We start from the raw sequence: 56986 nt of genomic DNA, 5'->3' as shown, positions 1-56986 counted from the left end.
CGTGGAGAACGGCTGGGCGCGGCCCCTGGTGGCGGGGAGGGAGCAGGTGCGGCGGTCCGCACCGCTGGTGCGGACGGTCGGGGACGGGGACCTCGCGCGGGACGAGGCCGCGCGGGCCGCGCGGTTGCCGACGCTCGCCTGGCAGGCGGTACGGGACGGTCTGCGGCACGGGCCGGTGCTGGTGCAGGTGCCCCGGCGGGGGTATGTGCCGCGGATGGCCTGCGACCGGTGCCGGGCGCCGGCGCGCTGCAGGCACTGCGCCGGCCCGTTGGAGGCGCGGGACGCCGGGGCGTTGGGGTGCGGGTGGTGCGGGCGTGAGCAGAGGGACTGGCACTGCCCCGAGTGCGGCGGCTTCCGGCTGCGCGCCCAGGTGGTCGGGGCCCGGCGGACCGCCGAGGAGCTGGGGCGGGCGTTTCCCGCCGTGCCCGTACGGACCTCGGGACGCGAGCAGGTGCTGGACACCGTCCCGGGGGCGCCCGCGCTGGTCGTGAGCACGCCCGGCGCCGAGCCGGTCGCCGAGGGCGGCTATGCGGCGGCGCTGCTGCTGGACGGCTGGGCGATGCTCGGGCGGCCCGACCTGCGCGCGGGTGAGGATGCGCTGCGCCGGTGGATCGCGGCCGGGGCGCTGGTGCGGCCGCAGGAGGAGGGCGGCACCGTGGTCGTCGTCGCGGAGCCTACGCTGCGGCCCGTGCAGGCGCTGGTGCGCTGGGACCCCGTCGGGCACGCGGTGCGGGAACTCGCCGAGCGGGCCGAGCTGGGGTTTCCGCCGGTGTCGCGGATGGCGGCGGTGTCGGGGCCGGCGGAGGCGCTCGCGGAGTTCCTCGCCACGGTCGAACTTCCGCCGGATGCGGAGGTGTTGGGGCCGGTTCCGGTGCCCGTGGTGCGCGCCGGGGCGCCTCGGCGGACGGGGGCGCCGCCGCCCGGGGAACACTGGGAGCGGGCGCTGGTACGGGTGCCGCCGGGGAGCGGTGCCGCGCTGGCGGCCGCGTTGAAGACGGCTCAGGCCGCGCGGATGGCACGGGGGAGTGGGGAGGCCGTACGGGTGCGGATCGATCCGCCGGACATCGGCTAGCGGGGGATGCGACGGATGCGGGGGAGACGGACGGGGGAGACGGGGGATGCCGCGGAGGGGGAAGAGAGGGAGAGGTGGCTGGGTAGACGGCTGCCCTCCCGGGTGTTTGCCGGGAGGGCAGAGGGCGGGCGGGTCAGCCCCTTGAAGTCAGCCGTTGCGCGGGCCGGGGAAGGCCGTGGGCCTCGCCTCGTCGCGGAGGGTGGGGCTGCCCGCGGTCGGCTGGGTCGGCATGGAGCGGGCGGCCGGGACCGTGGGCACCGTGGGCAGGCCGACGCCCATGTTGAGCGTGCGGGTGCCGGCCGACTCGGTCGGCCGTTCGGTCTCGGCGGCCGGTGCCGGCTGGGCCGTGGCGCGGCGGGCGCCGTAACGGCGGTGCACCGCCTGCTTGGTGACCCCGAGGGCCGAGCCCACCGCGTCCCACGAGAAGCCGAGTGAGCGGTCGAAGTCCACGGCGGCCGTGACCAGGGTTTCGACACTGTCCCGGAGTTCCTGGGCGAGGCGGACCGTCGGGGCGGGGGCGCGTCCGTAGACGACGAAGCCCGTGGACGGGCCGGAGCGGCGCGGGCGGTAGACGTTGCCCAACTGGGCGGTGAGGGTGCGCAGTGCGTCCACCTGGCGGCGGACCCGCTCGATGTCCCGCACCAACAAGTGCAGGCTGGCCCGGGCCTGGGCGTCGTGGGTGGCGTGGTCGGCCATGAACAAGCCTCTCGAACCGGCGTTGAAAGGAATGGGCCGCGTATGCGGCCCGTTGTGGTCAACTCTCTCTTGACCAACGCGTGGGCGCGCTGCTGGTCACGGTGTGGGGGCGTGTGGGCATATGCGTACGCCGGGTTTTCCCACCCGCGCACCGCCCGTTCGGTTGGCAGAGAGGCTGAGCGACCAGTGGGGGGCGTTCGCCGTCGGCGGATTGCGGATTGCGGTTCGTGGATCGCGGGTCGGGGGGCCGGGTTCGTGGATTCGGGGTCGGGGGTCGTGAACTGCGGGTCGGGGGCCGGGGGTCGGGGATCGCGGTCGGGGTCGCGGTTCGAGGACTGGGGGCCGGGAGTCGGGCGGCGCGGTTCGTGGACTGCGGGTCGGGGGAGGGGGACGAAGGTCGCGGTTCGGGGCTCGGGGTTCGGGGATGGCGGTCCGCAGTCCGTAGTCCGTAGTCCGTAGTCCGCAGTCAGTGCTCAGCAGTCAGCAGTCAGCAGTCAGCAGTCCGCGTTTCGCGCTTGGTGGTTCGTGGTCCGGGGTGTGCGGGGTTGTGGGCTGTGGATTGTGGGTGGTGGATTTGGGTTGCGGCATAGACTTGTGCGTTGCCCGTGTTCGTCGTGTCCGAGAGGCCCTCAGTCGCCCATGAAGCTTGTCTTCGCCGGTACCCCCGAAGTCGCCGTTCCCGCTCTGGACGCTCTCATCGCCTCCGGGCGGCATGAGGTGGCCGCCGTGGTCACGCGGCCCGACGCGCCGGCCGGGCGGGGCCGCAGGCTGATCGCTTCGCCTGTGGCCGAGCGGGCGATGGCGGCCGGGATCGAGGTGCTGAGGCCGCAGAAGCCGCGCGATCCGGAGTTTCTGGAGCGGCTGAAGGCCATCGCGCCGGACTGCTGCCCGGTGGTCGCCTACGGTGCGCTGCTGCCGCGGGTCGCCCTCGACGTGCCGGCCCACGGGTGGGTCAATCTGCACTTCTCGCTGCTCCCCGCGTGGCGTGGCGCGGCGCCCGTCCAGCACTCCATCATGGCGGGCGACGAGATCACGGGCGCGTCCACCTTCCTGATCGAGGAGGGCCTCGACTCCGGGCCCGTCTACGGGACCGTCACCGAGGAGATCCGGCCCACCGACACCAGCGGTGATCTGCTGACACGGCTCGCGTTCGCCGGGTCGGGGCTGCTCGCCGCGACCATGGACGGCATCGAGGACGGCACGCTCAAGGCCGTGCCGCAGCCGGCCGAGGGCATCACCCTCGCTCCGAAGATCACCGTCGAGGACGCCAAGGTCGACTGGTCGGCGCCCGCGCTGCGGGTCGACCGGGTGGTGCGCGGCTGCACTCCGGCCCCCGGTGCCTGGACCACCTTCCGCGGTGAGCGGCTCAAGCTGATCCACGTCGCCCCGGTGCCCGAGCGGACCGATCTCGCCCCGGCCCAGATCGCCGTCGGGAAGAACAGCGCGCACGTGGGGACGGGGTCGTACGCCGTGGAGCTGCTCTGGGTGCAGGCCCAGGGCAAGAAGCCGATGCGGGCGGCCGACTGGGCGCGTGGCGTGCGCATCGGCGCCGGGGAGACCCTCGGCGACTGAGCCCGCCCTTCTCAACAGCGGCTTTCCGGTGCGCGCGGCGTACGCTGGGAGTCGCATCATTCCCATAACCGGAGCACCTTTTTCGTGAGCCAGCAGTCCAGGGGGCCGCGTCGGCCCGCCAAGCCCTACCGCCGTCCCCAGAAGGACCCGGTCCGTCTCCTCGCCTTCGAGGCGCTGCGCGCCGTGGACGAGCGGGACGCGTACGCCAACCTCGTGCTGCCGCCGTTGCTGCGCAAGGCGCGGGAGAAAGGCGACTTCGACGGGAGGGACGCGGCCCTGGCTACCGAGCTGGTGTACGGGACACTGCGCCGGCAGGGGACGTACGACGCGATCATCGCCCAGTGCGTGGACCGGCCGCTGCGCGAGGTCGACCCGCCGGTGCTGGACGTGCTGAGCCTGGGCGCGCACCAGCTGCTCGGCACGCGGATCCCGTCGCACGCCGCCGTGTCCGCCTCCGTCGAGCTGGCCCGGGTGGTGCTGGGCGACGGGCGGGCCAAGTTCGTCAACGCCGTCCTGCGCAAGGTCGCGCAGAACGACCTGGACGGCTGGCTCGCAAAGGTCGCGCCGCCCTACGACCAGGACCCCGAGGACCATCTCGCCGTCGTGCACTCGCACCCGCGGTGGGTCGTCTCCGCGCTCTGGGACTCGCTGGGCGGAGGCCGCGCGGGGATCGAGGAGCTGCTGGCCGCCGACAACGAACGGCCCGAGGTGACACTGGTCGCCCGGCCGGGGCGGGCCACCGCCGAGGAACTGCTCGACGAGGACGCGGCCGTGCCGGGACGCTGGTCGCCGTATGCGGTGCGGCTCAGCGAGGGCGGGGAGCCCGGCGCCATCGAGGCCGTGCGGGAGGGCCGGGCCGGGGTGCAGGACGAGGGCAGCCAGCTGGTGGCCCTCGCACTCGCCAACGTGCCGCTCGACGGCCCGGACCGGACCTGGCTGGACGGCTGCGCCGGGCCCGGCGGCAAGGCCGCGCTGCTCGCCGCGCTCGCCGCGGAGCGCGGTGCCGTACTGCTCGCCTCGGAGAAGCAGCCGCACCGGGCCGGCCTGGTGGAGAAGGCACTGCACGGCAATCCGGGGCCGTACCAGGTCATCACCGCCGACGGCACGCGGCCGCCGTGGCGTCCCGGCACCTTCGACCGGGTGCTGATGGACGTGCCGTGCACCGGACTCGGCGCCCTTCGCCGGCGTCCGGAGGCGCGCTGGCGCCGGCGGCCCGAGGATCTCGACAACTTCGCCCCGCTGCAGCGTGCGCTGCTGCGGACGGCGATCGACTCGGTGCGGGTGGGCGGGGTCGTCGGGTACGCCACGTGCTCGCCGCATCTCGCGGAGACGCGGGCGGTGGTCCAGGACGTGCTGAAGCAGCGGCCGGAGACGGAGCTGCTGGATGCGCGTCCGCTGCTGCCGGGTGTGCCGGCTCTGGGCGAAGGCCCGGACGTACAGCTGTGGCCCCATCTGCACGGCACGGACGCGATGTATCTGGCGCTGATCAGAAGAACCGGCTGACGTGGGCAGGGGCGGGGACACCCACCGGCGCTCGCGGGGCGCCGCCCGCGCCCACCCGTGCCGGCTGGGGAGCGCCCCTTCAGGGGCGCGGGGGACTGCGCGCTCGGCCACGAATTGCCTGCACTGTCCAAACAACCGTCCCCACCCCGAACCCCACGCGGTCCTCCCCGCCAGGGCATGGCACGCTTGACGCATGGCCGCGCAGATCAACCCCAGCATCCTCTCCGCCGACTTCGCCCGCCTCGCGGACGAGGCCAAGGCGGTCGAAGGCGCCGACTGGCTCCACGTCGACGTCATGGACAACCACTTCGTCCCGAACCTCACGCTCGGCGTGCCGGTCGTAGAGTCCCTGGCCCGGGCCACGGACACCCCGCTGGACTGCCATCTGATGATCGAGGCCCCCGACCGCTGGGCACCCCAGTACGTCGAAGCGGGTGCCTCCTCCGTCACCTTCCACGTGGAGGCGGCGGCCGCCCCGGTGCGGCTCGCGCGCGAGATCCGCGCGAAGGGCGCCCGCGCCTCCATGGCGCTCAAGCCCGCGACGCCCATCGAGCCGTACGAGGACCTGCTCCCCGAGCTGGACATGCTGCTCATCATGACGGTGGAGCCGGGCTTCGGAGGCCAGGCGTTCCTCGACATCATGCTGCCGAAGATCCGCCGCACCCGGGAGTTGATCAGCAAGCACGGACTGGAGCTGTGGCTCCAGGTGGACGGCGGAGTTTCGGCGTCGACGATCGAGCGGTGCGCGGACGCCGGAGCCGACGTTTTTGTGGCAGGTTCGGCGGTGTACGGGGCAAACGACCCGGCAGCGGCGGTACGTGCACTACGCACCCAGGCCGAGGCGGCCACGGCCGCCGCGTCCTGGGCGTGCGACCACTGAGGTACGGGAACGTGAACGGCTCCGATCAGGGCTGATCGACTGCGCCGGATCTGCAAGGATGAACGGCGTATCCAGAGTGTGAACAGCAGTGAGGAGATGACCGTGTCGGGTATGTCGGCGGGCCGGTCAGCCATGCGGATGGGACCCGCTGAGCTGGTGCAGGCGGCGGCCATGGCCCGCCGCTTCTACCTTGAGGGCAAGTCCAAGATCCAGATCGCTGAGGAGTTCGGCGTCAGCCGCTTCAAAGTGGCCCGGGTACTGGAGACTGCCCTCGAAAGGGATCTCGTACGCATCGAGATCCGTGTGCCGGCCGAACTGGACGCCGAGCGCTCCGACGCGCTCCGCGCCCGCTACGGCCTGCGGCACGCCGTCGTGGTCGAGTCCCCGGCCGAGGCGGAGGAGACCCCCGACCCCGAGAACCTCGGTGAGGTGGCCGCCGACCTGCTCGGCGAGCTGGTCAACGAGGGCGACGTGCTCGGTCTCGCGTGGGGCCGGTCCACCATCCACATGGCGGCGGCGCTCGACCGGCTGCCCCCGTGCACGGTGGTCCAGCTGACGGGCGTGTACGACGCCGGAACCTCCGAGCGCGGTTCGGTCGAGGCCGTCCGGCGTGCCGCCCAGGTGTCGGGCGGCGACGCGCACCCCATCTACGCGCCGATGCTGCTGCCGGACGCGGCGACGGCGGCCGCGCTGCGCAACCAGACCGGTATCGCCCGGGCCTTCGAGTACTTCGACAAGGTCACGGTCGCCTGTGTCTCCATCGGCTCCTGGGAGCGCGGCATCTCGACGGTGCACGACATGCTCAGCGACGAGGAGCGCGCGCACTACGCCACGCTCGGCGTCGCCGCCGAGATGGCCGCGCACCTCTTCGACGCCGAGGGCCGCCGGGTCGGACGCGACCTGGGGGAACGATGCATCACGGTCAAGGCCGACCAGCTGCGCCGTATCCCCGAGGTCGTCGCGATCGCGGGCGGGCAGCGCAAGGCGGCCGCCATCGACGCGGTGCTGAGGTCGGGGCTGGTCACCAGCCTCGTCACCGACACCTCGGCCGCCGACTACCTGATGACGGCGGGGCCGACGCCCAAGTCGACGCTGAACCGTTCCGACCCCGACGGTTCCTGACGGGGATCACGGCGACGCCGCGGCGGCGTAGATGACAACGCTGCCGCGGCGATCCTGCCCGTCCGTGTCAGGCGTCGGTCGTGAGCACCATCCGGGAGTGGGCCTCGTTGCGCATCACGCGGTCGTACGCGACGGCGCCCTCCTCCAGCGGGGCCTCCTCGGCCCAGGCGCGGATCCCGTGCAGCGCGGCGCAGGCGAGGGTGTCCTCGACGTCCCATGGCATCGCCGCTCGGATGGCCGTGCACGGTAGGGGAGTTGGTGATGAGCTGGAGCTGGGACAGTTGCCTTCAGCCCGTCGACCGCGACGGCCATGGCGTCGGCGTTGGCCGCGGTCGGCAGGAGCGTCAGGAAACGGGTTCTGAGGAACGGGTGGCCAGCGCCGCGTCGATCAGGACCGCGGCCGCCTGCCGGGCGACCGCACCCGCCGACGGGTCGCGGTCCATCCGCGCGGACACGCCGCCCCCGTCGTACAGCAGGTGGAGCTGGCGGGCGAGGCCCGCGGGATCCGGGGCGCCGGCCTCCCCGGCGAGGTCGGTGAACAGGGCCCGGAGCCAGGCCCGGTAGGTGTCGGAGACCTCTTCGATGGCGCTGCCCTGCTTGGCCTCCGCGCTGGCCGCCAGGAAGGCGCACCCGTGGTAGCCCTGTTCGGCGAAGAGCGTGGCCAGCGCGTCGAAGACGGCCAGCAGACGCTCCCGCGGATCGTCGGTGCCCTCGACGGCGCGCAGCAGCCGGGCGGACATCCTGGCGTGCCGGGAGCCGAGATAGGCGCGGATGAGCTGTTCCTTGCCGCCGAAGGTGTTGTACAGCGAGGCCTTGGCGACCCCGGCGCGCTCGATGATCCGGTCGATCCCGACCGTCTGCACGCCCTCCGCGTAGAACAACTCGTTCGCGGCCGACAGCAGCCGCTCCCGGGCCGTGGGAGCCTTGGCACTCAACGTCTTCGTCATGCCACCCACCACTCACCTTCTCGACTCTTCCAGTCTACGGCTGATCAGACCGGTCTATTCAGTCACCGGGACGCCACGTCGGCGCGCTCGGCTTCCCGGGCCTCGACGGCGGGCGAGCCTCCCGAGGCCACCAGCACCCCGGGTGCGGTCTGCGGGCCGCCGCGCAGCAGCAGGGCGGCGAGGGCCAGCAGCGCCAGGGCGATGACCACCGCGCCGTACTCCTCGGAGGTCGGGACCAGTCCGCCGCCGTGCACCACCAGCGTTCCGGCGATGACGGAGGGGACGCCCATACCGAGGTAGGCGACGACGAACAGCAGGGACAGCACGCCCGAGCTCTCGTGCGGCTTGGTCAGCGGCAGCACGGTGCGGATGCCGCCCTGGAAGCCGCTGCCGAAGCCGAAGCCGGCGACGGCCGTACCGACGAAGAACAGCACCGGTGCGCTCCGGTCGACGGCCAGCAGCGTGACGGCGACGCCGGCGACCAGCGCGCCGATGCCGGCGTACATCACGGTCGTCGCCCGGGCGTTGCGCAGCACGAGGACTGAGGCGGCCGCGACGAACGCGAGGACGAAGAGGCCGAGGCCGCCGTAGACGGCGGAGTCGGAGCCGACCAGGGTGCGGACCAGGGCCGGGCCGAGGGAACCGTAGAACCCGGCGAGCGCCCACACGGCGAAGATGACCGGGGCCGCGGCGAGGGCGGCGCCGCGGACCGTGCGCGGGAGCCTGATCTCGGGCACCAGGGTGGCCAGGGCGCCGGGCTCACGGGTGACGGTCTCGTCGATCAGGGCGATGGCGACGGCCTGCGCCAGGAACACACCGAGCAGGCCGAGATAGATCGTGTGGGTCGGGGCGGGCAGGTACTGCACGACGAAACCGCTGACCAGGGCGCCTGTCGCGGTGCCCAGGCCGGGGGCGAAGGCGTTCGCCACGGTGCCCCGGGAGCGGTTGATGTCCATCATGGCGGCGCCGACCGCGCCGAGCGCGGCGCCGGTGGACAGGCCCTGCACGACCCGGGCGACGAGCAGTTCGCCGACGCCTCCGGCGGTGGAGAACAGCACCATCGCGACGGCCTGGGCGGCGATCGCGGCGATCAGGACGGGGCGGCGGCCGACATGGTCGGACAGCTTGCCGAGGACCAGCAGGCCGGAGAGCACGGCGATCGCGTAGATGCCGAAGACCACGGTGGTGGTGATCGGGCTGAAGCCCCATTCGGCCTGGTAGGACGCGTAGAGCGGAGTGGGCGCGCTGGAGGCGGCGAGGAAGGAGACGACGATGGAGGCGAGCACGTAGAACGCCGCGCGCGGCGGTATGGGCCTGCTCGACGGCTTGGTTCGCTCGTGCGGTGCGAGGTGGTTCATCGGGAGATCCTTCGGGGGGACGGGGCCGGAGGTCGTCGTTTCACAGAGGCTTGAGTGGGTAGACCGGTCTGTCTACATGACCTGGCCAACCCCCTAGGCAGGTCCGTCTATTCCGGTGAAGCGGAAAAATCTTCGGCGGAGTCGGTCAGCTGTCGGTGAGCGCGCTCTGTGAGCCGATCTCGACGCTGTCGCTTGGAGCGTCTGCGCCCGCAGAGCGCCGCCGACCCCGATCATGTGTACGGCGTATGTGTACGACAGGCCGAGCACCGATCGCATCGGGAGGACGCGGTGAGCACTGAACCCCAGCCCACAGGGGAAGCCGAACCACAGCCCGTGCTGGGCTCGTTGACCACCGCGGCGATCTTCCTGGTGGTCACCGTCCGCCCGGGGCACGAGGAGCGGGTACGGGAGGTGCTGGGCGATCTGAGCTCGCTGCGGCGCAGTTTCGGGTTCGGCGCCCCGGAGGCCGCCCTGAGCTGTGTCGCGGGGATCGGCTCCGACGCCTGGGACCGGCTGTTCGACCACCCGCGTCCGGCCGGACTGCACCCCTTCCGGCCGCTGGAGGGCCCCCGGCACACCGCCGTCGCCACCCCTGGCGACCTCCTCTTCCACATCCGGGCCACCCGCTTCGACCTCTGTTTCGGGCTCGCCGCCGAGATCATGCACCGGCTGCGGGACGCGGTCACCGTCGAGGACGAGGTGCAGGGCTTCAAGTACCTCGACGCCCGCGACCTGCTGGGCTTCGTCGACGGCACCGAGAACCCGGTCGGCGCCGCCGCCCGCAGGGCCGTCCTGATCGGCGCCGAGGACCCCGCGCACGCCGGCGGCAGTTATGTGGTCGTGCAGAAGTACCTGCACGACCTGGACGCCTGGAACGCGCTTCCGGCCGAGACGCAGGAGCGGATCATCGGCCGTACGAAGGCCACCAACATCGAGCTGGAGGAGCCGGGCTCGCACGTCGACCTGAACACCGTCACCGGACCGGACGGCGAGGAGCAGGACATCCTGCGCGACAACATGCCCTTCGGCAGCCCCGGCCGGGGTGAGTTCGGCACCTACTTCATCGGGTACGCCCGTACTCCGGACGTCATCGAGCACATGCTGCGCAACATGTTCCTCGGCACGCAGGACGCCGCCCACGACCGGATCCTCGACTTCTCCACGGCGGTCACCGGCACGCTCTTCCATGTGCCGTCCGGGGACTTCCTCGATGACCTGCCCGCGGCTCCCGAGAAGGCATGACCCCGGTGCGCATTGTCACGCGGCGCACCGGTGGGATCTACTACACCGTGATCCCTACAACTCCTCCCGGGCGGTGCTGAGATGACGACGAGTCCCCATCTGGTGGTGCTCGACCTCGCCGGGGTCGAGGACAAGGGCGGTCTCATGGACCGCGCCGTCGCCGCCCTGGGCCTGCCCGACTGGTTCGGCCGCAACTGGGACGCCCTCGCCGACAGCCTCCGCGATCCCTCGGTCTGGCCGCCGGAGGCGGTCGACCGCGGACTCCTCGTCGTGGTCACCGGCTGGCAGGGCTACGCGGGGACCCGGCCGGACGAGTGGAAGACGGCGCAGGACGTGTTCGCCCAGGCCTCGGACGGCGAACCGGGACTGACGGTGGCGCTCGCCCTCGGCTGAGGCCAGAAGCTCTGCGCACCGCCCTTGGAGGTTTCTCCCAACCGCCCCTGACCTGCCTGGATGTTCGTCCCGGGCACCGCATACCGGTCGCCATGGGACAATGAAGTACGTGCTCTTCCCCTTGGCCGGCCGGTCCGGGGGTCACCTCTGATCGACCGGGATGTGCGGCACGTGCGTTTCCTCAATGACATCCAGCCCGCGTACGACCTGACGTACGACGACGTCTTCATGGTGCCGAGCCGCTCCGCGGTCGGCTCGCGTCAGGGCGTGGACCTCGACTCGCCGGACGGCACGGGCACCACCATCCCGCTGGTCGTCGCGAACATGACCGCGATCGCGGGCCGGCGGATGGCCGAGACGGTGGCCCGGCGCGGCGGACTCGTCGTGATCCCGCAGGACATCCCGATCGACGTGGTCACCGACGTCATCACCTGGGTGAAGAGCCGCCACCTGGTGCTGGACACCCCGATCGTGCTCGCCCCGCACCAGACCGTCGCCGACGCGCTGGCCCTGCTGCCCAAGCGCGCGCACAACGCGGGGGTCGTCGTCGACGAGGACGGCCGCCCCGTCGGTGTCGTCACCGACCGGGACCTCAACGGCGTCGACCGCTTCACCCAGCTGGCCGAGGTCATGTCCCGCGACCTGCTGCTGCTCGACGCGGACATCGACCCGCGCGAGGCGTTCAACAAGCTGGACGCGGCCAACCGCCGCTACGCCCCGGCCGTCGACCGTGACGGCAAGCTCGCCGGCATCCTCACCCGCAAGGGCGCCCTGCGGGCCACCCTGTACACCCCGGCCACCGACGCGCGGGGCAGGCTGCGGATCGCCGCCGCCGTCGGGATCAACGGGGACTTCGCCGACAAGGCCAAGCAGCTGCTCGACGCGGGCGTCGACACGCTCGTCATCGACACCGCGCACGGCCACCAGGAGTCGATGATCAGCGCGATCAAGCTGGTCCGCGGCCTGGATCCGCAGGTCCCGATCGCGGCCGGCAACATCGTCTCGGCCGAGGGCGTCAAGGACCTCGTCGACGCGGGCGCGGACATCATCAAGGTCGGTGTGGGCCCCGGCGCCATGTGCACCACCCGCATGATGACCGGCGTCGGCCGGCCGCAGTTCTCGGCTGTCCTGGAGTGCGCCGCGGAAGCGAAGAAGTACGGCAAGCACGTCTGGGCCGACGGGGGTGTCCGGCACCCGCGGGACGTCGCCATGGCACTGGCCGCAGGCGCGTCCAACGTGATGGTCGGCTCCTGGTTCGCCGGCACCTACGAGTCGCCGGGCGACCTCCAGCAGGCCGCCGACGGCCGGCTGTACAAGGAGTCCTTCGGTATGGCCTCGGCACGTGCGGTGCGCAACCGCACGTCCGACGAGTCGGCCTACGACCGGGCCCGCAAGGCGCTCTTCGAGGAGGGCATCTCCACGTCCCGGATGTTCCTCGACCCGGCCCGGCCGGGCGTGGAGGACCTGATCGACTCGATCATCGCGGGCGTGCGGTCGTCGTGCACCTATGCCGGTGCGGGGTCCCTGGAGGAGTTCGCCGAGAAGGCGATCGTGGGGATCCAGAGCGCGGCGGGCTACGCGGAGGGCAAGCCGCTGCACGCCAGCTGGAGCTAGGCGCCTCGCCGGCGGCGGCGTTTTCGGGTGCGGGTGCGTGGGGGCGATCGTGCCCGCGCGGCGGAGCCGCATGTCGATACAGCCCGCGCCCCTGAGGGGCGCTCCACCACCGACGCAATGAATGTGCACCCTCCTTCCACACACGCAACGATCTTGCGGGCATGAGCAAGGTTGCTGCATTACGTCCGTGAAGGACTGGCTCATAGGGTCATGCGCTGTACGTGGCGTGGTCGGGACCCCGCTCGGTGGGGCCCTGCGGGATGGGCGCCGCCGGTTCCGGCCGCCCTCAACCCCAGCGACGAAGGAGCCGCGCGTGCTCGACCAAGGCGCACCCCCACGAACCGACGCCTCCCCCTCCGTCGGTGCCCGGCTGATGCGGCGCAAGCCCGTCGAGCGGCTGGTCGCCGAGGGCGGGCAGGGTGAGGGAGGCACGCTCCGGCGTTCCCTCGGGCTCTGGCAGCTGACGATGATCAGCATCGGCGCCACCCTCGGCACCGGCATCTTCGTGGTCCTCGGCGAGGCCGTCCCCAAGGCCGGCCCGGCCGTCACCCTCTCCTTCGTGATCGCCGGGCTGACCGCGCTTTTCTCAGCGCTCTCCTACGCCGAGCTGGCGGGCACCATCCCGGTCGCCGGCTCCTCGTACTCCTACGCCTACGCGACGATGGGCGAGCTGATCGCCTGGGTCTGCGGCTGGTGCCTGCTCCTGGAGTACGGCGTCTCGGTCGCCGCGGTCGCGGTCGGCTGGGGCGAGTACCTCAACGAACTGCTCGCCGGGACCGTCGGCGTCACCCTCCCGAAGGCCCTGTCCGCGCCGCCCGGCGTCGACGGCGGTGTCTTCAACCTGCCCGCCCTGATCGTCGTGCTCCTCGCGATGGTGTTCCTGCTCGGCGGCGCCAAGGAGTCGGCACGCGCCAACACGATCATGGTGTGTGTGAAGATCGCCGCGCTGGTGCTGTTCTGCGCCATCGGCTTCATGGGCTTCAGGTCCGGAAACTACGCGCACTTCATGCCGCTGGGCATGGCCGGTGTCAGCGCGGCCGGCGCGACGCTGTTCTTCTCGTACATCGGCTTCGACGCCGCCTCCACCGCCGGCGAGGAGGCGAAGAACGCGCAGCGCGACCTGCCCCGGGCCATCATGCTGTCGCTGGTCATCGTGACGGCGCTGTACGTCCTCGTCGCGGCCGTCGCCGTCGGTGCGAAGCCCTGGCGGCAGTTCGACGACTCCGAGGCCGCCCTCGCCCAGATCATGCGGGACGTGACCGGCCAGAGCTTCTGGGGCACCCTGCTGGCCGCCTGCGCGGTCGTCGCCATCGCCAGCGTCGTCCTGACCGTGCTCTACGGCCAGACCCGCATCCTCTTCGCGATGTCCCGGGACGGCCTGGTGCCCAAGGTGTTCGCCAAGGTCCACCCGAAGACCGGCGCGCCCCGGGCCAACACCGTGATCGTCTCCGTCTTCTGCGGGGTCCTCGCCGCCGCGATCCCGCTGGGGCAGCTGGCCGACGCCACCAGCATCGGCACGCTGTTCGCCTTCGGTCTGGTGAACATCGCGGTCGTGGTGCTGCGCCGGACGCGTCCCGCGATGCCACGCACCTTCCGTGTGCCGCTGTCCCCGTTGCTGCCCGCGCTGGGCTTCGGATTCTGCGTCTGGATGATGGGCAGCCTCTCGGCCGTCACCTGGGTGGTCTTCGGTGCCTGGCTGGCGGTCGGGCTCGTGTTCTACTTCCTGTACGGCTATCGCCGGTCCCGTCTTGCAACACCTGAAAGCTGAACGACCCCTTGCTGAACGATCTCGACGAACGCATCGTGCACGCCCTCGCCGAGGACGCCCGCCGCTCCTACGCGGACATCGGGCAGCTGGTCGGCCTGTCCGCGCCCGCCGTCAAACGGCGGGTGGACCGACTGCGCGCCACCGGAGCGATCACGGGTTTCACCGTGCGGGTCGATCCGGCGGCCCTCGGCTGGGAGACGGAGGGGTTCGTCGAGATCTACTGCCGGCGCAACACCTCCCCGGAGACGATCCAGCGGGGGCTGGAGCGGTACCAGGAGGTGGTGGCCGCGTCCACGGTCACCGGTGAGGCCGACGCGGTCGTGCAGGTCTTCGCGTCGGACATGCGGCACTTCGAGAGGGTGCTGGAGCGGATCGCGGGGGAGCCGTTCGTGGAGCGCACGAAGTCGGTGCTGGTGCTGTCGCCGTTGCTGAGGAGGTTCTCCTCAGGGGCGCCGGGGTGAGTGCGGGACTGAGCTCGGGGGGTGCGGTGGTGTCGCCGGGTGCGGGTGGGCCGTGGCTGATCGCGCAGTTCCCCGCGCTCCTTCGAGGTGGGACCAGCTGAGCTGCTTTCAGGGGCGCGGGGAACTGCGCGAGCAACCCCCACGCACCCGCACCCGGCAACACCACCGCACCCCCCGCCCCCTATTCCGCGGTCATCCGCGCCAGCGCGTTGCTGTCGATGGAGTTGTGCACGCTGAAGCTCACCGCGTCCGACCGGTACCGGTCGTCCGACCACTCCACCGGGCGTCCTTCCCGTGTCGTCGTCACGCGCCGCACCCGCAGCAGCGGGCTCGACCGGCGCACCCCCAGCAGTTCGGCGTCCCGCGCCCCGCAGGCGACCGCGTCGATGACGTGCTCGCCGTACGCGAAGACCAACCCCGTGTCCTCGTACAGGCGTTGAGTCACCGACGGGCACTCCGGCTCTATCGCGGCCACCGCCGGGGAGATCCAGTCCGCGTACACCGTGCGCTCCAGCAACACCGGTTCGCCGTCCAGGCCGCGTACCCGGAGTACGTGCAACACCGGTGTCCCCACGGAGAGTTGGAGGCGGACGGCGTCCTCCTGGGTGGCGGGGCGGTGCTCCTGGGACACCACGTGTCCGGTCGCCTCGCGGCCCATCGACCTCGCCCACTGGGCGAAACTGCGCAGCTCCGCGAAGCTCTGGCTGCGCCGGCTGGCCAGCACCACCCGGCGGGCGCCCTGGCGGGAGCCGATCAGCCCCTCGGAGGTGAGCGCGGCGACGGCCTGGCGGACGGTGCCGCGGGACACGCCGTACTGCGCCGCCAGCTCCGTCTCCGCGGGCAGCCGGCTGCCGACGGTGTACTCCTCACGGTCGATGGCGCGCCGCAACTCGTCGGCGATCTCCTCGTGTCGCGCCGTCATGCTTCCCCTCTGAGTAGACCGCTGTGCACAGCGTGACCAGCCTAATCGACGTTCTTGGGTGATTCGTACCGGCCGTTAATGTGCAGGGAAACGGGGGCCGGTGTTTCTGCGCTGTTCATGAACCGGTCACTCGCGCCGGGCGTACTGGGGTCAACTTGTTCAGACAAGTTCGTTCGGCGCCAGCCACAGCGCCACCCACCCTCGTGCGTACTCCCTGGAGAGACCGTGACCGTGTCCCTGCCGAGAACCGCCGTCCTTGGCGGCTCCCTCGCCGTCGTCGCCGCGCTCGCCCTGAGCGCCTGCGGCGCCGCCCCCGACAACGCGTCGTCCACCACCTCCGACGGCAAGAACGCCGCCACCGCCACCTCCGCCGCCGACCTCGGCGGCATGGACAAGCTGGTCGCCGCGGCGAAGAAGGAGGGCACGCTGCACATCATCGCCGTGCCCCGCGACTGGGCCAACTACGGTGCCATCATCGACGGCTTCCAGAAGAAGTACGGCATCAAGATCGAGGACGAGAGCCCCGACGGCTCCAGCCAGGACGAGATCACCGCCGTGACCTCGCGCAAGGGCCAGGACCGGGCCCCGGACGTCCTCGACCTCGGCTCCTCCTTCGCGCTCAGCGCGGCCCAGCAGGGACTGCTCGCGCCGTACAAGGTGACCTCGTACACCGACATCCCCACCGGCCAGAAGGACCCGCAGGCCCGCTGGTACAACGACTACGGCGGCTACATCTCCATCGGCTGCGACGCCAAGCGCGTCAAGACCTGCCCGACCACCTTCGCCGACCTGCTCAAGCCGCAGTACAAGGGCCAGGTCGCCCTCAACGGCAACCCGACCAAGTCCGGCTCCGCCTTCGGTGGCGTGTACGCGGCCGCGCTCGCCAACAAGGGCTCCTTCGACGACATCCAGCCCGGCCTCGACTTCTTCGCCAAGCTGAAGAAGAACGGCAACTACACGCCCGTCGAGTCCACCCCGGCCACCGTCGAGAAGGGCGAGACGCCCATCTCGATCGACTGGGACTACCTGAACGCCGGGTACGCCGACGAGTTCAAGTCCAAGGGTGTGGACTGGAAGGTCACCATCCCGACCGACGGCCAGTACGCCCAGTACTACTCGCAGGCCATCAACAAGGACGCCCCGCACCCGGCGGCCGCCCGCCTGTGGCAGGAGTACCTGTACAGCACCGAGGGCCAGAACCTGTGGCTCAAGGGCTACGCCCGCCCGGTCCTGATGAGCTCCCTGGACAAGGCCGGCACGCTGGACAAGACCGCCGCCGCCAAGCTGCCCGCGGTCACCGGCACGCCGTCCTTCCCGACCGAGGCCCAGCAGGACAAGGCCAAGACGGTCCTCGCGACGGGCTGGTCGAAGGCCGTCTCCGGATGACGGCCACGCTCACGCGGGCCGACGTGGCGTCCGCCGCTTCCCAGAAGCGGCGGCGCCGCGCCCCCGGCTGGCTGGCCGTCGTCCCGCTGCTCGTCTTCACGGCCGTCGCCTTCGGGCTGCCGGCCGTGGCCATGCTGAACGGTGCCTTCACGGTCAAGGACCCGGCCAGCGGGGTGTCCTCGTACACCGGGAAGAACCTCACGGACTCCCTCCAGGGGCCGTACCTCACCGCTCTCGTCGGCAGCGTCAAGCTGTCCGCGCTCTCCGCCCTCATCGCCGCCGCCCTCGGACTGCCGCTCGCGCAGGCCGTGGTCAGCTCGCGTTCCCGGGCGCTGCGCGAGGCCGTGCTCACCGCCTCCGGTGTGCTCGCCAACTTCGGTGGTGTGCCGCTGGCCTTCGCGTTCGTGGCGACCCTGGGCAACGCCGGTGTGCTGACCGTGCACCTCGGGCTCGCGGACCACGGCTGGAACCTGTACAGCTTCTGGGGACTGGTCCTCGTCTACCTCTACTTCCTGATCCCGCTGATGGTCCTCACCATCACCCCGGCCCTGGACGGACTGCGGGCGCAGTGGCGGGAGGCCGCGCTCAACAACGGCGCGACCGGCGTGCAGTACTGGCGGTTCGTGGCCCTGCCGGTGCTCGCGCCCTCGCTGCTCGGCGGACTCGTGCTGCTCTTCGGCAGCGCCTTCGCCGCCTACGCCACCGCCGCCGCGATGGTCGGCAGCGCGGTCCCGCTGGTCACCCTGCAGATCGCCGACGCCATCTCCGGCAACGTCCTGGTCGGCCAGGAGAACGTGGCCCTCGCCCTGAGCCTGGACATGGTGCTGGTGGCGGGCGTGGTGATGGCCGTGTACCTGCCCCTGCAACGACGGAGTGCCCGATGGCTCGACGCCTGACCCCCTGGCGCTGGGCCGTCCTCGGTCTGGCCGCGCTGTACTTCCTGGTCCCGCTGGGCGCCTCCGTCGTCTTCACGGTCGACGTGCCCGGCCAGGGCGTCACCTTCGACGCCTACTCCCAGATCCTGTCCGCCGACGGCTTCGCCTCCAGCCTGATGCTCTCGCTGGAGCTGGCGGTCGCCACCATCGTCGTCGTGCTGCTGCTGATGGTGCCCGCCGTGGTCGCCCTGCGGCTGAGCGCGCCGAAGCTGCGGCCCGTGGTCGAGATCGTCTGCTCGCTGCCGCTGGTGGTGCCGCCGATCGCCTTCGTCGCCGGCATCGCGAGCGTGCTCAAGTGGGGGCCGGACCACCTCTCCCGGACCCCGCTGTTCCAGACGTTCGTGGCCATCCAGAACCCGGACTTCCCGGTCGTCCTGGTCCTCGCGTACGTCGTGATGGCGCTGCCCTTCGTGTACCGCGCGCTGGACGCCGGACTGCGCGCGATCGACGTGCGCACCCTCGTCGAGGCCGCCCGCAGTTGTGGGGCTTCGTGGCCGCAGGCCCTTGTCCGGGCCGTGCTGCCCAATCTGCGCGGGGCGCTGCTGAACGCGGCCTTCCTCACCCTGGCGCTGGTGCTCGGTGAGTTCACCGTCGCCCGGCTGCTCGGCTTCCAGCCCTTCGCCGTGTGGATCTACAACGTCGGCGGCTCGCAGGCCCAGATGTCCGTTGCCGTGTCCGTGCTCAGTCTCCTGGTGACCTGGGCCCTGCTCCTCGCGCTCGCCGGTGCCGGCGGCCGTGACCGTACCGCTTCCTCCCGGGGATGAACCATGAGTGTCAGCACGCCTGAGAAGGCCACCACCGCCGCCACCGTCGAATTCCGGTCGCTGCGACGGGAGTTCGGCGCCACCGTCGCCCTCGACGGACTCGACCTGACCGTCCGCCCCGGCGAGTTCCTCGCCCTGCTCGGCCCGTCCGGCTGCGGCAAGACCACCGCGCTGCGCATGCTCGCCGGGTTCGAACACCCCGACTCCGGTGCGGTGCTGGTGGACGGCGAGGACGTCACCTCGGTCCCGGCACACCGCCGGGACGCCGGGATGGTCTTCCAGTCGTACAGCCTTTTCCCGCATCTGAACGCCGTCGACAACGTGGCGTTCGGACTGCGCATGCGCAAGGTGCGCACGAGTGAACGGCGTTCGCGGGCCGCCGAGTTGCTGGACCTGGTCGGGCTCGGTGACAAGGGGGAACGATTCCCGCACCAGCTCTCCGGCGGCCAGCAGCAGCGCATCGCGCTCGCCCGTGCCCTCGCCCTGCGGCCCCGGGTGCTCCTCCTCGACGAGCCGCTGTCGGCCCTCGACGCCAAGGTCCGGCTGACGCTCCGTGAGGAGATCCGCCGGCTCCAGCAGGAACTCGGCATCACCACGCTGTTCGTGACGCACGATCAGGAGGAGGCGCTGTCCGTCGCCGACCGGGTCGCCGTGATGCGCGCCGGGCGGCTCGAACAGTGCGCCGAGCCCGCCGAGCTGTACGGCCGTCCGGCCACCGCCTTCGTCGCCGAGTTCGTCGGCACGATGAGCCGGATCCCGGGCACGGTCAAGGACGGCCGGGTCGAGGTGCTCGGCCAGCGGCTGCCGGTCGACGGACAGGCGCCGGACGCGAGCGAGGTCGACGTGCTCGTACGGCCCGAGGCGGTCCAGGTGCGCGCGGACGGCACCGGTACGGCCACCGTCGTCGCCACCGCCTTCCTGGGCGCGGTCGTCCGGGTCAGCGTACGGCTCGCCGACGGCACCGAGGCCAAGGCCGATCTGCCCGCCCACGAGGCGGCCGGTCTGGGCGCGGGAGCCGCGGTGAGCGTGTCGCTGCCCGAGCGGCCGGTGCTCGTGGCGGACCGTACCCAGAAGTAACGCTTCCAGAAGCCCGGAAGTATCCAGAAGCCCAGAAGCCCATACGTAAGGAATGACAACAACGTGACCCCCCACCCCCGACTCCCTCTCCAGGCCGTCCTGTTCGACATGGACGGAACGCTCGTCGACACCGAGCGACTGTGGTGGGAGGCGGTGGAACGCGTTGCCGGGCGGACGCTCGGCGAGGCCGACGAGCCCGATGTGCTGGGCCGGCCGGTCGAGTACACCGCCGAGTGGCTGGCCGGCAGCACCGGCAGGTCCGGCGCCGATCTCGCGGCCGAGCTGCACCGGGAGTTCGCGGACCGCGTCCGCACCGGCATCGTGCCCCGCCCCGGCGCCCTCGACCTGCTGGACGCGCTGGCCGCGGCCGGCGTTCCCACCGCCCTGGTCACCGCGTCCCCACGCGCGGTCGCCGACCTCGTGCTCGACGCGCTCGGCGCCGGCCGGTTCGCCGCCTCCGTCACCGCCGACGACACCGGCCGCACCAAGCCCGCCCCCGACCCGTACCTCGCCGCCTGCCGCGCCCTCGGCGTCGACCCGGCGGCCTGTGTCGCCGTCGAGGACACCGAGACCGGGGTCGCCTCCGCCGAGGCCGCGGGCTGTGCGGTCCTCGCGGTGCCCTCGCTCGCACCGATCGGGGGTGCCCCGGGCCGGACCGTCCGGGACACCCTCGTCGGGGTCACCCCGAAAGAGCTGAGCGACATGGCCGTACCCGAACTCCGGGTCATGTCCTGGAACCTGTGGCTCGGCGGCAGCCTGATCGACGACCACCGGGCCAAGCAGGTCAAGGCCGTCCTGGACGTCGGCGCGGACGTCGTCGGACTCCAGGAGACCGCCGGCACCTCGGCCCGGGAACTCGCCGAGGCCCTCGGCTGGCACCACCACACGGCCGGCGAGAACCTCGGGATCATCAGCCGGTACCCCATCACCGCCCGCTTCGGCGACCCGGAGGTCGGTTTCTACGGAGCCGCCGGGGTGCGGATCGCCGTACGCCCCGGACGCGAGGTCGACATCTGGACCGCGCATCTGCACTACACGCCGTACGGGCCCTACGAGTTCCACTTCGACGGGCTCGGGGCGGCCGAGCTGATCGCCCACGAGGAGGTGCGGCTCGGGCAGTTCCGGGAGGCGCTGCGGCGGATCGGGGACGGTCCGGTGCCGGTGGTGCTCGTGGGGGACTTCAACTGCCCGTCCCACCTGGACTGGACGGACGTCGAGTGGCCGGTGACCAAGGCCGCCGAGGAGGCCGGGTTCCGCGACTCCTACCGGGAGGCCCATCCGGATCCGGTGGCCGCGCCGGGGCACACCTGGTCGCCCATCCACCCCGTGCGGGACGACGGCAGCGGGCGGCCAGAGCCGCAGGACCGGATCGACTACGTGCTGCACAGGGGACTGCGCGTGGTCGACTCCCGGACCTGTGTCACCGGCACCCCGGCGCCCTGGCCCGAGGTGGCGGGCAACGACTGGCCCTCCGACCACGCGGCCGTCGTCAGCACCTTCGCCGTGGAGTCCTGACTCGGGGTTACCGGGGGCAACCATTGCGGTCATCGGGGGCATCCCGTAGGTTGTGCCGGGCTCCTTACTCGCTGGTAACACCGGTAGGCAATCCATGCGCTGGCCCTCCCCCTCCCGGCCGGGGGGACCCCCGTCTCGCTTCGCTCGCCGACCCACCACTGTCCGCGCGCGGATCGTGGCGCTCGCTCTCGCCCCGGCCGTCGCACTGACGGCTCTGTGGAGCTTCGCCATGGTCTCCGTCACCGCCGAACTACGCGCGCTGATCCGGCTCCAAGGGGTGTACGACGACTTCGGCACCCCCGTCGACACCGCTGTCGGGCAGATCCAGATCGAACGGCGGCTGTCGGCGGCCTACCTCGGCGCCCGGCTCGACACGGCGAACGCCGCCGGCCTGCTCGCCCAGCAGCGGCGCACCGACCGGGCGGTGTCCGCCATGCGGGACGCGCTCCGGGGCGGTGACCGGGGCCGCCTCAGCGACCGGCAGCGCCAGGCCCTCGACGCGATGGTGACCGCCACCGGCAGGCTGGAGGGCCTGCGCGAGCGGGTGCTGTCCCGGAAGATCTCCTGGGACAGCGCCGTCAGCGACTACAGCACCCTCGTGGAGCCCGGTTTCGACGTCGAGTCCACCCTCACCGCCCTGCAGGCCGGACAGCTGGCCCGGGAGTCGCAGGTGGTGATCGAGCTGGTGCGGGTGCGGGAGTTCGTCTCGCGCGAGGACGCGCTGGTCGCGGGGGCACGGGCCGCCGGGCGGCTCACCGACGGGCAGTACGACAGCCTCACCGCGACCATCGAGGACCGGCGCGTCTTCGAGCGGACCTACGTCCCGGACCTGCCGTCCGACTCGCGGGCGCTGTTCGAGCGGTTCCAGCGCGGTGAACCGCACCGCGCGCTGGTGCGCGGCGAGGACGCGCTGCTGCGGGCCGGCGCGGACCGGGCCGGTGCGGCCGTCGGTGCGGACACCTGGCGGTCGACCACCGACCGGGCCGTCAAGCAGTACATGCTGCTGTGCACCGAGTCCGCCGAGAACTCCGCCGCGCGCGGCCGGGCCTTCGCCTACCGGGAGCTGACCAAGGCGGCCGTCGTCGGTGCGGCCGGGCTGGCGGCGGTGGGGCTCTCGCTGTGGTTCGCGGTGCGCGGGGCGCGCCGTATCTCCCGCCGTCTGGAGACCCTGCGGGACGCGGCCGACCTGCTCACCGCACACCAGCTTCCCGCCCTGATGGACCGGTTGAGCGCCGGTGAGGACGTGGACGCGGTCACCGAGGCACCCCCACTGGCCGCCCGGGAGGCCGGGGACGACGAGATCGGGGACGTCGGCCGGTCGTTCAACAGGGCGCGGCTGGCCGCCGTCGAGGCGGCGGTGAAACAGGCCACGCTGCGCCGGGGCCTGTTCGCGGTCCTCCTCAACATCGCGCGCCGCAACCAGGCCCTGGTCCACCGGCAGCTGAAACTCGTCGACACGCTGGAGCGGCGCACCGACGACCCGGCAGTCCTGGGCGAGCTGTTCCGCATCGACCATCTGACCACCCGGATGCGCCGGCACGCGGAGAGCCTGATCATCCTCTCCGGCGCGACCCCCGGGCGGCGGTGGCGGCGGCCCGTGCCGGTCGCCGACGTGGTGTCCTCGGCGGTCGGCGAGATCGAGGACTACACCCGGGTGGTGGTGCCGCCGATGCCCGAGGTCGGGGTCGCCGCGGACGCCGTCGCCGACGTCGTGCACCTGGTCGCCGAGCTGCTGGAGAACGCCACGGTGTTCTCGCCGCCGCACACCCAGGTCACCCTGCGCACCGGCCGGGTCGGCCGGGGCTTCACCCTGGAGATGGACGACCGGGGCCTCGGCCTGGACGCCGAGCAGCTCGCCGAGGCGCACCGCACCCTCACCGACCCCGAGGCCTTCGACCCGACCCGCCACGACCGCCTCGGCCTCTACGTCGTGGGCCGCCTGGCCGCCCGGCACGGCATCGAGGTGACCCTGCGGGACTCGCCGTACGGGGGCACGACCGCGGTGGTGCTGCTGCCGACGGCGGTGCTCGCGGAGGTACCGGGGGAGCGACGAGCGCCGAACACGCCGACCGAGGGACACCGACCGGACACAGCGGCCGGCGCACTACCGGCGCGCGGTACTGCCACGGCCCTCGCGGAGAACCCGCGACCGGATGGGTCGGGTGCGTCGGCGGGGGCGGATGGTTGGCCGGATGGGGCGGGCGTGGTGGCGGAGACGGATGTCTGGCGCGGTGGGTCGGGTGCGTCGGCGGGGGCGGACGTCGGGCCGGGCGGGACGGATGTGGTGGCGGCGGCCGATGTCTCGCTGAGCAGGCCGGACAGGGTGGCGGACGCTCGGCCGAGTGGGCCGGACGTCGTGGCGGAAGCCGACGTCCGTTCGGGCGGCACGGCGGAGGCCGGTTCCGGCGTGCCCCGCGCGCCCGTCGTCCCCGCGCTGCCCACCCGCAGGCGCCAGGCCTCCCTCGCCCCCGAACTGCGCGCCGCGCCGGCGCCGAGCGAAGCACGTGATCTGGACGCCGAGGAGATGAGGGCGGTCTTCGGAGCGCTCCAGCGGGGTCTGGACCGGGGGCGCAAGGGACTGCCCCTCGACACGGACGAGCCGACCCCTACCGAGGAAAGGACGCCCTCCGCCGATGACCAGTGACAACCGCCCCGCCCCGGACCCCGGTCCCGGCCCCCTCGCCGGTTCCGTCCCGGACCCCGGTCCCGGCCCCACCGTCGAACCCGGCGCCACCGGCGGTTCCGGTTCCGGCCGTGCTTCTTCCGGCCCGGTGCCCGACGCCCGGCCCGGCAGTGACCTCGGCTGGCTTCTCGACGACCTGGTCGCCCGGACCGACCACGTCCGCCAGGCTGTGCTGCTCACCGCGGACGGGCTTCCGCTCAGCCACTCCGAGGGCATGCGGCGGCGGGACATCGAGCATCTCGCGGCCGTCTGCTCCGGCTTCCACAGCCTGGCCCGCTCGGCCGGAGACCGGTTCGGCGCCGGAGAGGTGCGGCAGACCATGGTGATGCTCGACGACGCCTACCTCTTCGTGACCCCGGCCGGACACGGCAGCCGGCTCGCCGTCCTCAGCGACGTCCGCACCGACGTCGGCCAGCTGGCCCACGAGATGGCGCTGCTCGTCCGCCGCCTCGGCCGCCACCTGGACGCGGCCGCCCGCTCGACCCCCTGACCCTGCCGTGAGCGACGAGCACTGGTACGAGGACGAGACCGGCTCGCTGGTCCGCCCCTACACCGTGACCCGGGGTCGTACCGAGCCGTCCGGACGGCACACCGTCGACCTCATGTCCCAGGTCACGGCGGTGGACGCGGACCCGGCCGAGCCGGATCTCGACCATGCCCGCGCCACCCTGCTCGCCCTGGTGCGGCGCGGCGCCCGCCCGGTCGTCGAGCTCGCCGCCGACGCCGACCTGCCGCTCACCGTCGTACGCGTCCTGCTCGGTGACCTCGCCGAGGCCGGCCTGGTCCGCATCGACCGGCCGCGCGGCGTGGAACCGGCCGGCCCGGGCGCCGACCCCGCGCTGCTGAAGGAGATCGTCGAGCGGCTGAGGGAGCTGTAGGGAGGTCTCCGGCGCAACGAATCGCCGCCGGACACCTGTATCACGCAACGAACCGTTCGGCCACGCGCAACGGCTCCTCCTTGTCCGGCCCGGCCCGCCGACTTACCGTCTAAAGGGCCCCAGACCCCCGGCCCCAGACCCCTTCCGTACCCGGTGAGGACCCGTATGCGCACCGCCCTGCTCCAGAGCTCCGGCCGCCCCGGCTCGACCATCGAGAACCTCAAGGTGCTCGACGAGGCCGCCGGCCGGGCCGCCGCCGCGGGCGCCGCGCTGCTCGTCGCACCGGAGATGTTCCTGACCGGTTACGCGATCGGCGACGACATCGCCCGCCTCGCCGAGCCCGCCGACGGCGACTGCGCGGACGCGATCGCAGAGCTGGCCCACCGGCACGGCCTGGCGATCACCTACGGCTACCCGGAACGCGCCGGTGACGCCGTCCACAACTCCGCCCAGCTGATCTCCGCCGACGGCACCCGGCTCGCGAACTACCGCAAGTCCCACCTCTTCGGCGGCTTCGAGCGGGACCACTTCACCCCGGGCGACCAGCCGGTCGTCCAGGCGGAGCTGAACGGTCTCACCGTCGGGATCATGATCTGCTACGACGTGGAGTTCCCGGAGCTCGTCCGCGCCCACGCCCTGGCCGGCACCGACCTGCTGCTCGTCCCGACGGCGAACATGCACCCGTTCGAGCTCGTCGCCGAGTCCCTCGTCCCGGTGCGGGCCTGGGAGAACCAGATGTACGTGGCGTACGCCAACCGCATCGGCCAGGAAGGCGAGTTCGAGTTCTTCGGGCTGTCCGCGCTGGCCGGACCCGACGGGGTCGCCCGCGCCCGGGCCGGCCGTGGTGAGGAACTCGTCCTCGCCGACGTCGACCCCGCCCTCCTCGCCGCCTCCCGCGAGGCGAACCCGTATCTGAAGGACCGCCGCCCCGGCCTCTACGGGTCCCTGGTCTGACCTCCCCCCCCGCCCCTCTTCTCGCACCTTTTCGCATGTCGCAAGGAGTCCGTACCCCATGACGTCCACCGTGCCCAACGCCGTCGAGCACGCAGACGAGCAGCAGCCGCCGATCACCATGTTCGGGCCGGACTTCCCGTACGCGTACGACGACTTCCTCGCTCACCCGGCGGGCCTCGGCCAGATACCGGCGACCGAGCACGGCACCGAGATCGCCGTCATCGGCGGCGGCCTGTCCGGCATCGTGGCCGCCTACGAGCTGATGAAGATGGGCCTGAAGCCGGTCGTGTACGAGGCCGACCGGATCGGCGGCCGGCTGCGGACCGTCGGCTTCGAGGGCTGCGACCCCTCGTTGAGCGCCGAGATGGGCGCGATGCGCTTCCCGCCCTCCTCCACCGCCCTCCAGCACTACATCGACCTGGTGGAACTGGAGACCCGGCCCTTCCCCAACCCCCTCGCGGAGGCGACCCCTTCGACCGTCGTCGACCTCAAGGGCGAGTCGCACTACGCCGAGACGGCCGCCGACCTGCCGCAGGTCTACCGTGACGTCGCCGACGCCTGGAACAAGTGCCTCGAAGACGGCGCCGACTTCTCCGACATGAACCGTGCCCTGCGCGAGCGGGACGTGCCGCGCATCCGCGAGATCTGGTCCCGGCTCGTCGAGAAGCTCGACAACCAGACCTTCTACGGCTTCCTCTGCGACTCCGAGGCCTTCAAGTCCTTCCGGCACCGCGAGATCTTCGGCCAGGTCGGCTTCGGCACGGGCGGCTGGGACACGGACTTCCCGAACTCGATCCTGGAGATCCTGCGCGTCGTCTACACCGAGGCCGACGACCACCACCGCGGCATCGTCGGCGGCAGCCAGCAACTCCCGCTGCGGCTCTGGGAGCGCGAGCCGGAGAAGATCGTGCACTGGGCGTACGGGACGTCGCTCGCGAAGCTGCACGAGAACGGCGAGCCCCGGCCGGCCGTGACCCGGCTGCACCGCACCACCGGCAACCGGATCACGGTGACGGACGCGAACGGCGACATCCGCACCTACCAGGCGGCGATCTTCACCGCCCAGTCCTGGATGCTGCTGTCGAAGATCGCCTGCGACGACTCGCTCTTCCCGATCGACCACTGGACCGCCATCGAGCGCACCCACTACATGGAGTCCTCGAAGCTGTTCGTCCCGGTGGACCGGCCTTTCTGGCTGGACAAGGCCGTCGACGACAGGGGAAACCCGACCGGCCGGGACGTCATGTCGATGACGCTCACCGACCGGATGACGCGCGGCACCTACCTCCTGGACGACGGCCCGGACAAGCCCGCCGTCATCTGCCTCTCCTACACCTGGTGCGACGACAGCCTGAAGTGGCTGCCGCTCTCCGCGAACGAGCGGATGGAGGTGATGCTGAAGTCGCTCGGCGAGATCTACCCGAAGGTCGACATCAGGAAGCACATCATCGGCAACCCGGTGACCGTCTCCTGGGAGAACGAGCCGTACTTCATGGGCGCGTTCAAGGCCAACCTGCCCGGCCACTACCGCTACCAGCGGCGCCTGTTCACGCACTTCGTGCAGGACCGGCTGCCCGCGGACAAGCGGGGCATCTTCCTCGCCGGCGACGACATCTCCTGGACGGCGGGCTGGGCCGAGGGCGCCGTCCAGACCGCGCTGAACGCGGTCTGGGGCGTCATGCACCACTTCGGAGGCGAGACCGACCCGGCCAACCCGGGCCCCGGTGACGTCTACGACGAGATCGCGCCGGTCGAACTCCCCGAGGACTAGACCCCGGCGGCCCGGGCCTTCTCGTACACCTCCGCGGCGACTTCCTTGAGCTCCTGGGCGTCCCGCGGAGTGGTCTGGAGGTCGACCAGTATCTCCTCCAGGCCGACCGCCGCGTGCGCCACCAGGTCCTCGACGATCTGGTCGGTGCTGCCCTGGAAGGGCTGGCGGTCGGGGCCGGCATAGGGCTTGGCCGTGTACACGGCGTTGACCCGCACGACCGTCTGGATCGGTTCCGTGCGGCCGCGTTCGGCCGCCAGGTCCTGCAACTCCCGCCACTGGGCGGCCAGCTGCTCGGCGCCCATGCCCACCGGCAGCCAGCCGTCGGCGTGGTCGACCAGCCGCCGCCGGGCCTTCTTGTTGCCCGCGGCCAGCAGGATCGGGATCGGCCGGGCTGGTTTGGGACCGACCACGGCGGAGGCGATCTTCGTCAGTCGGCCGTCGTACTTCACCGGGTCCGGGCCCCACACCGCCCGGCACACCTCGATCAGTTCGTCGAGTACCTTGCCGCGCTCCTCGAACGGCCGGATCCCGGCGGCCGCGTACTCGTCGAGCGACCAGCCGGTGCCCAGGCCGGCGATCACCCGGCCGCCGCTCGCCGCGTCCAGCGAGGCCAGCGACTTGGCCAGTTGGAAGGGGACGTGCAGCGGCGCCACCAGCACACTGCTGCCCAGCCGCGCCCGCTCGGTGGCCGCGGCGGCGAGCGCGAGCGTGACCAGGGGCTCGGCCACGTCCCGGTACACGTCCGGCCAGGGGAGGCCCTCGACGCCGTAAAGGCCCTGGGTGGCGGGCTCCGGGAAGAGAGCCCGCTCGAAGACCCACAGGCTGTCGTAGCCGATCTCCTCGGCAGTGCGGGCCACGTCGGCGACGTCCGTGCCGAGGGAATACTGCCGCATCTGGGGGAGGCCGAGGCCTAGCCGCGTCGTCATTCCGGTGCTCCTTCGCGATCGGGTGGGTGCCGTCAACGTAAGGCGATCACAAAGGGGTTGCGAAGCGGCTCGCGTGTCGATCGGATCAGGCCACGTCAGCCGCGCAGCGGGGTGAGCAGCATCCGGCCCGCCAGCCCCACGGCCGCGTCCAGCCGTTCGGTGAACTCCTCGGCCAGGTCCCCGAACCGGCGCAGCGCCCACAGCGCCCGCGCCGCCGACCAGGTCGCGTCCCGGGCCCGCTCCAGGCTCCAGGAACCGAGCAGATGGGTCAGCGGATCGGCGATCTGGAGCAGGTCGGGACCCGGCATCAGATCCTCGCGGATGCGCTCCTCCAACGAGACGAGGAGTTCGCCCACGCGGTCGAACTCGTCCTCCAGGTCGACCGGTTCGCAGCCGAGCGTACGACAGCTGTCCACCACGGCCAGCGCCAGATCGTGCCCGATGTGCGCGTTGATGCCCGCCAACGCGAACTGCAGCGGTCGTACACCGGGATGGCGGCGGAACTGGAACAGCGGCCGCCAGCAGGCCGGCGGACGGCGGTCGCCGGCGGCCGCGTCCACGGCGGCCAGGTACCGCTCCGCGAACCGCACATCCAGCGTCGCGGCGGCTCCGGGGTCCCCGAACCGGCCCGCGTCCAGCCGCCGTTCGACCTCCTCCGTGACGGAGAGGTAGACACGGTTGAAGACCGCGATCCCGTCCCGCTCGGGCAGGGCCGCGTCCAGCGCGCGCATCCGGGAGACGACGGTGTCGACCGGAGCGGTGAGGTGTTCCGAGTGCGCCATGGGGGAAGGGTCCCAGCCCTGGGCTGGCGGGCGTGCCGACGGGCCCGGCGCATCCCCGGAACGGGGGAAGGACCCGTGGCACGGGAGGGGGAGCACAGCGTGCCTGGCTCACATGCCCGGCGGAGCGGCGAGGGCAGGCGGGCGGTCATGCTCGCGGTCGCCTCGGTCGTGGCCGCCGTGGGCACCGCGACCGGGATGCTCACGGCGCTCGGCGAGGAGGGCGGCGGGGGAGCGGACCAGGCCCGGCCGGCGGTGGTGCGCACGACCGCGGTGCGCACGTCCGGGGCGACGGCGGCGCGTACGACGGCTTCGGCGCCGCGGGAGACGACACCGTCCCGTACGCCGTCCGGCTCCGCGGCACCCGCTCCGGAGCCCGCACCGACTCCCCGGCGAACCACGCCGAGCCCGGCCGCTCCCACGGTCCAGAAGCAGCAGGCGCCCCGCCTCTACCGCCACCCCGACTCCCAGGTCAACGACTGGGTCCGCGCCCACCCGGACGATCCGCGCGCCGCCGTCATCGCCAACCGCATCGCCGACCGGCCGGCCGCCGTGTGGTTCGCCGACTTCGCCCCGGCGACCATCACCTCCCGCGTCCGCTCCGTCACCTCGGCGGCCGCTGCGCAGGGCCGGGTCCCGGTGCTGGTGCCGTACGCGATCCCGGACCGGGACTGCGGCGGGGCCTCGCAGGGCGGCGCGCCGGATCTGCGCGCCTACGACGCCTGGATCGACGCTTTCGCGCGGGGGCTGGGCTCCGGCGAGGTGATCGTGATCCTGGAGCCGGACTCCGTCGCCCAGTCCGGGTGCCTCTCCGCCGGCCGCCGTGCCGCCCGGTTCGCCTCGCTGGCCCGCGCCGGCCGGGTGCTGAAGGCGGCCGGCCCGAGGACCCGGGTCTACTACGACGCCGGGCACTCCGGCTGGAACCCGGCCGCCCGGCAGGCGGCCCTGCTCGGGCAGGCCGGAGCCAGGTCGGGCGACGGCATCTTCAGCAACGTCTCCAACTTCCGTACCACCGCCGACGAGATCGCCTACGACCGTCAGGTCCTCGACGCCCTCGGCGGTCCGGCCTCGCTCGGCGCGGTGATCGACACCAGCCGCAACGGCAACGGCCCCCCGGCGAACGGTGCCTGGTGCGACCCGGCGGGGCGGCGGATCGGTCAGGAGCCCACGCTCCGCACCGGTCAGTCGCGGATCGACGCCTATCTGTGGATCAAACTGCCGGGGGAGTCCGACGGCTGCAAGGGCGCCGCCGGGACCTTCACACCGTCGTACGCCTACGACTTGGCGTCGTCGTAGGAGCTGGTGCCTTCGTCGAGCAGCGGTTCCCGCCCCTTGAGGTGGGCGGGGGCGAGGGCGCGCAGGACGTGGTAGCCGACGATGACGACCAGCGTGCCGAGGGCGATACCGCTGAGGGAGAAGGTGTCGCTGAACTTCATGCTGACGTTGCCGACGCCGATGATAATGCCCGCGGCGGCCGGGACCAGGTTCAGCGGGTTGCGCAGATCGACCTTGGCGTGCAGCCAGATCTGGGCGCCGAGCAGGCCGATCATGCCGTACAGGATGACGGTGATGCCGCCGAGCACCCCGCCCGGGACCGCGGCCACCACCGCGCCGAACTTGGGGCAGACGCCGAAGAGCAGCGCGAAGCCGGCGGCGGCCCAGTAGGCGGCGGTGGAGTAGACCCGGGTCGCGGCCATCACGCCGATGTTCTCGGAGTAGGTGGTGTTGGGCGGGCCGCCCACGGCGGTGGAGAGCATGGAGGCGACCCCGTCGGCCGAGATCGCCGTGCCGAGCCGGTCGTCGAGGGAGTCGCCGGTCATCTCGCCGACCGCCTTGACGTGTCCGGCGTTCTCCGCGACCAGGGCGATCACGACCGGGAGGGCGACCAGGATCGCCGACCACTGGAAGGACGGTCCGTGGAAGGACGGCAGCCCGATCCAGTCCGCCCTGCCGACGCCGGAGAGGTCGAGGCGCCAGTGGTCGGTGACCTTGCCGCCCGGGCCCGTGGAGTGGATCCTGCCGAAGATCCGGTCGAGGGCCCAGGACAGGACGTACCCGAAGACCAGGCCCAGGAAGATCGCGACACGTGACCAGAAACCACGCAGACAGACGACGGCCAGACCGGTGAAGGACATCACCAGCAGCGCGGTCCACTGGTCCTGCGGCCAGTAGGTGGAGGCGGTCACCGGGGCCAGGTTGAAGCCGATCAGCATCACGACCGCGCCGGTGACGATCGGCGGCATCGCGGCGTGGATGATCCGGGCGCCGAAGCGCTGGACGGCCAGGCCGACCAGGAAGAGCACGGCGCCGACCACGAAGACCGCGCCGGTCACGGTGGCGCTGGTGCCGCCCTGGGCGCGGATGACGGCCGCGACCCCCACGAAGGACAGGGAACAGCCCAGGTAGCTGGGGATCCGGCCACGGGTCGCGAGCAGGAAGATCACGGTCGCGACGCCGGACATCATGATCGCGAGGTTGGGGTCCAGACCCATCAGTACCGGGGCGACGAAGGACGCACCGAACATCGCGACCACGTGCTGGGCGCCGAGCCCGATCGTGCGGGGCCAGGAGAGCCGTTCGTCGGGGCGTACCACCGCTCCGGGCGCGGGCGTGCGCCCGTCGCCGTGCAGTTTCCAGCGCACGCCGAGATCCATGGTGGGGGTTCGCTTTCTTCGAAGTGCTGTGAAGACGGCTTCGTACGTGAAGACGGTCCGAACCATTGTCATGGCTACCTGGCGGTCCTACGCTCGCACGGTCCCACTCGTGAACCATGTTCATGTATATGACCAACGGCTGCTTCCTGTCTGATCGGAGTGCTCGATGAGTGGAAGATCCCGCACGGCCGTCGTCCTGACGGCACTGGCGGCCCTCGGGGCCGTCCTCGTCCCCTCCGCCCATGCGACCGCGAGGGCCCCGAAGGCGCCCGACACCGCCGTGCTCGACGGCGCTCGCCTCCAGCGGACCAAGGCTGATCTCGACCACGGCGACCCTCGACTCCGACGCGCTGTCAAGGACTTGACGACCCGCGCCGACGCCTGGCTGGGCCAGGGTCCCTGGACGGTCGTCGACAAACCGAAGCCCGCGCCCGGCGGAGACGTCCACGACTACCTGAGCCAGGCCCCCTACTGGTGGCCCACCACCACACCCACCGCCGACAACCCCTGGGGCTGCCCCTACGTCCAGCGCGACGGCCAGCGCAATCCCGAGGTCGACACCGGCACCGACCGCCAGGACGTCGAGAAGGTCTTCGACTCGACCTACGACCTCTCCCTGGCCTGGTACTACACGGGCAAGCGGCAGTACGCGGAGAAGGCCGGACAGGTCCTGCGCACCTGGTTCCTCGACCCGGCGACCCGGATGAACCCGAACCTCGACCACGCCCAGTTCATCCCGTGCAAGTACGACGGCCGGGCCATCGGCATCATCGACTTCTCCCAGTCGTACACGAGCGTGGTCGACGCCCTCGCGATCCTCGCCACCGGCGCACCCGGCTGGAGCGCCGACGACCGTGCCGGGATGCGCGGTTGGAACACGGACTTCCGTGACTGGCTGAAGAACAGCGCCTTCGGCAAGGAGGAGGGCGCCGCCGCCAACAACCACGGCACCTTCTACGACATGCAGCTCGCCGCCCTCGCCTACGCGACCGGCGACAAGGCGCTGGCGAAGAAGACCGTGCTGGACGCGCGGGCCAGGCGGATCGACCCGCAGATCGCGGCCGACGGAAGCCAGCCGCAGGAGCTGGCGCGGACCAGGAGCTGGCACTACTCGACCTTCGACCTGGTCGCCTACACCCGGCTCGCGGCCATCGGCCGGCATGTCGGGGTGAACCTCTGGTCCTACCGGGGGCCGGACGGGCAGAGCCTGTTCAAGGCCGTGGACTATCTGCTGCCCGCCGCGACCGGGGCCACCGCCTGGCCCTATCCGGAACTCGAGTTCCACCGCTACGCCGCGTCCGACGTCGTCCACGCGGCGGCCGACGCCGGCGACAAGACGGCCCAGCGGGCGGTACCACAGCTGGAGGCCCCGCCCGGCGGCGACCTCTGGGCGCTGCGGCCGGCCGCCGAGCAGCTGGACTCGATCGCGGGCTGAGGCCGCCGACGGGGCTCCTGAGCGCTCGCTTAGACTGGCGTCAGCTGAAGGTCAGCGCAATGTCAGCAACGCCCAGGAGCCCCACCCGTGACCGCCGAAGCCCCGACCGCCCCCGCCCTGTCCTACGGCCGGCTGATCCCCGTCACCGTCCACTTCGACGACCTCGACGCGCTCGGGCTGCTCCACAACGCCCGCTACCCGGTGATGGTCGAGCGGGCCTGGGCCGAGCTCTGGCAGGGGCACGGCTTCGCCTTCGAGGGCGACTGGGCCGCGGCCGAGGACGCCTGCAACGCGGTCAAGGAACTACGGATCAGCTACGAGGCACCGGTCACCCGGCCGGGCACCTACGCCGTCCACCTCTGGCTGGAACGGCTCGGCAACACCGGCCTGACCTACGGCTTCCGGTTCTGCTCCGCGGACGGCGCGACCACCTACGCGCACGGCACCCGGGTCCTGGTCCGGCTGGACGCGGCCACCCTGCGCCCCGCCCCCTGGAGCGAGCGCTTCAGGGCCGCGGGCCGGGAGCTGCTGCGGCCGGCGGACTGACCTCCGCCCGCACCGCGCGCTCCCCGGGCCGCAGCACACCCGCGAACGCCACCAGGCCGCAGGTGAGCGCCGTGACCACACCGAACGACACCACCAGGCTGGTCGCCTGCGCCACCCCGCCGATCAGGCTGGGCGCGATCAGCCCCGAGGTGTAGGTGATCGTCGCCACGCCGGCGATGGCCTGACTGGGGTTCGGCCCGGCGTGCCCGGCCGCCGCGAAGCACAGCGGTACGACGACCGCGATGCCGAGGCCCATCAGCGCGAACCCGGTCATCGCCACCGCCGGATGCCCGGCGAGGACGATCAGCAGCCCGCCGAGCGCGGCCAGCACACCCCCGGCGCGCACGGTACGGACCGTGCCGAAGCGGTTCACCACCGCGTCCCCGCTGATCCGGGCGATCGCCATGGTCAGCATGAACCCCGTGGTGGTGGCCGCCGCGAGCCCGGCCGAACTGTCCATCCGGTCCCGCAGGAACACCGCCGACCAGTCCAGGCTCGCCCCCTCCGCGAACACCGCGCAGAAGCCGACCGTGCCGATCAGCAGCGCCGACCGGGGCGGCAGCGCGAACCGCGGCGGCGGCTCCTCGTCCTCGGCGGGCTGCACGTCCAGCACCCAGCCGGCCGCCAGGACGCCGAGCACGGTGAGGGTGGCGGCGGCCAGCGCGAAGTGCAGCCGGGCGTCCGAGCCGAGGTGTGCGGCGAGGGTGCCCGCCGCCGATCCGATCAGGGCGCCCGCGCTCCACATGCCGTGCAGCCCCGACATGATCGACCTGCCGAGCAGCCGCTCGACCTCCACGCCGAGCGCGTTCATCGCGACGTCGGCCATGCCCGCGCTGGCGCCGTACACGAACATCGCCAGGCAGAGCGTGGACAGGTTCGGCGCGAGGGACGGCAGGACCAGTGACAGCGTCCACATCGCGATCAGTGCGCGCAGCGCCGTACGGCTGCCGAAGCGGTGGCTGATCCGGCCCGCCAGCGGCATCGAGCACGAGGCGCCGAACGCGGTGAAGGCGAGCGCGAAGCCGAGCTGGCCCGCGCTCAGCCCGGCATGGTCCTGGATCCAGGGCACCCGGGTCGCGAACGAGCCGGTGACGGCACCGTGCACGGTGAACACGGCCGCGACGGCGTACCGCGCGCGCTTCGCCTCGTGCTGCTCGTGTCCCGCGTCCTTCATTGCTTTCATGGTCCTGCCCCTCCCCAGGTGGGTGCCGCCCCGCTGTCGCGGCGTAAACTATCAGGGACCCTTCCTGATAGATAGGGAGAGATGTGGCCGTCCTGGCCGCGTCGATCTGGGAGGATGCCCGTCATGCCCGCATCACCGAGCACCGCCCGGGCCATCAACGACCGGCTCGCGCTGACCCTGCTCCAGCAGCAAGGCCCGCTCACGGCAGGGCAGTTGAAACAGCTGACCGGACTGTCCCGGCCGACCGTCGCCGACCTCGTGGAACGGCTCACCGTGTCCGGCCTGATCACCGTGGTCGGCGAGTCCGGCGAACAGCGCCGGGGCCCGAACGCCCGGCTGTACGGCATCGTCGCCGACCGCGCCACTCTGGCCGCCGTCGACGTCCGTACCGAGAGCGTCTCGGTGCTGGTGTCCGACCTGGTGGGGCGGGTGCTGGCCGAAGGGTCGGTGCCGGTCGGGCCGGAGGCGGGAAAGGCGGCCGTGGGGGAGGCGGCGGCCGTCGAGCAGGCGGTGGAGCTGGTCGAGCGGACGGCCAAGGAGGCGGGGGCCGCCGGCGGTGGGCGGTTGCACACCGTCGGCATCGGGGCGCCCGGGCTCATCGACCCGGCGAGCGGCGAACTCCGCGACACGGCGGGCCTGCCGGCCTGGCACCGCCGGCTGGTCGCCACGCTCCAGGACCGGTTCCCGGAGGCCCGGGTCGGTGTCGAGAACGAGACCAACCTCGCCGCCCTCGCCGAGCAGCAGGAGGGCGTCGCCCGCGACCGCGACACCTTCGTGCTGCTCTGGCTGGGGCACAGCTGCGGCGCCGCCGTCGTCCTGGACGGCAGCCTGCGCCGGGGCGCCTCCGGCGGCACGGGCGAGATCGGCTTCCTGCCGGTACCGGGCACCCGCGCACTGCCGTCGGCGACGGACTGCGCGGGCGGCTACCACTCGCTGGTGGGGGCGGCGGCGATCGCCGAACTGGCCGAGGAACACGGGCTGGAACCGGCCGGATCGACGGGTCCCGAGCCCGCGGCCGCGTGGTTGGTGGGGGAGGCGGTCCGGCTCAGGGAAGCGCCCCGAAGGGGCGCGGGGAACTGCGCGACGAGCCACGACGGACCCGCGGGGGACCGCCGGCCCCATCCGGCGGACTCCACCGGCTTCCTCGACGCCCTGGCCGACCGCATCGCCGTAGGCGTGGCAGCCGTCGTAGCCATCCTGGACCCGGGGTGCGTGGTTCTCGGCGGCGAGATCGGCTCGGCCGGCGGCGCCGCGCTCGCCGCCCGCGTCGAGGAGCGGCTGCGCCGGATGTCCCCGCTGGCCACCGAGGTGCGCGCGAGTTCCCTCGGCGGCAAAGCCGTGCTGCGCGGAGCGCTGCTGACGGCACGGGAGCGCGCGCAGGACGAACTGTTCGCGCCGCGGGACCGCTGACCTGACCGGCCTGGTGGGTGACCCGGCGACGGGCAAGGGCCGTCGTCACCGTCGCCGGGCTCGCTCGAACGATAAATGGACTAGACCAGTAGGGTCAATAGCTGCGGATCGAGTCAAGATGCCTGGTCCGAGGGCCCGTTGGGCGTCACTCCCGCGCATGACGTCCCGTCAGGGAAGTCCAGCGACACGGTCTGTGAGGCAGCCCACACGGTTCCCTTGCGTGGACCACTCCCGGGCGTGGCAGACTGGCCGTGTACCAGAAGCAGCGCACTCCGGGGTCGGTGAAACTCCGAACCGGCGGTTACAGTCCGCGACCCGTCCGCTTCCAGCGGCCGGTTGACCAGGTGAAATTCCTGGACCGACGGTTAAAGTCCGGATGGGAGGCAGTGCGCGGCGGGCGAGCATGTATCTGTGCGCGCCGCCGTATCTGGTCTCGTCCGTCACGGACGGGACCTTGTCGGCGTCGCTCCCGGTGTGCTCTTCCGTCCTTTCTGTCGTTCGTCGACAGGCCCCGGAGTCCGTGCCCCGTTGAGGCAGGAGGACCCGGGAAGTGTTCACCGGAATCGTCGAAGAGCTGGGTGAGATCACCGCCGTCGAGAACCTCGGCGACGCCTCCCGTTTCCGGCTCCGTGGCCCCGTAGTGACCGAGGGCGCACAGCACGGCGACTCCATCGCCGTGAACGGTGTCTGTCTGACCGTCGTGGAACACGAGGGCGACGAGTTCACCGCGGACGTCATGCAGGAGACCCTCAAGCGGTCCTCCCTCGGCGCACTGGACGTCGGCTCCCGCGTCAACCTGGAGCGCCCCACCGCCGTCGGCTCCCGGCTCGGCGGCCACATCGTGCAGGGCCACGTCGACGGCACCGGTCAGGTGCTGTCCCGGACCCCGTCCGAGAACTGGGAGATCGTCAAGGTCTCCCTCCCCGCCGACCTCGCCCGCTACGTCGTCGAGAAGGGCTCCATCACCGTCGACGGCATCAGCCTCACCGTCGTCGAGGCCGGCCCCGACTACTTCACCGTCAGCCTCATCCCGACCACCCTCGACCTGACCACGCTCGGCCGCAAGCAGCCCGGCGACCCGGTCAACCTCGAGGTCGACATCGTCGCCAAGTACGTGGAGCGGCTGCTCGCGAACACGCAGGGAGCAGGCCGGTGAACTGGCTGAACTCCGAGGCCTTCGTCCTGTTCGGCCAGCACATCCTCTGGTCGGACATGATCGGCAACATCCTCGGCCTGGCCGCCCTCGCCCTCGGCTGGCGCCGCAACCTGTGGAGCTGGCCGGTCCAGTTCGCCTCCGGCCTCATCCTCTTCGGCGCCTTCTACGGCCACCTCACCGGCAGCGCCGGCAAGCAGGCCGTCGTCATGGTCGTCGCGCTGTACGGCTGGTGGCAGTGGAACCGCAACAGGGGCCGGGCCGAGGACGGCGGTGACGGTCACATCACCCCCCGGTTCGCCACCTGGCGCGAGCGCGGCGCGATGGTCGCCGCCGCGGCCGTCGGCACGGTCGTCGTCGCCCTGCTCTTCAAGGCCTACCCGTCCCTGTCCTGGGACCCCTGGCCGGACGCCTACATCTTCGTCGGCACCGTCGTCGCCATGTACGCCCAGGCCCGCGGCATGGTCGAGTTCTGGATCGCCTGGCTCCTCGTCGACCTGGTCGGCGTCCCCCTCAACTTCACCAACGGCTACGCCTTCTCCGGCTTCGTCTACGTCATCTACGGCGCGCTCGTCCTGTGGGGCCTGCGCGACTGGTGGCTGCGCTCCCGCCAGGGCACGCGGCCCGCTCTGGAAGGAGCACCCGCATGACCGCGGCACCCATCCTCTACAGCACCGAAGGCGCCGAGGACCTCACGCTCGACCCGGTCGAGCAGGCCATCGCCGACATCGCGGCCGGCCGCCCGATCGTGGTCGTCGACGACGAGGACCGCGAGAACGAGGGCGACCTCGTCGTCGCCGCCGAGAAGATCACCCCCGAGATCGTCGCCTTCATGATGAGCGAGTGCCGCGGCCTTATCTGCGCCCCCATGGAGGGCGAGGAGCTGGACCGGCTCGACCTGCCGCAGATGGTCGGTGACAACACCGAGTCCATGAAGACCGCGTTCACCGTCTCCGTGGACGCCTCCGCCGCGCACGGCGTCACCACCGGCATCTCGGCCGCCGACCGCGCCACCACGCTCCGGCTGCTGGCGAGCGGCGACGCCGAGCCGACGGACCTCGTCCGCCCCGGCCACATCTTCCCGCTGCGCGCCCGCCCCGGTGGCGTCCTGGTCCGTAACGGTCACACCGAGGCCGCCGTCGACCTCGCCCGCCTCGCGGGCCTGCGCCCGGCCGGTGCCATCGTGGAGATCGCCGGCGAGGACGGCCGGATGCTCCGGCTCCCCGAGCTGATCCCGTTCGCCCGCAAGCACGGCCTGACGATCATCTCCATCGCCGACCTGATCACCTACCGCCGCTCCGCCGAGCCCACCGTCCGCCGCGAGGCCGAGGTCAACCTGCCCACCAAGCACGGGACTTTCACCGCGTACGGCTACCGCTCCAGCGCAGACGGCGTCGAGCACGTCGCCCTCGTCCACGGCGAGATCGGCGACGGCGAGGACGTCCTGGTCCGGGTCCACTCCGAGTGCCTCACCGGAGACGTCTTCGGCTCCGCCCGCTGCGACTGCGGCCCCCAGCTCGACGCCGCCCTGGAGCGCATCCAGGACGAGGGCCGGGGTGTCGTCGTCTACCTGCGCGGACACGAGGGGCGGGGGATCGGGCTGCTGTCCAAGCTGCGCGCCTACGAACTCCAGGAGCGCGGCCGGGACACCCTCGACGCCAACCTGGAACTCGGCCTGCCCGCCGACGCCCGCGACTACGCCGCCGGCGCCCAGATCCTCACCGACCTCGGCGTCCGCGGTGTCCGGCTGATGACCAACAACCCCGACAAGACCGACGCGCTGCTCAGCCATGGCCTCAAGGTCACCGGCCGGGAGCCGATGCCCGTACAGGCGGGCGAACACAACCTCCGCTACCTGCGCACCAAGCGGGACCGGATGGGCCACGACCTGCCCTGGCTGGACACCCCTGCCGTGTCCGGCTGCGGCAACCAGTAAAGAAACAGCACTGAGGAGAGACGTGAGCGGCAAGGGTGCACCGGAGTTGTCCGTACGCAATGTCAGCGACCTGCGGGTCGCCGTCATCGCGGCCCAGTGGCACGAGAAGGTGATGGACGGTCTGGTGGACGGCGCCCTGCGCGCCCTGCGCGACCTGGGGATCGACGAGCCGACCCTGCTGCGGGTCCCCGGCAGCTGGGAGCTCCCGGTCGCCGCCAAGGCCCTCGCCGGCCGCGGCTACGACGCGGTGGTCGCGCTCGGCGTCGTCATCCGCGGTGGCACCCCCCACTTCGAGTACGTGTGCCAGGGCGTCACCCAGGGCCTCACCCAGGTCTCCGTCGAGACCGGTGTCCCGGTCGGCTTCGGCCTGCTCACCTGCGACAACGAGGAGCAGGCCCTGGACCGGGCAGGCCTGGAAGGCTCCAACGAGGACAAGGGCCACGAGGCGGTGACGGCGGCGGTGGCGACGGCGGCCACCCTCCGCTCAGTATCTGAACCCTGGCACTGAGCGACGCGGCGTTTGGCGTAGTCTGGCGCTCACCATGTCCAACAAGACTTTCGAGGAGCTCTTCACCGAGCTCCAGCACAAGGCCGCCCACGGCGACCCCGCCACGTCCCGCACCGCCGAGCTGGTCGGGAAGGGGGTCCATGCCATCGGCAAGAAGGTCGTCGAGGAGGCAGCCGAGGTCTGGATGGCCGCCGAGTACGAGGGCAAGGAAGCCGCCGCCGAGGAGATCTCGCAGCTGCTCTACCACGTCCAGGTGATGATGGTCGCCCGCGGAATCTCGCTGGACGACGTCTACGCCCACCTGTAGAACAATTCCCGACAAACCCCCCTTTTCAAGCGAAGGAAGCCGACCTCATGCTGCGCATCGCCGTCCCCAACAAGGGTTCCCTCTCAGGACCTGCGGCGGACATGCTGCATGAGGCCGGCTACCGGCAGCGCCGGGAGTCCAAGGAACTGCGCATCGTCGACCCGGTCAACGACGTCGAGTTCTTCTACCTGCGCCCCCGGGACATCGCGATCTACGTCTCCTCCGGCCGCCTCGACATCGGCATCACCGGCCGTGACCTGCTCGTCGACTCCGGCGCCCACGCCGAGGAGATCCTCCCGCTCGGCTTCGCCCGCTCCACCTTCCGCTTCGCCTCCAGGCCCGGCGCGGCCGACGGCCTGGCGGACCTGAAGGGCAAGACGGTCGCCACCTCCTACGAGGGCATCGTCGCCAAGCACCTCGCCGACAGCGGTGTCGACGCCTCCGTCGTCCACCTCGACGGCGCCGTCGAGACCGCCATCGAACTCGGTGTCGCCGAGGTCATCGCGGACGTCGTCGAGACCGGCACCTCGCTGCGCAACGCGGGCCTGGAGGTCTTCGGCGAGCCGATCATGACCTCCGAGGCGATCGTCATCCGCCGGGCCGACGCCGACGCCGACGCCGAGGACGCTGCCGAGCCGAAGGTCCAGCAGTTCCTGCGCCGCCTCCAGGGCGTCCTGGTCGCCCGGACGTACGTGATGATGGACTACGACTGCCGGGTCGAGCAGCTGGAGAAGGCCGTCGCGCTCACCCCCGGCCTGGAGTCCCCGACCGTCTCACCGCTGCACAACGAGGGCTGGGTCGCCGTCCGCGCCATGGTCCCCACCAAGGACGCCCAGCGGATCATGGACGACCTGTACGACATCGGCGCCCGCGCCATCCTGACCACGGCCATCCACGCCTGCCGCCTCTGAAACGCCCGCGAGAGATGTCCGAGCTTCCTTCCCTTCCCGTCACCTTCCGGCCGGGCCACACCCGCGTGATCCTGCTCACCGCGGGCGTCGCCATCTTCGCCACCATCTCCGGGGTCGCGCTGCTCCTCGAACAGCTCGGCCCGGGGGAGCAGCTCAGCTTCGTCATCACCGGCGCGCTGATCTTCTGGGTGCTGGCCCAGCTGGCCCGGGTGAAGGTGGTCGCCGACGAGTCGGGGGTCACCGTCGTCAACATCGCCAGCAAGCGGCGTCTGGACTGGGCGGAGATCCTCCAGGTGAACCTCCGACCGGGTGACCCGTGGGTGTTCCTGAACCTCAGCGACGGCACTAGCCTGCCCGCGCTCGGCATCCAGCCGGGCATCGCCAAGCAGCGCGCCATCGCCGACGCCAAGGCCCTGCGGGCCCTCGCCGAGGCCCACGCGATCCACGACCCCGAGCAGCACCAGGGTTGAAATCACGCAACTTCGGGGCCACCTCCGGGCCGTCCACCCTGCCGTAGTGGGCCCTGTCTTGATTAATCTGTTGGTGGAGGCTTTTCATGTCCCGCCTCCGCCCCTGTCGCGCGCCCGGCGCACAGGGGTTCCTGCTACGCGAGGAGTGACCCTCTCCGGCGATGGACGGATCGTCCTGTAGTACCTGCGCCGCCCCCTCCCGACATACCGCGGACCCCCGAACCGGGGTCCGCGACGAATCGGAGGCGGTGGCATCATGACCACCCCCCTGCTGCTCCTGGCGGCCGCGTTCCTGCTCATCCTCGCCAACGGCTTCTTCGTGGCCGCCGAGTTCGGCCTGGTGACCGTGGAGCGACCCGAAGCCGAGAAGGCCGCCGCCGACGGCGACAAGCGCGCCGGTACGGTCGTCGAGGCGCTGAAGGAACTGTCCTTCCAGCTCTCCGGCACCCAGCTCGGCATCACCATCACCTCCCTGGTCGTCGGCATGCTCGCCGAACCGGCACTGGCCGCGCTGCTGCGTGGCCCGTTCACCGCGATCGGCCTCCCCGAGGGCTCCGTCTCCGGTATCTCGGTCGTCGTCGGCATGCTGCTCGCCTCGGCGATCCAGATGGTGATCGGCGAACTCGTGCCCAAGAACTGGGCGGTCTCCAAGCCCCTCCAGGTCGCGCGCTTCGTCGCCGGCCCGCAGGCCCGCTTCTCGCGCCTGTTCCGCCCGGTCATCGCCGCGCTGAACACGGTCGCCAACCGGCTCGTCCGCGCCCTGGGTGTCGAGCCCGCCGAGGAGCTCGCCTCCGCCCGCACCCCGGGCGAGCTGGTCTCGCTGGCCCGGCACTCCGCCCGGGCCGGCGCGCTGGAGCAGGACACGGCCGACCTGTTCGTCCGCACCCTGTCCCTGGGCGAGCTGACCGCGCAGCACGTCATGACCCCCCGAGTGAAGGTCAGCGCGCTCCAGGACTCGGCGACCGCCGAGGACGTGGTCAACCTCACGCGGGCCACCGGCCTGTCCCGTTTCCCGGTCTACCGGGAGAAGATCGACGAGATCGTCGGCATGGCCCACCTCAAGGACGCCCTGGCGGTCCCGGTCCGTGACCGGCTGCGTACCCCCGTCGGCCGCATCGCCCGCAAGGCGCTGCTCGTGCCCGAGACCCTCCCGGTCCAGCCGCTGCTCGCCCGGCTCCGCTCCGAGCAGCCCATCGCGGTCGTCGTCGACGAGTACGGCGGTACGGCCGGGGTGGTCACCCTGGAGGACATCGTCGAGGAACTCGTCGGCGAGGTCCGCGACGAGCACGACAGCCCGGACGCACCGGAACTCGCGGCGGCTCCGGCACAGGACGGCAAGCCCGCCTGGGACGTCGACGGCAGTGTCCGCGTCGACATCCTCCAGCGGATAGGCCTCGACGTGCCCGAGGGACCGTACGAGACGGTCGCCGGCCTGGTCGCCGACCTCCTCGGCCGGATCCCGGCGCCCGGCGACCGGGCCGAGCTGCCCGGCTGGCGGCTGTCGGTCCGCCGGGTCGGCCACTACCGCGCCGAGCGGGTCCGCCTGGTCCGCACCGCCCCCGCCGTCGCGGAGGCCGTCCGATGAGCGTTCTCCAACTGGTCTTCGCCGCCCTGCTGGTGCTCACCAACGGCTTCTTCGTGGGCGCGGAGTTCGCGCTGGTCTCGGTCCGCCGCAGCCAGATCGAACCGCTGGGCACGGCCAGGGCACGCCAGGTCCTCTACGGCCTGGAACGCCTCCCGCAGATGATGGCCGCGGCCCAGTTCGGCATCACTGTCTGCTCGCTGACGCTGGGCGCGGTGGCCGAGCCGACCGTGGCACATCTGCTGGAGCCGGTGTTCGAGGCGGTACACGTGCCCGAGGGCGTGATCCATCCCCTGGGCTATGTGATCGCGCTGGCCGGAGTGGTCTTCTTCCACCTCGTCATCGGCGAGATGGTGCCGAAGAACCTGGCGATGGCGGCGCCCGAGAAGGCGGCGCTGTGGCTGAGCCCCGGCCTGGTGGCGTTCGCCCGCGTGTGCCGGCCGATCACGGTCGCCCTGGGTGCCTGTGCCCAGGGCATCCTGAAGCTGTTCCGGGTGGAGCCGAAGGACGAGGTCGAGGCGGTCGTCACCAGCGAGCAGCTCAACCGGCTCCTTGAGGACTCCGGCCAGGCGGGCCTCCTCGACCCCGAGGAGCAGGAGCGGCTGGAGGACGCGCTGGAACTGGGCTCCCGCCCGGTGACGGACGTACTCCTGCGACGCGAGTCCCTGATCACGGTCCCCCCGTCGGTCACCCCGGGCCAGATCGTGGAGCTCACCGCCCGCACCGGGTACTCCCGTTTCCCGGTCGCCGCCGAGTCCGGTGCGTTCATGGGCTATGTGCATGTGAAGGACGTGCTCGACCTGGAGGACTCGGACCGGGCGGTGCCGCAGCAGATATGGCGCCCGATGACGACCCTGCGGGCCGAGCTGCCCCTCGACGACGCGCTCACGGTGATGCGCCGAGCGGCGACGCACCTCGCGCAGGTGGCCGACGCCCAGGGCAGGGTCCTGGGGCTTGCGGCACTGGAGGACGTGCTGGAACTGCTGGTGGGCGAGGTGACGGACCCGGCACACCGGGAGGAACGGCCGACCAGGCCGCCCGAGCCCCGGGCCAGCGGCGAGCCCGAGGAAGTGGCGGTGGGCTGAGCACCACGGGGAACCGCGTCCCGGCGACGGCCGGCCACGCGGTTCCCCGCGTCCCCCAGGGGGCAGTGCACCTCGACGTCACCCGGAGGCGCCGACGCCAGGCCGCGGGCTGCCGTCAGGGGCCGACGTCCCACCGCCGACGACCGCCCCCCTCGTACCCGGCGACAGCCGACAGGAGTGGCCGGGATCGGCCCTCGCGGGGCAGGCATGCCGCGGTCGCGGCGGCGGGGCTCGGCTCACACCGGCGAGGCGTTGTCACCCGGAGGCCGGCGGATCAGGTGCAGACAGACGACCGAGGCGACCAGGGTCCGCCGATCCGAGGCGTCCAGGCGGGGGTCCACTTCGACCACGTACTGCTGCAACCCGATCCACGAGTCGATGGTGCTCACCGTGACCCGGCCGAGGATCTCCGGCGCCGGGCCTCCTGCCGGATCGGTCTCCGTGAGATTCCATTCGGCGTACAGGAGACCCGGCCGGGTGAGGAGGAGCCGGCGTCCCCGCTCCGTCCGCAGGTCCAGCCGGCGGGCCTTGACGAGTCCACGGGCATCATCGGCGGTGCCGACCTCCCGGTCCGCGGCATCGATGAAGCGGAACGACCCCGGTCCGAACTGCTCGATACGGACGATGAACTCGCCGGACGTCGCGGTGAGGACGGAGTGCGCGTCGTCGGTGTACGTGACCTGGCCGAGCGGGGTCCCCGTCATGGTGGACAGGACCAGGTCGGGCCCCGTGTATCTGCGCCACCGTGACCGCTTCGGCTGCCCCACCACGACGGTTTCCAGCTCGAACAGACCGGGTTCCGGCACCGTTCCTTCCTCCGCCACCACGGCATCCCCCTCGACCGAGTACGTCCACTGTGACCGACACCCTGTCCGATGCCCGTCCCGCGGGCGCTCGTCGACACCGAGTGGCACCGCCGGCGCCGCTCCTGCCGGGACACGGGGGCAGCGGGCACAAGCGAAGCGAGCGAGTCCCCGGCCCCTGCCGGCCACGGAGTACCAGGACCCGGCAGCGCACGCCGGGCGGGCGGAGCGGGGGCGGTGGCGGTGGCGGACGAGACCCGCACCTACATACCGGCCGGATCCTGCGGCCCCCGCCCCGACAGCACTTCCCCGTACGCCTGCATCAGGTCCGGCAGCCGTAACGTCGCCAGGTCGTCCCGTGTCAGCGCCCCGGGATACACCGACAACCGCAGATCCCGGTACGCGCAGCTCTTCTCGTACAGCGTCCGCAGGAACCGGCCGTTGCCCAACTCGTCGATCCACCCCTGGTCGACCACGTGCCCGGCGATCGACCGCAGCTCCTCCAGCGCCTCCTCGTCCCAGGCGTCACCGTTCTCCGCGGCCAGCACCTCGCCGATCGAGGTCAGCTCAAGGGGGCGGTAGGAGGGAAAGTCCACGCGGGTCGTGAAGCGGGAGGAGAGCCCGGGGTTGGCGGCCAGCAGGCGGTCCATGCCCTCCGGGTAGCCGGCCAGGATCACCACCAGGTGGTCGCGGTTGTCCTCGGCCCGCTTCAGCAGCACCTGCAACGCCTCGTCCCCGTAGGCGTCCCCCTTGCCGTAGCCGGAGTTGGACAGCGAGTACGCCTCGTCCACGAACAGCACCCCGCCGATCGCGGAGTCGATCAGCTCGTTCGCCTTCACGGCGGTCTGGCCGAGGTACTCGCCCACCAGATCGGCCCGCTGCGCCTCCACGAGGTGGTCCCCGCCCAGCAGGCCGAGCGCGTAGAACACCCGGCCGAGAATCCGGGCGACGGTGGTCTTCCCGGTGCCCGACGGGCCGGAGAAGACGAAGTGGCGTTTCGGCGGCTGCACCGGCAGCCCCTGCCCGGCCCGCAACCGGGCCATGTTCAACTGTGCGGACAACGCCTTGACCTGCCGCTTCACGGGCTCAAGGCCGACCATGCGCTCCAGCTCGGCCAGCGCCTCCTCGAGTAACGCGGGGTCGGTCGGCCCGGCCGGCAGCGGAGGCGAGGGTACGACCTTCTCGCGCACCGAGGGATCGACCACCGACGGCATCGCCCCGGCCGGCGGTTCGGACTCCCCGAACCGCAGATCGCGGCCTTCCGTGCCGAAGAGCGGGTCGAGCAGGTCCGGTCCGTCCACGACGTCCTGCCCGGCGCCGGTGAGCGTGATCGCCGCGAGGTCGGCGCTGTCGTCGTACCCGTCGCCTTCGGCGATCGCGGCCAGCCGTGCCGAGGTGTCCATGAACGCGGGGTCGACCCGGTGCACGGCCCGGTACAGCGGAAGCGCGGCGGCGCTGCGCCCGGTGCCCTCGTGCGCCCGCGCCAGCCAGTAGCGCAGCTCCTTGCGCTGCGGCTGCTCGCTGCGGCAGCGCATCAGCGCCGCCGAGAGCAGCGGTTCGGCCTGGCCGTACATCTCGAGGCGGACCCGGGCCATGCCGCCGAAGAGCCCCGCCTCGATGCCGAGCATGGCATCGTCGAGGAGCGCCTCGGTGTGCCGTACCAGCTGCTCCCAGTCCTTGACCAGGTAGGCCCGGCAGGCGTGCAGGAAGCGGACCTGGGGGTCGGCGTCCACGGGCGGCAGTCCGGCGAGGGCCCGGTCGAGTTCCGGGACGTGCCGGCCGTCCAGCCAGTGGGAAGCATGGGCAAGCAGGAGATCGCGCGGGTTCTCCAGGACCGGCTGCACCCACCAGCCCAGCCAGTACCAGGAGTTGAGCGCCCGGCGATGCCGGGCGCGCTGTTCGCCGAAGCGGTCCCGGTGCCGGAACATTCTCAGCAGCGCGGTCGTCGTGTCGACGCGCAGCGCGTGCAGCCCGAGCCAGGCGTCGGCCATCCCGGGATCCATCCGTACCGCGGCGCGGAACTCCTCCTCCGCCTGCGGATAGGCGCCCATCGTGTAGGCGTCCACGCCTCGCAGCCAGGCGAGGTCGGCCGGGGCCTCGGGGCCCTGCGTGCCGAAATCCATCACGTCCCCCACAAACCGTGCCCCCGTGGTTGGCCCCCGGGCTCCCCCCGATGGCCGCCGTTGGTCGAACCGCTGTGCCGCGGACCGGAGTTGCAGATGCGCGAAGCAGCCGTTCGAAGGTCGCACCGAGGGCATCGTACCTGCGCTTCCACCGCCCGCCGAAGGGTGCCGCACAGGCCGTTTGGCGAGGTGGGAGCAGATCGGGCAGAGGCCGCCCGGTGACCGAGGGTGAGCATAGAGGCGCAGGCGGCGCACACAAAAGGGGTAAAGGGCAGAACGAAGCCCCCGATCACGGGGGAACAACCGGGGGCTTCGCGTCTGGGGGGCGGCTCCCAGGGGCCGCACATTCAGAACGTAAGTCCTGTACGGCCCTTGGGTCAAGCCGAGTTGAGGTACTGAGGCAACTTCTTACGGGCCCCTCTTCACAAGTTCAGCACACTGCCGACGGTCCCTCACGGTGGGTGACCGTCTGGTCCGGTCCAACGGTTTTCACAGGCCCCGGAAGCACCTCGTACCCCTTCTGCGACTGTGTTACCAGAAAGTCGGAGTACGGCCTTGAGGGGTCCTCGGCGAAGTGTGCGCGTTCCGACCGGACCCATTCGACCCAGAAGTCCCGCTGTTCCGTGCCGTCCCGCAGCCTGCCCCGGGCCCAGGACTCCTCCCGGGGCATCTCCATCCACAGCAGCCGCGCCAGGAACGGGCGCAGCGCCCGCCGGCCGGCGCCGACGCCCTCGACGAGGATCACCGGGGCCGGGGGCAGCGGGCGCAGTGGCCCGAAGGCGCGGGCGCGCCAGTCGTAGGGCGCGTAGTGGGCGGTCTCGCCGCGGCCGAGTGGCTCGATCACCTGGGTCAGCAGCCGGCCGGTCCAGGCGAACAACTCCTCGTGGCTGGCGATGTCGTCGAGGTGGAGCACCGGCGCCTCGCCCAGCGCGGTGGCCAACCGCCCGGCGAAGGTGGTCTTTCCGGCGCCGGCGTGCCCGTCGACGCCGACGAGACGGACCGGGCCGCAGGAGGGCGGCAGGCCCTGGAGCGCGGAGGCGAGACGGTGAATGACGATTCCCGAGGTGTGCTGAGGTGTGGTGTGGTGTCGCGTGGTGTGGGGGGTTTTCCGGAAACATTCTAGTAGTGCGGCGCATAGCGGGCGTTCACGGCCCCGGAAAAGTAGCGGCTTGAACAAATTTCGAGCCGTTCTCCAGCGCCCCCTCCAATATTTCCGACCCGCTGACCGATATGTCGAAATCGGACGTTCACGGTGCGCCCACCGGTGAGTAGGGTGCTTTCCGTGCGACTGCGACGCGTCGAACGGGGACGGACAGGGGAAGATGGCCGCGGAGTTATTCGAGGGGCAGTACGTATGGCATCCGGCGGCCGATGACCGCTTGCTCGCGAGCGTGTGCGTGGATGTGCGCGCCGGGAGATATCGCAGCGCCCGCGAGGCCCTGGCCGAGACGCGCACCGACTTCGCCCTGCGCGCCCACCGCTCCCTGGTCCTGGCCTCCGAGGCGGCCGGCACCGATCTGGTGGAGCGCTGGCTGGCCGAGGAGCCGAGCCCCGAGTCCACGCTGATGTGGGCCCGGGTGGCCGTGCAGCGGGCGATCCGGGCGGCCGACGCCCGTGACGAGCACGCCGAGGCGCTGGAGCGGATCGCCCTCGCCGCCTGCGACCGGGCCTCCGTCACCAACGCCGCCGACCCCACCCCCTGGGCCGCCAAGCTGGCCATGGCCCGGCTGCACCGCCCGCACGACCCGGCCCCGAGCGGCCTGCTGACCTCGCCGCCCGGGCCCTGGCGGCTGTTCGCGCACACCCTCGCCCTCGACCCCTGGCACCGCGAGGCCCACCACCGCTTCCTGTCCTTCTTCTTCACCCGCTACGGCGGCTCGGTCAACGCCGCCTGGGACGTCGCCGCCTTCCTCGCCCAGCGGGCCCCCGCGGACTCGGCGATACGGCTGTTGCCCCTGGTCGCGCTGGTGGAGAGCCACAACCCCACCCAGCTGCTCGCCGAACGGGTCTGGGAGCAGCCGCAGTGGCGCGCCACCGCGCTGTCGGTCTACCGCAACTGGCTGCCCACGGTGGCCGGATACCGCTTCACCCCGGTGCTCGACCTGGCCTACCTCGCGCACGCGCTGGTCATGGCCCAGCGTGAGTTCGAGGCCCGGGCGGTCTTCACGGCCGTGGGGCGGTACGCCTCACGGATGCCCTGGAGCGTCTTCGGCGAGCCCGTCGAGCAGCTCTCCCGAGCCCGCCGCGCCTGCGGCCTGCCCATCCCCTCCTGGAGAGACCCTCATAGAGAGAAAGGCCGGTAAGTGCCAGAACGCACAGCGGACACCGTCACCCGCGACGACGACGCGACCCTGCATGCGATGGGTTATCCGCGGAAACTCACCCGTCGATTCCAGGCGTTCGACAATTTCGCGATCTCCTTCACCATCATCAATATCCTCTCGGGTATTTTCTCGTCCTTCGGATTCGGCATGAACGCGGGCGGCCCCCGCATTCTCGTGTTCGGCTGGATCGGCGTCTGCGTGATGGTGCTGTGCATCGGAGCGGCCATGGCGGAAGTCGCCTCCGCCTATCCGACCAGCGGCGCACTGTATTTCTCCGCCGGCAAGCTCGCCAAGCGGCACAAGGGCGCCTGGTCCTGGTACACGGGCTGGCTGAACTTCGTGGGCCAGATCGGCGGCACGGCGGCCACCGGATACGCGGCCGCCACCTTCATCCAGGCCTTCGTCGCCCTGCAGTGGCCCTCGTACACCCCGACCGCCCACCAGACGGTCCTGATCACGGCTCTGATCATCGTGGTCCAGGGGCTGGCCAACACCTACACCGTGCAGCTCGTCGCCCTGCTGAACCGGATCTCCGTGTGGTGGCTGCTGATCGGACTCGTGGTGATCGTGAGCACACTGACCGTGATGCCGGACCACCATCAGTCGGCGTCCTTCGTGACGCATTTCGTGAACAACACCGGCTTCACCAACGGCCTTTACGGCGGCATGCTCGGCCTGTTGGTCACCAGCTGGACCTTCACCGGCTTCGACGGCAGCTTCCACATGTCCGAGGAAACGGTCCGGGCGACCGTGAACGCCCCCAGGGGGATCATCCGCTCGATCGGCTATTCGGCGATCACGGGCCTCGTCCTGATGCTCGCGCTGGTGTACAGCATCGGCGACTACGACAAGGTGGCGAGCTCCTCCGCGCCGCCCGTCCAGATTCTCATCGACGGACTCGGCATGGGCTGGGCCAAGGCGATGCTGCTCGTCGTCATCGGCGCCATGCTCTTCTGCGGCCTCGCCAACCTCACCAGCAACACCCGGCAGATCTTCGCCTTCTCCCGTGACGGCGCCATGCCCGGCTCCCGCCTGTGGCACTCGGTCTCGGCGCGCACCCGTACCCCGGTCAAGGCCGTATGGCTGGCGGTGGCCTGTTCCCTCGCCCTGGTCGTACCGGGCTGGTGGTCGCACACGGCGTTCACCGCCATCGTCAGCGTCAACGTCGTCGGACTGTTCCTCGCCTACGCCGTACCGGTGTTCCTGCGGCTGCGCCTGGGCGACGAGTTCCAGCCGGGGCCGTGGAACCTGGGCCGCTGGAGCAGGCCGGTCGGCTGGCTGGCGGTGACCTGGATCCTGCTGAGCAGCGTCCTGTTCATGCTGCCGCAGGCCTCACCGATCACCGTCGACACCTTCAACTACGCGCCGATCGCGCTGGCCGCCGTCCTGGTCGTGGCCACGGTCTGGTGGTTCGCCACCGCCCGCCGCCGCTTCCAGGGCCCGGTCAGCTACGGCCGCCCCGACGAGGTCGCCGCGATGGATCTCATCTGACGGCGGTGAAGGAGGCCCCGGCGAAGGGCGCCGGGGCCCTTTCAGTGGACAAGACCAATATTGGTGGGCGTGGCATGGGCGGAAGTGCTGGCAGGGGCATGCGGCCTGCTCCATAGTGGGCGCACAGCCTCGCACCGGACCAGCAGCTCCGTGCCCACCCGGGGGTCTTCCACCCATGAGCAGAGCCGAACAGCCGTCCCGCAGAACAGTGCTGGCCGTCGCCGCCTCCGTCGCGGCGGCCGCCGTGGCCCAGGGAGTGGTTCCGGCGGTCCCCGCGGACGCGGCGCCGGAGACCGACGCCGACGACACCGGCCGGGCCCAGGCCCGTCCCGTCGACTACCGCTCGTGGACCACCCACGGCGACTGGGAGACCGGCACCGCCAAGGGTGTCGGGACGGTCGCCGGGAACCGCCCCGGCGTGGTGATCGGCACCCCGGCCGGCACCACCTCCTACACCGACCCCCACACCGGCACCACCGCCCGCTGGGAGTACGGCACCTGGACCGGCCCGGTGCACCGGCTCGCCGTGCCCGCCACCGAGACCATCGCCTCCTGGAACGCGGACACCCCGGCCGGCACCTGGATCCAGGTCGAACTGCACGGCACCTACTCCGACGGCACCGCGACCCCCTGGTACGTGATGGGCCGCTGGGCGGCCGGCGACCAGGACATCAGACGGACCTCGGTGGACGGCCAGACGGACGGCAGGAGCAGCGTCTGGACGGACACCTTCGCCATCGACGACGCCACCACCGGCCTGCGCCTCACCTCGTACCAGCTGCGCTTGACCCTCTACCGCAAGCCCGGCACCAAGCTCACCCCGACCGTCTGGCGGGTCGGCGCCATGGGCTCGGACATCCCGGACCGCTTCACCGTCCCGGCCTCCCTCCCGGGCCTGGCCCGGGAGCTGAAGGTCCCGCGCTACTCGCAGGAGATCCACAAGGGCCAGTACCCCGAGTACGACAACGGCGGCGAGGCCTGGTGCAGCCCGACCTCCTCGCAGATGATCGTCGAGTACTGGGGCGGCCGGCCCACCCCCGCGCAACTGGCCTGGGTCGACCCGTCGTACACCGATCCCCAGGTCTGCCTCGCGGCCCGCTCCACCTACGACTACCAGTACGCGGGCTGCGGCAACTGGCCGTTCAACGCCGCCTACGCGGCCACCTACAAGGACCTCCAGGGCGTGATAACGCGACTCGGCTCGCTCACCGATCTGGAGACGCTGATCGCGGCCGGCATCCCGGCCATAACGTCCCAGTCGTTCCTGGAGAGCGAGCTGACGGGCGCCGGTTACGGCACCTCGGGGCACCTCATGACGGTGATCGGCTTCACCGCGGACGGCGATGTGATCGCCAACGACCCGTTCTCGGCCGACGACGACGCGGTCCGCCGGGTCTATCCGCGGCGGGAGTTCGAGAACGTCTGGTTGCGCACCAAGCGGTACAACGCCAGTGGCAAGGTCGCCTCCGGCACCGGAGGCGTCTGCTATCTCTACTTCCCCGCCTGCCCGACCGAGAGCCAGCGCAAGGCGCTCGCGGCGGTGGGCGTGCGCTGATCGGGCACGACGGCGGCCCCCGTTCCGGACCGGGGGCCGCTCTCCTGTGACCAAGCTCTCCGCCGCAAAAGCCGCAATCGGTGGCATGGTGGACGGCATGACCACGCACTCCACCACCGCCCCCCGCGCTCGCACCGGCGGCCCCCGGGACGACGGCCCGAAGGTCCTGGAACACGTCATGGGATGGGCCCTGGTCGTGGTCATCGCCATGCTGGTGACCCAACTCGGGCTGCTGTGACCTGACCCACTACCCGACCTGGCATACTGCGGATGTCCCGCAGCCGCTGAGACCAGGGTCTAAATTGAATATTAGTCAACAGCGTGCCGCCGCCCGTCCCCGGGCGCGCGGCACCGAGCGCTCCGTGGCCCGGCGTGCCGAACTCATCGCCATCGGCCGGAAGTTGTTCGCCGACACCTCGTACGACGCGCTCTCCATGGACGACATCGCCAGGCAGGCGCATGTCGCCAAAGGGCTGATCTACTACTACTTCCAGTCCAAGCGCGGCTACTATCTGGCGATCATCCAGGACTCCGTCGCCGACCTGGTCACCTACGCGGCAAGCGGTCTGGATCTGCCTCAGGTGGACCGTGTCCACCGCACCATCGACAGTTATCTGCGCTACGCCGAGCACCACCAGGCCGCGTACCGCACGATCGTCAGCGGCGGCGTCGGCTTCGACACCGAGGTGCACTCCATCCGGGACGGGGTGCGCGAGGCGATGGTCGCGACCATCGCCGAAGGCGCCTACGGCCGCACCGACATCGCCCCGCTCGCCAGGATGGGCCTGCTCTCCTGGCTGTGCAGTGTGGAGGGTGCCACCCTCGACTGGATCGCCCACTCCGAACTCTCCCGCGACACCATGCGCGACCTGCTGGTCAAGACGCTCGGCGGCACCATGCGCGCGATCGAGGAACTGGACCCCGCCTTCCGTGCCCCCGCCCCGGCCCGCCGGGACGCCTGACACGTACAAGGGGCGGAGGTCTCGTGGAACCCCCGCCCCAAGCCCCCCGTGACCGGGGTCAGTTGACGGCCTTGATCAGCTCACCGCCTGTGGTGTCGCCGCTCAGCTCCCAGAGGAAGGTGCCGCCGAGGCCCTGCTGGTTCTTGTACGTCATCTTGGTCGCGATGGTCGCCGGGGTGTCGTAACTCCACCAGTCGCTGCCGCACTTGGCGTATGCCGTGCCGCCCACCGTGCCGGTCGCGGGGCATTTGGTCTTGAGCACCTTGTAGTCGTCGATGCCCTGCTCGTACGTTCCCGCCGCCGGGCCGGTCGCCGTGCCGCCGGGGGCCGCCTGGGTCACTCCGGTCCAGCCGCGGCCGTAGAAGCCGATGCCGAGCAGCAGCTTGGACGCCGGGATGCCGAGGCCCTTCAGTTTGGCGATGGTCGCCGACGTGTAGAAGTTCGCCTTCGGGATGCCCGAGTAGGAGTTCAGCGCTGAGTGCGGGGCCGTCGGCCCGGCCGCGTCCCAGGCGCCGAAGTAGTCGTACGTCATCGGGTTGTACCAGTCGACGTACTGCGCCGCGCCCGCGTAGTCCGCCGCGTCGATCTTGCCGCCGCTGGTCGCGTCGGCGGTGATCGCGGCCGTGACCAGCGCACTGCTCCCGAACTTCGAGCGCAGGGCCGCCATCACGTTCTTGAACGCGTCCCGGCCGCTGGTGTCACAGGTGTTGCCGCAGGCGTTCGGGTACTCCCAGTCGATGTCGATGCCGTCGAAGACTCCGGCCCACTTGGAGTTCTTCACCAGGTCGTAGCAGGACTGGGCGAAGGCGGCCGGGTTCCTGGCGGCCTCGCCGAAGCCGCTCGACCAGGTCCAGCCGCCGAAGGACCAGAGGATCTTGAGGTTCGGGTGTTTCTTCTTCAGCTTCAGCAGCTGGTTGAAGTTGCCGCGCAGTGGCTGGTCCCAGGTGTCCGCGACCCCGTCCACCGACTCGGCGGCGGTGTGGGCGCGGTCGGTCGCGGCGTACGAGTCACCCATGGCGCACTTGCCGCCGGTGACATTGCCGAAGGCGTAGTTGATGTGGGTGAGCTTCGCGGCCGAGCCGGAGGTCTCGACGTTCTTGACCAGGTACTTGCGGTCGTAGACACCCCATTCCGTGAAGTAGCCGACGACCTTGGAGCCGGCCTGCACCTGGGGAGTGGACGGGGCGGACGGGGCCGCCGCGGACGCCGTGCCCGCGCCGGCCAGCAGCCCGGCGCCGAGGACGGCACAACAGGCCGCGGAGAGCAGCGCCCGGAACCGGGAGCGGTGAGAGGTGTGCATCGGGTGTCTCCTCCTGGGGGAGAGGGGAACGCGCGCCGATTGGCATGAACGCGGTAAAGCGTTGGTCATGAACCTTAGGAGGACTAGACCAGTCGGGTCAATGGTTCGGACCAATTTCGGCGCGGCCGTATGTTGGCCTGGAATTCGAGAAGTAAGCGGTCGTTAACTGGTGACGGAAGGTCCCGGATCGGGCATACTCACTGCGCAGCCGCTGGTCAGCAGCTTCCGTAACCCGGAACGCCCACCTCGGCCGCACTCGAACGACAGGCGGAGCCGCCCCTACCCGACGGGCTGTGGCCGCCGGTGCCCGACAGGGAGGAGACCGACGCCATGTCCGACCGCGACCCGCAGCCGGTGGAGCGTCAGCTGCCCACGGAAGAGGCGAGGGACCTGATCTCGCTCGTCCGTGAGATCGCCCAGCGCGAGATCGCGCCCCAGGCGGCCGAGGAGGAGGACGCCGGACGCTTCCCGCGCGAGGTCTTCACCCTGCTCTCCGCATCAGGCCTGCTCGGCCTGCCGTACGACTCCGAGTACGGCGGCGGCGACCAGCCCTACGAGGTCTACCTCCAGGTCCTGGAGGAGTTGGCCGCGGCCCGTCTCACCGTCGGCCTCGGCGTCAGCGTGCACACCCTCGCGAGCTACGCGCTCGCCGCCTACGGCACCAAGCAGCAGCAGGTCGAGCACCTGTCCGCGGTACTCGGCGGCGGCCTCCTCGGCGCCTACTGCCTGTCCGAGCCGGCGTCCGGCTCCGACGCGGCCTCCCTGCGCACGAAGGCGGTCAGGGAGGGTGACGACTGGGTGATCAACGGCACCAAGGCCTGGATCACCCACGGCGGCATCGCCGACTTCTACACCGTCATGGCCCGCACGGGCGGGGAGGGCTCGCACGGGATCACCGCCTTCCTGGTCCCCGGTGACGCCGAGGGCCTGAGCGGCGCGGCGCCCGAGAAGAAGATGGGCATGAAGGGCTCGCCCACCGCCCAGGTCCACTTCGACGACGTCCGGGTCCCCGACGAGCGGCGGCTCGGCGAGGAGGGCCAGGGCTTCGCCATCGCGCTGTCGGCACTGGACTCCGGTCGGCTCGGCATCGCGGCCTGCGCCATCGGTCTCGCCCAGGCGGCCCTGGACGAGGCGGTCGCCTACGCCACCGGACGGCGGCAGTTCGGCCACCCCATCTCAGACTTCCAGGGCCTGCGCTTCATGATCGCCGACATGGCCACCCAGATCGAGGCCGGCCGGGCCCTCTACCTCGCGGCGGCCCGGCTGCGCGACGCGGGCCGGCCGTTCGCCAAGCAGGCCGCCATGGCCAAGCTGCACTGCACCGACACCGCGATGAAGGTGACCACCGACGCCGTCCAGATACTCGGCGGCTACGGCTACACCGCGGACTTCCCGGTCGAGCGCTATATGCGCGAGGCCAAGGTCCTGCAGATCGTCGAGGGCACCAACCAGATCCAGCGGATGGTCATCGCCCGTCATGTGGCGGGACCGGAAAGTCGCTGAACTGCCCGCGTGAGACCGTCGGGGCCGCCAGCCTGACCCACTCCGGGTCATGGCGGCCCGGCAGGGTGCGGCCCCGGTCGGCCCAGGTCCGCATCAGATCGAGGTAGATGGGCGGATCCTGCGGCGCGGGAGGCGGGGCCGATGCCGCGGGCGGGGGCACGAAGATACGGCGCTGACGGCCGAGGGCGGTGTAGGTGGTCGTCATGCCCGGCCAACGCGGGGGCGGCCGCCCTGGTCACCGATGCCCCGAATCGCGCGTGAGTTCGTGGACGTCCGTTCCTGGATCTGGCCTCCCCCTATTTTCTGACGTACCGTCAGCCGGACCGTCTCCAGCCTCCGGGGAGGCCCGCCATGGCCGACGACCGTCCCGTACCGCTCGACGAGTACCCGGTGCACCAGGTCCCGCTCTCCATGAAGCACGTCGCCACCGGGGACCGGAACGCCTACGACCGCTGCATCTTCCACGTCTTCGACCACGACGGCCACGCCCTGCTCATCCTCGGCCTCGGCGCCTACCCGAACGTCGG

Annotated in this window: 53 protein-coding genes and 1 riboswitch (2 of these 54 only partly in view); of the genes, 40 read left to right on the top strand and 13 right to left on the bottom strand. The window is 71.6% G+C overall.

The window, feature by feature from the left end:
- Window positions 1–1072: the 3' end of a primosomal protein N' gene (locus ACZ5K7_RS29455; RefSeq protein ID WP_468917932.1), read on the top strand. The gene continues 1076 nt to the left of window position 1, outside the view; only the last 1072 of its 2148 coding nucleotides appear in the window; its start codon lies off the left edge, out of view; its stop codon occupies window positions 1070–1072.
- Window positions 1073–1219: 147 nt separating this feature from the next.
- On the opposite strand, the gene ACZ5K7_RS29450 is transcribed toward ACZ5K7_RS29455, so the two are convergent.
- Window positions 1220–1768, bottom strand: a complete 549-nt coding sequence (locus ACZ5K7_RS29450) for a hypothetical protein (RefSeq protein ID WP_351707120.1) — start codon at window positions 1766–1768, stop codon at window positions 1220–1222.
- Window positions 1769–2407: 639 nt separating this feature from the next.
- Here ACZ5K7_RS29450 and fmt point away from each other — a divergent pair.
- The 4 genes from fmt (at window position 2408) to ACZ5K7_RS29430 (ending at window position 6845) form a co-directional block, all read left to right on the top strand.
- Window positions 2408–3340: a methionyl-tRNA formyltransferase gene (gene fmt, locus ACZ5K7_RS29445; protein WP_468917929.1), complete on the top strand. Its 933-nt coding sequence runs from the start codon at window positions 2408–2410 to the stop codon at window positions 3338–3340.
- Between the two features lie 84 nt (window positions 3341–3424).
- Window positions 3425–4843 (top strand): RsmB/NOP family class I SAM-dependent RNA methyltransferase, encoded by a 1419-nt coding sequence (locus ACZ5K7_RS29440; protein WP_468917927.1) that lies wholly within the window; start codon window positions 3425–3427, stop codon window positions 4841–4843.
- Window positions 4844–5036: 193 nt separating this feature from the next.
- The gene (gene rpe / locus ACZ5K7_RS29435) at window positions 5037–5723 is read left to right on the top strand and encodes a ribulose-phosphate 3-epimerase (RefSeq protein WP_351735601.1); all 687 of its coding nucleotides are present in this window, start codon (window positions 5037–5039) and stop codon (window positions 5721–5723) included.
- A gap of 78 nt (window positions 5724–5801) precedes the next feature.
- Window positions 5802–6845 carry a sugar-binding transcriptional regulator gene (locus tag ACZ5K7_RS29430; protein ID WP_351707108.1) on the top strand — a complete coding sequence of 348 codons (1044 nt, stop codon included), beginning with the start codon at window positions 5802–5804 and terminating at the stop codon, window positions 6843–6845.
- Window positions 6846–6912: 67 nt separating this feature from the next.
- Here the strand turns inward: ACZ5K7_RS29430 and ACZ5K7_RS29425 are convergent, their stop codons facing one another.
- The 3 genes from ACZ5K7_RS29425 to ACZ5K7_RS29415 all read right to left on the bottom strand — a co-directional run bounded on the left by ACZ5K7_RS29425 (window position 6913) and on the right by ACZ5K7_RS29415 (window position 9150).
- Window positions 6913–7068, bottom strand: a complete 156-nt coding sequence (locus tag ACZ5K7_RS29425) for a hypothetical protein (protein WP_468917924.1) — start codon at window positions 7066–7068, stop codon at window positions 6913–6915.
- Between the two features lie 121 nt (window positions 7069–7189).
- Window positions 7190–7792 carry a TetR/AcrR family transcriptional regulator gene (locus tag ACZ5K7_RS29420; protein WP_351707102.1) on the bottom strand — a complete coding sequence of 201 codons (603 nt, stop codon included), beginning with the start codon at window positions 7790–7792 and terminating at the stop codon, window positions 7190–7192.
- 62 nt (window positions 7793–7854) lie between these two features.
- Complete coding sequence (locus tag ACZ5K7_RS29415) at window positions 7855–9150, bottom strand: MFS transporter (RefSeq protein ID WP_450972890.1); 1296 nt, start codon at window positions 9148–9150, stop codon at window positions 7855–7857.
- Between the two features lie 288 nt (window positions 9151–9438).
- On the opposite strand from ACZ5K7_RS29415, the gene ACZ5K7_RS29410 reads away from it, so the two are divergent.
- The 5 genes from ACZ5K7_RS29410 to ACZ5K7_RS29390 all read left to right on the top strand — a co-directional run bounded on the left by ACZ5K7_RS29410 (window position 9439) and on the right by ACZ5K7_RS29390 (window position 14628).
- Window positions 9439–10392 carry a Dyp-type peroxidase gene (locus tag ACZ5K7_RS29410; protein ID WP_468917919.1) on the top strand — a complete coding sequence of 318 codons (954 nt, stop codon included), beginning with the start codon at window positions 9439–9441 and terminating at the stop codon, window positions 10390–10392.
- A gap of 81 nt (window positions 10393–10473) precedes the next feature.
- Window positions 10474–10785 carry a barstar family protein gene (locus ACZ5K7_RS29405; protein ID WP_468917916.1) on the top strand — a complete coding sequence of 104 codons (312 nt, stop codon included), beginning with the start codon at window positions 10474–10476 and terminating at the stop codon, window positions 10783–10785.
- A gap of 171 nt (window positions 10786–10956) precedes the next feature.
- Window positions 10957–12399, top strand: a complete 1443-nt coding sequence (locus ACZ5K7_RS29400; RefSeq protein WP_351707090.1) for a GuaB1 family IMP dehydrogenase-related protein — start codon at window positions 10957–10959, stop codon at window positions 12397–12399.
- 313 nt (window positions 12400–12712) lie between these two features.
- Entirely contained in the window at window positions 12713–14167 is a 1455-nt protein-coding gene (locus ACZ5K7_RS29395; protein WP_351707087.1) for an amino acid permease, read from the top strand.
- Between the two features lie 8 nt (window positions 14168–14175).
- Entirely contained in the window at window positions 14176–14628 is a 453-nt protein-coding gene (locus tag ACZ5K7_RS29390) for an Lrp/AsnC family transcriptional regulator (protein WP_046726552.1), read from the top strand.
- A gap of 181 nt (window positions 14629–14809) precedes the next feature.
- On the opposite strand, the gene ACZ5K7_RS29385 is transcribed toward ACZ5K7_RS29390, so the two are convergent.
- On the bottom strand, window positions 14810–15550 hold the full coding sequence (locus ACZ5K7_RS29385) for a GntR family transcriptional regulator (protein WP_468917911.1): 741 nt from the start codon (window positions 15548–15550) through the stop codon (window positions 14810–14812).
- Between the two features lie 225 nt (window positions 15551–15775).
- Between ACZ5K7_RS29385 and ACZ5K7_RS29380 the strand changes: the two genes are divergently transcribed.
- From ACZ5K7_RS29380 to ACZ5K7_RS29335, 10 genes are all read left to right on the top strand, one after another.
- The gene (locus ACZ5K7_RS29380) at window positions 15776–16936 is read left to right on the top strand and encodes an ABC transporter substrate-binding protein (protein WP_351707081.1); all 1161 of its coding nucleotides are present in this window, start codon (window positions 15776–15778) and stop codon (window positions 16934–16936) included.
- Window positions 16933–17832 carry an ABC transporter permease gene (locus tag ACZ5K7_RS29375; protein ID WP_351707079.1) on the top strand — a complete coding sequence of 300 codons (900 nt, stop codon included), beginning with the start codon at window positions 16933–16935 and terminating at the stop codon, window positions 17830–17832. Before ACZ5K7_RS29380 ends, ACZ5K7_RS29375 begins: the two co-directional genes overlap by 4 nt.
- Window positions 17817–18635: an ABC transporter permease gene (locus ACZ5K7_RS29370; protein ID WP_468917907.1), complete on the top strand. Its 819-nt coding sequence runs from the start codon at window positions 17817–17819 to the stop codon at window positions 18633–18635. Before ACZ5K7_RS29375 ends, ACZ5K7_RS29370 begins: the two co-directional genes overlap by 16 nt.
- Window positions 18636–18638: 3 nt before the next feature.
- Complete coding sequence (locus ACZ5K7_RS29365) at window positions 18639–19712, top strand: ABC transporter ATP-binding protein (protein ID WP_351707073.1); 1074 nt, start codon at window positions 18639–18641, stop codon at window positions 19710–19712.
- Between the two features lie 63 nt (window positions 19713–19775).
- Window positions 19776–21227, top strand: coding sequence for an HAD-IA family hydrolase (locus ACZ5K7_RS29360; RefSeq protein WP_468917903.1), 1452 nt, complete (start codon window positions 19776–19778; stop codon window positions 21225–21227).
- Window positions 21228–21402: 175 nt separating this feature from the next.
- Window positions 21403–23871, top strand: coding sequence for a sensor histidine kinase (locus tag ACZ5K7_RS29355; protein ID WP_468917900.1), 2469 nt, complete (start codon window positions 21403–21405; stop codon window positions 23869–23871).
- 127 nt (window positions 23872–23998) lie between these two features.
- Window positions 23999–24400 (top strand): roadblock/LC7 domain-containing protein, encoded by a 402-nt coding sequence (locus tag ACZ5K7_RS29350; RefSeq protein WP_351707368.1) that lies wholly within the window; start codon window positions 23999–24001, stop codon window positions 24398–24400.
- A gap of 7 nt (window positions 24401–24407) precedes the next feature.
- Window positions 24408–24788, top strand: a complete 381-nt coding sequence (locus tag ACZ5K7_RS29345; protein ID WP_468917898.1) for a DUF742 domain-containing protein — start codon at window positions 24408–24410, stop codon at window positions 24786–24788.
- Between the two features lie 165 nt (window positions 24789–24953).
- Window positions 24954–25742 (top strand): carbon-nitrogen hydrolase family protein, encoded by a 789-nt coding sequence (locus ACZ5K7_RS29340; protein ID WP_468917896.1) that lies wholly within the window; start codon window positions 24954–24956, stop codon window positions 25740–25742.
- A 58-nt stretch (window positions 25743–25800) separates the two neighbouring features.
- A complete protein-coding gene (locus ACZ5K7_RS29335; RefSeq protein ID WP_351707058.1) occupies window positions 25801–27513 on the top strand; it encodes a flavin monoamine oxidase family protein in 1713 nt (570 codons plus the stop codon).
- Here the strand turns inward: ACZ5K7_RS29335 and ACZ5K7_RS29330 are convergent.
- Both ACZ5K7_RS29330 and ACZ5K7_RS29325 read right to left on the bottom strand, forming a co-directional pair.
- Window positions 27510–28439: an LLM class F420-dependent oxidoreductase gene (locus ACZ5K7_RS29330; RefSeq protein ID WP_351707055.1), complete on the bottom strand. Its 930-nt coding sequence runs from the start codon at window positions 28437–28439 to the stop codon at window positions 27510–27512. The two genes, ACZ5K7_RS29335 and ACZ5K7_RS29330, sit on opposite strands and share 4 nt — an antisense overlap.
- A 95-nt stretch (window positions 28440–28534) precedes the next feature.
- Window positions 28535–29221, bottom strand: coding sequence for a DUF5995 family protein (locus ACZ5K7_RS29325; RefSeq protein WP_468917893.1), 687 nt, complete (start codon window positions 29219–29221; stop codon window positions 28535–28537).
- A 147-nt stretch (window positions 29222–29368) separates the two neighbouring features.
- Between ACZ5K7_RS29325 and ACZ5K7_RS29320 the strand changes: the two genes are divergently transcribed.
- Window positions 29369–30514 (top strand): glycoside hydrolase family 6 protein, encoded by a 1146-nt coding sequence (locus ACZ5K7_RS29320; RefSeq protein ID WP_468918082.1) that lies wholly within the window; start codon window positions 29369–29371, stop codon window positions 30512–30514.
- Here ACZ5K7_RS29320 and ACZ5K7_RS29315 read toward each other — a convergent pair.
- Window positions 30493–31872: a uracil-xanthine permease family protein gene (locus ACZ5K7_RS29315; protein ID WP_468917890.1), complete on the bottom strand. Its 1380-nt coding sequence runs from the start codon at window positions 31870–31872 to the stop codon at window positions 30493–30495. The genes ACZ5K7_RS29320 and ACZ5K7_RS29315 overlap by 22 nt on opposite strands.
- Window positions 31873–32038: 166 nt before the next feature.
- On the opposite strand from ACZ5K7_RS29315, the gene ACZ5K7_RS29310 reads away from it, so the two are divergent.
- Window positions 32039–33307 carry an alginate lyase family protein gene (locus tag ACZ5K7_RS29310; protein ID WP_468917888.1) on the top strand — a complete coding sequence of 423 codons (1269 nt, stop codon included), beginning with the start codon at window positions 32039–32041 and terminating at the stop codon, window positions 33305–33307.
- 87 nt (window positions 33308–33394) lie between these two features.
- Window positions 33395–33853, top strand: coding sequence for an acyl-CoA thioesterase (locus ACZ5K7_RS29305; RefSeq protein WP_351707043.1), 459 nt, complete (start codon window positions 33395–33397; stop codon window positions 33851–33853).
- Here ACZ5K7_RS29305 and ACZ5K7_RS29300 read toward each other — a convergent pair.
- The gene (locus ACZ5K7_RS29300; protein ID WP_468918079.1) at window positions 33813–35027 is read right to left on the bottom strand and encodes an MFS transporter; all 1215 of its coding nucleotides are present in this window, start codon (window positions 35025–35027) and stop codon (window positions 33813–33815) included. The two genes, ACZ5K7_RS29305 and ACZ5K7_RS29300, sit on opposite strands and share 41 nt — an antisense overlap.
- 132 nt (window positions 35028–35159) lie before the next feature.
- Here ACZ5K7_RS29300 and ACZ5K7_RS29295 point away from each other — a divergent pair, with 132 nt between their 5' ends.
- From ACZ5K7_RS29295 to ACZ5K7_RS29250, 10 genes are all read left to right on the top strand, one after another.
- Window positions 35160–36446, top strand: coding sequence for an ROK family transcriptional regulator (locus ACZ5K7_RS29295; protein ID WP_468917886.1), 1287 nt, complete (start codon window positions 35160–35162; stop codon window positions 36444–36446).
- Window positions 36447–36709: 263 nt separating this feature from the next.
- Window positions 36710–36840: riboswitch (FMN riboswitch) on the top strand.
- Window positions 36841–36996: 156 nt separating this feature from the next.
- Window positions 36997–37602 carry a riboflavin synthase gene (locus ACZ5K7_RS29290; protein WP_351707034.1) on the top strand — a complete coding sequence of 202 codons (606 nt, stop codon included), beginning with the start codon at window positions 36997–36999 and terminating at the stop codon, window positions 37600–37602.
- Entirely contained in the window at window positions 37599–38249 is a 651-nt protein-coding gene (gene pnuC, locus ACZ5K7_RS29285; RefSeq protein ID WP_450972889.1) for a nicotinamide riboside transporter PnuC, read from the top strand. The genes ACZ5K7_RS29290 and pnuC overlap by 4 nt, the downstream gene beginning before the upstream one ends.
- On the top strand, window positions 38246–39535 hold the full coding sequence (locus ACZ5K7_RS29280; protein ID WP_450972888.1) for a bifunctional 3,4-dihydroxy-2-butanone-4-phosphate synthase/GTP cyclohydrolase II: 1290 nt from the start codon (window positions 38246–38248) through the stop codon (window positions 39533–39535). Before pnuC ends, ACZ5K7_RS29280 begins: the two co-directional genes overlap by 4 nt.
- Before the next feature lie 22 nt (window positions 39536–39557).
- Window positions 39558–40043, top strand: coding sequence for a 6,7-dimethyl-8-ribityllumazine synthase (gene ribH / locus ACZ5K7_RS29275; RefSeq protein WP_351707026.1), 486 nt, complete (start codon window positions 39558–39560; stop codon window positions 40041–40043).
- 34 nt (window positions 40044–40077) lie between these two features.
- Window positions 40078–40350, top strand: coding sequence for a phosphoribosyl-ATP diphosphatase (locus ACZ5K7_RS29270; protein ID WP_030946750.1), 273 nt, complete (start codon window positions 40078–40080; stop codon window positions 40348–40350).
- 47 nt (window positions 40351–40397) lie between these two features.
- Window positions 40398–41261, top strand: coding sequence for an ATP phosphoribosyltransferase (gene hisG / locus ACZ5K7_RS29265; RefSeq protein WP_468917880.1), 864 nt, complete (start codon window positions 40398–40400; stop codon window positions 41259–41261).
- A gap of 14 nt (window positions 41262–41275) precedes the next feature.
- Window positions 41276–41731, top strand: coding sequence for a PH domain-containing protein (locus tag ACZ5K7_RS29260; RefSeq protein WP_351707020.1), 456 nt, complete (start codon window positions 41276–41278; stop codon window positions 41729–41731).
- Window positions 41732–41987: 256 nt separating this feature from the next.
- A complete protein-coding gene (locus tag ACZ5K7_RS29255) occupies window positions 41988–43316 on the top strand; it encodes a hemolysin family protein (protein WP_468917876.1) in 1329 nt (442 codons plus the stop codon).
- Window positions 43313–44398 (top strand): hemolysin family protein, encoded by a 1086-nt coding sequence (locus tag ACZ5K7_RS29250; RefSeq protein ID WP_468917873.1) that lies wholly within the window; start codon window positions 43313–43315, stop codon window positions 44396–44398. Before ACZ5K7_RS29255 ends, ACZ5K7_RS29250 begins: the two co-directional genes overlap by 4 nt.
- Before the next feature lie 236 nt (window positions 44399–44634).
- Here ACZ5K7_RS29250 and ACZ5K7_RS29245 read toward each other — a convergent pair whose 3' ends face one another.
- The 3 genes from ACZ5K7_RS29245 to ACZ5K7_RS29235 all read right to left on the bottom strand — a co-directional run bounded on the left by ACZ5K7_RS29245 (window position 44635) and on the right by ACZ5K7_RS29235 (window position 48375).
- Window positions 44635–45204, bottom strand: coding sequence for a hypothetical protein (locus tag ACZ5K7_RS29245; RefSeq protein WP_468917870.1), 570 nt, complete (start codon window positions 45202–45204; stop codon window positions 44635–44637).
- A gap of 260 nt (window positions 45205–45464) precedes the next feature.
- Window positions 45465–47324 (bottom strand): AAA family ATPase, encoded by a 1860-nt coding sequence (locus ACZ5K7_RS29240; RefSeq protein ID WP_468917867.1) that lies wholly within the window; start codon window positions 47322–47324, stop codon window positions 45465–45467.
- 430 nt (window positions 47325–47754) lie between these two features.
- Entirely contained in the window at window positions 47755–48375 is a 621-nt protein-coding gene (locus ACZ5K7_RS29235) for a uridine kinase family protein (RefSeq protein WP_468918076.1), read from the bottom strand.
- A 271-nt stretch (window positions 48376–48646) separates the two neighbouring features.
- Here ACZ5K7_RS29235 and ACZ5K7_RS29230 point away from each other — a divergent pair, with 271 nt between their 5' ends.
- The 5 genes from ACZ5K7_RS29230 to ACZ5K7_RS29210 all read left to right on the top strand — a co-directional run bounded on the left by ACZ5K7_RS29230 (window position 48647) and on the right by ACZ5K7_RS29210 (window position 53656).
- Window positions 48647–49627, top strand: coding sequence for a hypothetical protein (locus ACZ5K7_RS29230; protein ID WP_351707006.1), 981 nt, complete (start codon window positions 48647–48649; stop codon window positions 49625–49627).
- A gap of 57 nt (window positions 49628–49684) precedes the next feature.
- Complete coding sequence (locus ACZ5K7_RS29225; RefSeq protein ID WP_450972902.1) at window positions 49685–51139, top strand: amino acid permease; 1455 nt, start codon at window positions 49685–49687, stop codon at window positions 51137–51139.
- Window positions 51140–51314: 175 nt separating this feature from the next.
- Window positions 51315–52694, top strand: a complete 1380-nt coding sequence (locus ACZ5K7_RS29220) for a peptidase C39 family protein (RefSeq protein ID WP_468917864.1) — start codon at window positions 51315–51317, stop codon at window positions 52692–52694.
- Window positions 52695–52791: 97 nt separating this feature from the next.
- Complete coding sequence (locus tag ACZ5K7_RS29215) at window positions 52792–52932, top strand: SCO1431 family membrane protein (protein WP_351707001.1); 141 nt, start codon at window positions 52792–52794, stop codon at window positions 52930–52932.
- A 64-nt stretch (window positions 52933–52996) separates the two neighbouring features.
- Window positions 52997–53656, top strand: a complete 660-nt coding sequence (locus ACZ5K7_RS29210) for a TetR/AcrR family transcriptional regulator (protein ID WP_351706999.1) — start codon at window positions 52997–52999, stop codon at window positions 53654–53656.
- A gap of 58 nt (window positions 53657–53714) precedes the next feature.
- Here the strand turns inward: ACZ5K7_RS29210 and ACZ5K7_RS29205 are convergent, their stop codons facing one another.
- Complete coding sequence (locus ACZ5K7_RS29205; protein ID WP_468917859.1) at window positions 53715–54956, bottom strand: glycoside hydrolase family 18 protein; 1242 nt, start codon at window positions 54954–54956, stop codon at window positions 53715–53717.
- A 330-nt stretch (window positions 54957–55286) separates the two neighbouring features.
- On the opposite strand from ACZ5K7_RS29205, the gene ACZ5K7_RS29200 reads away from it, so the two are divergent.
- Window positions 55287–56459, top strand: a complete 1173-nt coding sequence (locus ACZ5K7_RS29200) for an acyl-CoA dehydrogenase family protein (protein ID WP_351706993.1) — start codon at window positions 55287–55289, stop codon at window positions 56457–56459.
- A gap of 351 nt (window positions 56460–56810) precedes the next feature.
- Window positions 56811–56986 carry the start of an Rv3169 family protein gene (locus ACZ5K7_RS29195; protein ID WP_468917856.1) on the top strand. It continues 925 nt past the right edge of the window, so the window shows 176 of its 1101 coding nt (coding positions 1–176); the start codon lies at window positions 56811–56813; its stop codon lies off the right edge, out of view.

It is taken from the genome of Streptomyces sp. NPDC031497 (genome assembly GCF_055580905.1).
Note: the sequence above shows the minus strand (reverse complement) of the source record. Positions and strands in the feature narration are given on the sequence as shown.

Excerpts from the sequence above, each read along its gene's own strand:
- ACZ5K7_RS29450 (WP_351707120.1), bottom strand. The coding sequence starts at position 1,768 with ATGGCCGACCACGCCACCCACGACGCCCAGGCCCGGGCCAGCCTGCAC.
- fmt (WP_468917929.1), top strand. The coding sequence starts at position 2,408 with ATGAAGCTTGTCTTCGCCGGTACCCCCGAAGTCGCCGTTCCCGCTCTG.
- rpe (WP_351735601.1), top strand. The coding sequence starts at position 5,037 with ATGGCCGCGCAGATCAACCCCAGCATCCTCTCCGCCGACTTCGCCCGC.
- ACZ5K7_RS29425 (WP_468917924.1), bottom strand. The coding sequence starts at position 7,068 with ATGCCATGGGACGTCGAGGACACCCTCGCCTGCGCCGCGCTGCACGGG.
- ACZ5K7_RS29420 (WP_351707102.1), bottom strand. The coding sequence starts at position 7,792 with ATGACGAAGACGTTGAGTGCCAAGGCTCCCACGGCCCGGGAGCGGCTG.
- ACZ5K7_RS29415 (WP_450972890.1), bottom strand. The coding sequence starts at position 9,150 with ATGAACCACCTCGCACCGCACGAGCGAACCAAGCCGTCGAGCAGGCCC.
- ACZ5K7_RS29405 (WP_468917916.1), top strand. The coding sequence starts at position 10,474 with ATGACGACGAGTCCCCATCTGGTGGTGCTCGACCTCGCCGGGGTCGAG.
- ACZ5K7_RS29385 (WP_468917911.1), bottom strand. The coding sequence starts at position 15,550 with ATGACGGCGCGACACGAGGAGATCGCCGACGAGTTGCGGCGCGCCATC.
- ACZ5K7_RS29375 (WP_351707079.1), top strand. The coding sequence starts at position 16,933 with ATGACGGCCACGCTCACGCGGGCCGACGTGGCGTCCGCCGCTTCCCAG.
- ACZ5K7_RS29370 (WP_468917907.1), top strand. The coding sequence starts at position 17,817 with ATGGCTCGACGCCTGACCCCCTGGCGCTGGGCCGTCCTCGGTCTGGCC.
- ACZ5K7_RS29365 (WP_351707073.1), top strand. The coding sequence starts at position 18,639 with ATGAGTGTCAGCACGCCTGAGAAGGCCACCACCGCCGCCACCGTCGAA.
- ACZ5K7_RS29340 (WP_468917896.1), top strand. The coding sequence starts at position 24,954 with ATGCGCACCGCCCTGCTCCAGAGCTCCGGCCGCCCCGGCTCGACCATC.
- ACZ5K7_RS29335 (WP_351707058.1), top strand. The coding sequence starts at position 25,801 with ATGACGTCCACCGTGCCCAACGCCGTCGAGCACGCAGACGAGCAGCAG.
- ACZ5K7_RS29330 (WP_351707055.1), bottom strand. The coding sequence starts at position 28,439 with ATGACGACGCGGCTAGGCCTCGGCCTCCCCCAGATGCGGCAGTATTCC.
- ACZ5K7_RS29325 (WP_468917893.1), bottom strand. The coding sequence starts at position 29,221 with ATGGCGCACTCGGAACACCTCACCGCTCCGGTCGACACCGTCGTCTCC.
- ACZ5K7_RS29320 (WP_468918082.1), top strand. The coding sequence starts at position 29,369 with ATGCTCGCGGTCGCCTCGGTCGTGGCCGCCGTGGGCACCGCGACCGGG.
- ACZ5K7_RS29315 (WP_468917890.1), bottom strand. The coding sequence starts at position 31,872 with ATGGATCTCGGCGTGCGCTGGAAACTGCACGGCGACGGGCGCACGCCC.
- ACZ5K7_RS29310 (WP_468917888.1), top strand. The coding sequence starts at position 32,039 with ATGAGTGGAAGATCCCGCACGGCCGTCGTCCTGACGGCACTGGCGGCC.
- ACZ5K7_RS29300 (WP_468918079.1), bottom strand. The coding sequence starts at position 35,027 with ATGAAGGACGCGGGACACGAGCAGCACGAGGCGAAGCGCGCGCGGTAC.
- ACZ5K7_RS29295 (WP_468917886.1), top strand. The coding sequence starts at position 35,160 with ATGCCCGCATCACCGAGCACCGCCCGGGCCATCAACGACCGGCTCGCG.
- ACZ5K7_RS29280 (WP_450972888.1), top strand. The coding sequence starts at position 38,246 with ATGACCGCGGCACCCATCCTCTACAGCACCGAAGGCGCCGAGGACCTC.
- ACZ5K7_RS29270 (WP_030946750.1), top strand. The coding sequence starts at position 40,078 with ATGTCCAACAAGACTTTCGAGGAGCTCTTCACCGAGCTCCAGCACAAG.
- hisG (WP_468917880.1), top strand. The coding sequence starts at position 40,398 with ATGCTGCGCATCGCCGTCCCCAACAAGGGTTCCCTCTCAGGACCTGCG.
- ACZ5K7_RS29260 (WP_351707020.1), top strand. The coding sequence starts at position 41,276 with ATGTCCGAGCTTCCTTCCCTTCCCGTCACCTTCCGGCCGGGCCACACC.
- ACZ5K7_RS29255 (WP_468917876.1), top strand. The coding sequence starts at position 41,988 with ATGACCACCCCCCTGCTGCTCCTGGCGGCCGCGTTCCTGCTCATCCTC.
- ACZ5K7_RS29250 (WP_468917873.1), top strand. The coding sequence starts at position 43,313 with ATGAGCGTTCTCCAACTGGTCTTCGCCGCCCTGCTGGTGCTCACCAAC.
- ACZ5K7_RS29240 (WP_468917867.1), bottom strand. The coding sequence starts at position 47,324 with ATGGATTTCGGCACGCAGGGCCCCGAGGCCCCGGCCGACCTCGCCTGG.
- ACZ5K7_RS29230 (WP_351707006.1), top strand. The coding sequence starts at position 48,647 with ATGGCCGCGGAGTTATTCGAGGGGCAGTACGTATGGCATCCGGCGGCC.
- ACZ5K7_RS29225 (WP_450972902.1), top strand. The coding sequence starts at position 49,685 with ATGGGTTATCCGCGGAAACTCACCCGTCGATTCCAGGCGTTCGACAAT.
- ACZ5K7_RS29220 (WP_468917864.1), top strand. The coding sequence starts at position 51,315 with ATGAGCAGAGCCGAACAGCCGTCCCGCAGAACAGTGCTGGCCGTCGCC.
- ACZ5K7_RS29215 (WP_351707001.1), top strand. The coding sequence starts at position 52,792 with ATGACCACGCACTCCACCACCGCCCCCCGCGCTCGCACCGGCGGCCCC.
- ACZ5K7_RS29205 (WP_468917859.1), bottom strand. The coding sequence starts at position 54,956 with ATGCACACCTCTCACCGCTCCCGGTTCCGGGCGCTGCTCTCCGCGGCC.
- ACZ5K7_RS29200 (WP_351706993.1), top strand. The coding sequence starts at position 55,287 with ATGTCCGACCGCGACCCGCAGCCGGTGGAGCGTCAGCTGCCCACGGAA.